General features: G+C 67.8%; 51 protein-coding genes and 1 pseudogene (1 of these 52 running past the window's edge). 38 read left to right on the top strand and 14 right to left on the bottom strand.

Annotated features, from left to right (window positions below; genetic code table 11):
* The first annotated feature begins 107 nt into the window (after positions 1-107).
* The 4 genes from C7443_RS15395 to C7443_RS15410 all read left to right on the top strand — a co-directional run bounded on the left by C7443_RS15395 (position 108) and on the right by C7443_RS15410 (position 6,612).
* Positions 108-1,331, top strand: coding sequence for a CaiB/BaiF CoA transferase family protein (locus C7443_RS15395; protein WP_110019514.1), 1,224 nt, complete (start codon positions 108-110; stop codon positions 1,329-1,331).
* A 78-nt stretch (positions 1,332-1,409) separates the two neighbouring features.
* Positions 1,410-2,858 (top strand): NADP-dependent succinate-semialdehyde dehydrogenase, encoded by a 1,449-nt coding sequence (gene gabD, locus C7443_RS15400; RefSeq protein WP_110019515.1) that lies wholly within the window; start codon positions 1,410-1,412, stop codon positions 2,856-2,858.
* Between the two features lie 5 nt (positions 2,859-2,863).
* A complete protein-coding gene (gene gabT / locus C7443_RS15405) occupies positions 2,864-4,141 on the top strand; it encodes a 4-aminobutyrate--2-oxoglutarate transaminase (RefSeq protein WP_110019516.1) in 1,278 nt (425 codons plus the stop codon).
* Between the two features lie 74 nt (positions 4,142-4,215).
* Positions 4,216-6,612: a putative bifunctional diguanylate cyclase/phosphodiesterase gene (locus C7443_RS15410; protein ID WP_110019517.1), complete on the top strand. Its 2,397-nt coding sequence runs from the start codon at positions 4,216-4,218 to the stop codon at positions 6,610-6,612.
* Positions 6,613-6,620: 8 nt separating this feature from the next.
* Here C7443_RS15410 and cysZ read toward each other — a convergent pair whose 3' ends face one another.
* Positions 6,621-7,346 carry a sulfate transporter CysZ gene (gene cysZ, locus C7443_RS15415; protein ID WP_110019518.1) on the bottom strand — a complete coding sequence of 242 codons (726 nt, stop codon included), beginning with the start codon at positions 7,344-7,346 and terminating at the stop codon, positions 6,621-6,623.
* 132 nt (positions 7,347-7,478) lie between these two features.
* Between cysZ and smc the strand changes: the two genes are divergently transcribed.
* Genes smc through C7443_RS15435 form a run of 4 tightly spaced genes read left to right on the top strand, consistent with a single transcriptional unit; the run spans position 7,479 to position 16,932 of the window.
* Positions 7,479-10,985 (top strand): chromosome segregation protein SMC, encoded by a 3,507-nt coding sequence (gene smc, locus C7443_RS15420; protein WP_110019519.1) that lies wholly within the window; start codon positions 7,479-7,481, stop codon positions 10,983-10,985.
* Positions 10,986-11,012: 27 nt separating this feature from the next.
* Entirely contained in the window at positions 11,013-12,074 is a 1,062-nt protein-coding gene (locus tag C7443_RS15425; protein WP_110019520.1) for a cell division protein ZipA, read from the top strand.
* 12 nt (positions 12,075-12,086) lie between these two features.
* On the top strand, positions 12,087-14,456 hold the full coding sequence (ligA, locus tag C7443_RS15430; protein WP_110019521.1) for an NAD-dependent DNA ligase LigA: 2,370 nt from the start codon (positions 12,087-12,089) through the stop codon (positions 14,454-14,456).
* Between the two features lie 13 nt (positions 14,457-14,469).
* Complete coding sequence (locus tag C7443_RS15435) at positions 14,470-16,932, top strand: putative bifunctional diguanylate cyclase/phosphodiesterase (RefSeq protein WP_110019522.1); 2,463 nt, start codon at positions 14,470-14,472, stop codon at positions 16,930-16,932.
* 59 nt (positions 16,933-16,991) lie between these two features.
* Here C7443_RS15435 and C7443_RS15440 read toward each other — a convergent pair whose 3' ends face one another.
* From C7443_RS15440 to C7443_RS15455, 4 genes are read right to left on the bottom strand one after another with little or no spacing between them, the layout of a single operon-like run.
* Positions 16,992-17,861 (bottom strand): peptidylprolyl isomerase, encoded by an 870-nt coding sequence (locus tag C7443_RS15440; RefSeq protein WP_110019523.1) that lies wholly within the window; start codon positions 17,859-17,861, stop codon positions 16,992-16,994.
* A 10-nt stretch (positions 17,862-17,871) separates the two neighbouring features.
* Positions 17,872-18,153: a BolA family protein gene (locus C7443_RS15445; protein ID WP_110019524.1), complete on the bottom strand. Its 282-nt coding sequence runs from the start codon at positions 18,151-18,153 to the stop codon at positions 17,872-17,874.
* Positions 18,150-18,452: a YciI family protein gene (locus C7443_RS15450; RefSeq protein ID WP_110019525.1), complete on the bottom strand. Its 303-nt coding sequence runs from the start codon at positions 18,450-18,452 to the stop codon at positions 18,150-18,152. The genes C7443_RS15445 and C7443_RS15450 overlap by 4 nt, the downstream gene beginning before the upstream one ends.
* A 45-nt stretch (positions 18,453-18,497) precedes the next feature.
* A complete protein-coding gene (locus C7443_RS15455; RefSeq protein WP_110019526.1) occupies positions 18,498-19,040 on the bottom strand; it encodes a septation protein A in 543 nt (180 codons plus the stop codon).
* 203 nt (positions 19,041-19,243) lie between these two features.
* Between C7443_RS15455 and C7443_RS15460 the strand changes: the two genes are divergently transcribed.
* The 6 genes and pseudogenes from C7443_RS15460 to rluB all read left to right on the top strand — a co-directional run.
* The gene (locus C7443_RS15460) at positions 19,244-19,873 is read left to right on the top strand and encodes an L-threonylcarbamoyladenylate synthase (RefSeq protein WP_110019527.1); all 630 of its coding nucleotides are present in this window, start codon (positions 19,244-19,246) and stop codon (positions 19,871-19,873) included.
* 32 nt (positions 19,874-19,905) lie between these two features.
* Positions 19,906-20,568 carry a site-2 protease family protein gene (locus tag C7443_RS15465; protein ID WP_110019528.1) on the top strand — a complete coding sequence of 221 codons (663 nt, stop codon included), beginning with the start codon at positions 19,906-19,908 and terminating at the stop codon, positions 20,566-20,568.
* A gap of 45 nt (positions 20,569-20,613) precedes the next feature.
* Entirely contained in the window at positions 20,614-21,639 is a 1,026-nt protein-coding gene (locus C7443_RS15470; protein WP_110019529.1) for a tryptophan--tRNA ligase, read from the top strand.
* A gap of 3 nt (positions 21,640-21,642) precedes the next feature.
* Positions 21,643-22,458 (top strand): segregation and condensation protein A, encoded by an 816-nt coding sequence (locus tag C7443_RS15475; RefSeq protein ID WP_110019530.1) that lies wholly within the window; start codon positions 21,643-21,645, stop codon positions 22,456-22,458.
* 85 nt (positions 22,459-22,543) lie between these two features.
* The gene (scpB, locus tag C7443_RS15480; RefSeq protein WP_110019531.1) at positions 22,544-23,164 is read left to right on the top strand and encodes an SMC-Scp complex subunit ScpB; all 621 of its coding nucleotides are present in this window, start codon (positions 22,544-22,546) and stop codon (positions 23,162-23,164) included.
* Positions 23,161-24,267 (top strand): annotated as a pseudogene (gene rluB / locus C7443_RS15485) (23S rRNA pseudouridine(2605) synthase RluB); the annotation flags it as partial. The gene scpB and the pseudogene rluB, both read left to right, overlap by 4 nt.
* A 483-nt stretch (positions 24,268-24,750) precedes the next feature.
* Here rluB and C7443_RS15490 read toward each other — a convergent pair.
* The 7 genes from C7443_RS15490 to C7443_RS15520 all read right to left on the bottom strand — a co-directional run bounded on the left by C7443_RS15490 (position 24,751) and on the right by C7443_RS15520 (position 30,525).
* Entirely contained in the window at positions 24,751-25,494 is a 744-nt protein-coding gene (locus tag C7443_RS15490) for a YciK family oxidoreductase (RefSeq protein ID WP_110019533.1), read from the bottom strand.
* A 91-nt stretch (positions 25,495-25,585) separates the two neighbouring features.
* Positions 25,586-26,434 carry a squalene/phytoene synthase family protein gene (locus C7443_RS15495; protein WP_110019534.1) on the bottom strand — a complete coding sequence of 283 codons (849 nt, stop codon included), beginning with the start codon at positions 26,432-26,434 and terminating at the stop codon, positions 25,586-25,588.
* A gap of 7 nt (positions 26,435-26,441) precedes the next feature.
* Positions 26,442-27,104, bottom strand: coding sequence for a hypothetical protein (locus tag C7443_RS20165; RefSeq protein ID WP_110019535.1), 663 nt, complete (start codon positions 27,102-27,104; stop codon positions 26,442-26,444).
* On the bottom strand, positions 27,101-27,763 hold the full coding sequence (locus C7443_RS15505; RefSeq protein WP_110019536.1) for an HAD-IA family hydrolase: 663 nt from the start codon (positions 27,761-27,763) through the stop codon (positions 27,101-27,103). The genes C7443_RS20165 and C7443_RS15505 overlap by 4 nt, the downstream gene beginning before the upstream one ends.
* An 11-nt stretch (positions 27,764-27,774) precedes the next feature.
* A complete protein-coding gene (gene ubiG, locus C7443_RS15510; RefSeq protein ID WP_110019537.1) occupies positions 27,775-28,485 on the bottom strand; it encodes a bifunctional 2-polyprenyl-6-hydroxyphenol methylase/3-demethylubiquinol 3-O-methyltransferase UbiG in 711 nt (236 codons plus the stop codon).
* A 31-nt stretch (positions 28,486-28,516) separates the two neighbouring features.
* Entirely contained in the window at positions 28,517-29,836 is a 1,320-nt protein-coding gene (locus C7443_RS15515) for a TRZ/ATZ family hydrolase (protein ID WP_110019538.1), read from the bottom strand.
* Between the two features lie 125 nt (positions 29,837-29,961).
* Positions 29,962-30,525, bottom strand: coding sequence for an OmpA family protein (locus C7443_RS15520; protein ID WP_110019539.1), 564 nt, complete (start codon positions 30,523-30,525; stop codon positions 29,962-29,964).
* Between the two features lie 220 nt (positions 30,526-30,745).
* Between C7443_RS15520 and C7443_RS15525 the strand changes: the two genes are divergently transcribed.
* The 23 genes from C7443_RS15525 to kdsB all read left to right on the top strand — a co-directional run bounded on the left by C7443_RS15525 (position 30,746) and on the right by kdsB (position 54,314).
* The gene (locus tag C7443_RS15525) at positions 30,746-31,447 is read left to right on the top strand and encodes a response regulator transcription factor (RefSeq protein ID WP_110019540.1); all 702 of its coding nucleotides are present in this window, start codon (positions 30,746-30,748) and stop codon (positions 31,445-31,447) included.
* A gap of 93 nt (positions 31,448-31,540) precedes the next feature.
* Positions 31,541-32,599, top strand: a complete 1,059-nt coding sequence (mtnA, locus tag C7443_RS15530) for an S-methyl-5-thioribose-1-phosphate isomerase (protein ID WP_110019541.1) — start codon at positions 31,541-31,543, stop codon at positions 32,597-32,599.
* A gap of 78 nt (positions 32,600-32,677) precedes the next feature.
* A complete protein-coding gene (gene gyrA / locus C7443_RS15535) occupies positions 32,678-35,308 on the top strand; it encodes a DNA gyrase subunit A (RefSeq protein WP_110019542.1) in 2,631 nt (876 codons plus the stop codon).
* Between the two features lie 80 nt (positions 35,309-35,388).
* On the top strand, positions 35,389-36,471 hold the full coding sequence (gene serC, locus C7443_RS15540; protein ID WP_110019543.1) for a 3-phosphoserine/phosphohydroxythreonine transaminase: 1,083 nt from the start codon (positions 35,389-35,391) through the stop codon (positions 36,469-36,471).
* 10 nt (positions 36,472-36,481) lie between these two features.
* Positions 36,482-37,570 (top strand): prephenate dehydratase, encoded by a 1,089-nt coding sequence (gene pheA, locus C7443_RS15545; RefSeq protein ID WP_110019544.1) that lies wholly within the window; start codon positions 36,482-36,484, stop codon positions 37,568-37,570.
* A 79-nt stretch (positions 37,571-37,649) separates the two neighbouring features.
* Positions 37,650-38,777: a histidinol-phosphate transaminase gene (gene hisC, locus C7443_RS15550; RefSeq protein ID WP_110019545.1), complete on the top strand. Its 1,128-nt coding sequence runs from the start codon at positions 37,650-37,652 to the stop codon at positions 38,775-38,777.
* A gap of 35 nt (positions 38,778-38,812) precedes the next feature.
* Complete coding sequence (locus tag C7443_RS15555; protein WP_110019637.1) at positions 38,813-39,673, top strand: prephenate dehydrogenase; 861 nt, start codon at positions 38,813-38,815, stop codon at positions 39,671-39,673.
* 93 nt (positions 39,674-39,766) lie between these two features.
* Entirely contained in the window at positions 39,767-41,089 is a 1,323-nt protein-coding gene (gene aroA, locus C7443_RS15560) for a 3-phosphoshikimate 1-carboxyvinyltransferase (protein ID WP_110019546.1), read from the top strand.
* Positions 41,086-41,760: a (d)CMP kinase gene (gene cmk, locus C7443_RS15565; RefSeq protein WP_110019547.1), complete on the top strand. Its 675-nt coding sequence runs from the start codon at positions 41,086-41,088 to the stop codon at positions 41,758-41,760. The genes aroA and cmk overlap by 4 nt, the downstream gene beginning before the upstream one ends.
* Positions 41,761-41,867: 107 nt before the next feature.
* Positions 41,868-43,538: a 30S ribosomal protein S1 gene (rpsA, locus tag C7443_RS15570; RefSeq protein ID WP_110019548.1), complete on the top strand. Its 1,671-nt coding sequence runs from the start codon at positions 41,868-41,870 to the stop codon at positions 43,536-43,538.
* A 137-nt stretch (positions 43,539-43,675) separates the two neighbouring features.
* Positions 43,676-44,002 carry an integration host factor subunit beta gene (locus C7443_RS15575; RefSeq protein WP_110019549.1) on the top strand — a complete coding sequence of 109 codons (327 nt, stop codon included), beginning with the start codon at positions 43,676-43,678 and terminating at the stop codon, positions 44,000-44,002.
* A 179-nt stretch (positions 44,003-44,181) separates the two neighbouring features.
* Positions 44,182-44,469 carry a LapA family protein gene (locus C7443_RS15580; RefSeq protein WP_110019550.1) on the top strand — a complete coding sequence of 96 codons (288 nt, stop codon included), beginning with the start codon at positions 44,182-44,184 and terminating at the stop codon, positions 44,467-44,469.
* Positions 44,470-44,478: 9 nt separating this feature from the next.
* Entirely contained in the window at positions 44,479-45,639 is a 1,161-nt protein-coding gene (lapB, locus tag C7443_RS15585; RefSeq protein ID WP_110019551.1) for a lipopolysaccharide assembly protein LapB, read from the top strand.
* A gap of 54 nt (positions 45,640-45,693) precedes the next feature.
* On the top strand, positions 45,694-46,395 hold the full coding sequence (gene pyrF / locus C7443_RS15590) for an orotidine-5'-phosphate decarboxylase (RefSeq protein ID WP_110019638.1): 702 nt from the start codon (positions 45,694-45,696) through the stop codon (positions 46,393-46,395).
* Between the two features lie 134 nt (positions 46,396-46,529).
* Positions 46,530-46,910, top strand: coding sequence for a ComEA family DNA-binding protein (locus C7443_RS15595; protein ID WP_246004687.1), 381 nt, complete (start codon positions 46,530-46,532; stop codon positions 46,908-46,910).
* Positions 46,911-47,009: 99 nt separating this feature from the next.
* Positions 47,010-48,257: a lipoprotein-releasing ABC transporter permease subunit gene (locus C7443_RS15600; protein ID WP_110019553.1), complete on the top strand. Its 1,248-nt coding sequence runs from the start codon at positions 47,010-47,012 to the stop codon at positions 48,255-48,257.
* Between the two features lie 7 nt (positions 48,258-48,264).
* Complete coding sequence (gene lolD, locus C7443_RS15605) at positions 48,265-48,954, top strand: lipoprotein-releasing ABC transporter ATP-binding protein LolD (protein ID WP_110019554.1); 690 nt, start codon at positions 48,265-48,267, stop codon at positions 48,952-48,954.
* A 24-nt stretch (positions 48,955-48,978) separates the two neighbouring features.
* On the top strand, positions 48,979-51,273 hold the full coding sequence (locus C7443_RS15610) for a DNA internalization-related competence protein ComEC/Rec2 (RefSeq protein WP_110019555.1): 2,295 nt from the start codon (positions 48,979-48,981) through the stop codon (positions 51,271-51,273).
* 64 nt (positions 51,274-51,337) lie between these two features.
* Positions 51,338-51,958 (top strand): MotA/TolQ/ExbB proton channel family protein, encoded by a 621-nt coding sequence (locus C7443_RS15615; RefSeq protein ID WP_110019556.1) that lies wholly within the window; start codon positions 51,338-51,340, stop codon positions 51,956-51,958.
* Positions 51,955-52,374, top strand: coding sequence for an ExbD/TolR family protein (locus C7443_RS15620; protein ID WP_110019557.1), 420 nt, complete (start codon positions 51,955-51,957; stop codon positions 52,372-52,374). The genes C7443_RS15615 and C7443_RS15620 overlap by 4 nt, the downstream gene beginning before the upstream one ends.
* A 4-nt stretch (positions 52,375-52,378) precedes the next feature.
* Complete coding sequence (gene lpxK, locus C7443_RS15625; RefSeq protein WP_246004688.1) at positions 52,379-53,383, top strand: tetraacyldisaccharide 4'-kinase; 1,005 nt, start codon at positions 52,379-52,381, stop codon at positions 53,381-53,383.
* Positions 53,374-53,553: a Trm112 family protein gene (locus C7443_RS15630; protein ID WP_110019559.1), complete on the top strand. Its 180-nt coding sequence runs from the start codon at positions 53,374-53,376 to the stop codon at positions 53,551-53,553. Before lpxK ends, C7443_RS15630 begins: the two co-directional genes overlap by 10 nt.
* The gene (gene kdsB / locus C7443_RS15635; protein ID WP_110019560.1) at positions 53,553-54,314 is read left to right on the top strand and encodes a 3-deoxy-manno-octulosonate cytidylyltransferase; all 762 of its coding nucleotides are present in this window, start codon (positions 53,553-53,555) and stop codon (positions 54,312-54,314) included. Before C7443_RS15630 ends, kdsB begins: the two co-directional genes overlap by 1 nt.
* Here kdsB and C7443_RS15640 read toward each other — a convergent pair.
* Entirely contained in the window at positions 54,311-54,580 is a 270-nt protein-coding gene (locus C7443_RS15640; protein WP_110019561.1) for a hypothetical protein, read from the bottom strand. The genes kdsB and C7443_RS15640 overlap by 4 nt on opposite strands.
* A 23-nt stretch (positions 54,581-54,603) precedes the next feature.
* Between C7443_RS15640 and C7443_RS15645 the strand changes: the two genes are divergently transcribed.
* Positions 54,604-55,170, top strand: a complete 567-nt coding sequence (locus C7443_RS15645) for a low molecular weight protein-tyrosine-phosphatase (protein WP_484266831.1) — start codon at positions 54,604-54,606, stop codon at positions 55,168-55,170.
* Between the two features lie 105 nt (positions 55,171-55,275).
* Here the strand turns inward: C7443_RS15645 and rne are convergent, their stop codons facing one another.
* Positions 55,276-57,389, bottom strand: the 3' portion of a protein-coding gene (gene rne, locus C7443_RS15650) for a ribonuclease E (RefSeq protein WP_110019562.1). 1,354 nt of this gene lie beyond the right edge of the window; 2,114 of the gene's 3,468 nt are visible here — the last part of the coding sequence; its start codon lies off the right edge, out of view; its stop codon occupies positions 55,276-55,278.

Genomic DNA, 57,389 nt, shown 5'->3' on the forward strand with positions numbered 1-57,389 from the left:
AATCTCGAAGCGGTCAACACCTACGAGGGCACGCACGATGTGCATGCGCTGATCCTCGGCCGGGCGCAGACCGGTATCCAGGCCTTCTGCTGAGCAGGAGAACGATGATGAGCGGTGCCCTGTCCCATCTGCGTGTACTCGATCTGTCGCGCGTGCTGGCCGGCCCCTGGGCCGGGCAGACGCTCGCCGACCTCGGCGCCGAGGTCATCAAGATCGAACGCCCCGGCCGCGGTGACGACACCCGCCACTGGGGGCCGCCCTATGCGCACGATGCCAACGGCGCGGCGACCAGCGAGAGCGCGTACTTTCTCTGCGCCAACCGCGGCAAGCGTTCGGTGACCGTCGACATCACCCGCCCGGAAGGGCAGGCGATCGTGCGTGCGCTGGCGGCGCAGGCCGATGTGGTGCTGGAGAACTACAAGGTCGGCGGCCTGAAGAAATACGGCCTCGACTATCACAGCCTGCGCGTGGTCAATCCGCGGCTGATCTACTGCTCGGTCACCGGCTTCGGCCAGAACGGGCCGTACAAGAACCTGCCCGGCTATGACTTCATGATTCAGGGCATGGGCGGGCTGATGAGCCTGACCGGCCAGCCCGACGGCGAGCCGGGCGGCGGCCCGGTGAAGGTCGGCGTGGCGCTGGCCGATGTCATGACCGGGCTGTACGCCACCATCGGCGTGCTCGCCGCGCTGGCGCACCGCGAGCGCAGCGGCGAAGGGCAGTACATCGACATGGCGCTGCTCGACGTGCAGGTCGCCGTGCTCGCCAACCAGGCGATGAACTACCTGACCACCGGCGTGCCACCGCAGCGTCTGGGCAATGCGCACCCGAACATCGTGCCCTACCAGACTTTCGCCGCCGCCGACGGCCATCTGATCCTCGCCGTCGGCAACGACGATCAGTTCCGCCGCTTCTGCACGGTCGCCGGCTGCAGCGAGCTGGCCGACGATCCGCGCTTTCACAGCAACAGCGCCCGTGTCGCCCACCGCGCCGAGCTGATCCCGCTGCTCGCCGCACGGCTGCGCGAACGTCCGCGGGATCGCTGGCTGGCCGAACTGGGTGCGGCCAACGTGCCCTGCGGTCCGATCAACACCCTCGATCAGGTGTTCGCCGATCCGCAGGTGCGCTACCGCGGCATGCACGTCGAGCTGCCGCATCCGCTGGCCGGCAGCGTGCCGGCGGTCGGCAGCCCACTGAAGCTGTCGGCAACGCCGGTCGAATACCGCTCGGCACCGCCGACCCTCGGCAGCGATACCGAGGCGGTGCTGCGCGAGCGCCTGGGCTACTCCGCCGCCGACCTCGCCCGGTTGCAGGCCGCCGGCGTGATCTGAAACCCCGTACCCCCAGACCCCGCCGCCGGGCGGGGCCGCTCGCAGACGGTCGCACGACGACCGGAGGAAGTCCGCACGATGAAGCTCAACGATCCGACCCTGCTGCGTCAGCAGTGCTACATCGACGGCCAGTGGCTGGCCGCCGACAGCGGCGCCACCATCCAGGTCAACGACCCGGCGACCGGCGATCACATCGGCAGCGTGCCGAAGATGGGGACTGCCGAAACCCGCCGCGCCATCGCCGCCGCCGAGCGGGCGCTGCCGGCCTGGCGCGCGCTGACCGCCAAGGAACGCGCCAACCGTCTGCGCAAGTGGTTCGAGCTGATGCTGGCGAACCAGGAAGATCTCGCCGTGCTGATGACCAGCGAGCAGGGCAAGCCGCTGGCCGAGGCGCGCGGTGAGATCGCCTACGCGGCGAGCTTCATCGAGTGGTTCGCCGAGGAAGGCAAGCGCATCTACGGCGACACCATTCCGGCGCACGCCGCCGACAAGCGCATCGTCGTGCTCAAGGAGCCGATCGGCGTCTGCGCGGCGATCACGCCGTGGAACTTCCCCTCGGCGATGCTCACCCGCAAGGCCGGTCCGGCGCTCGCCGCCGGCTGCACGATGGTGGTCAAGCCGGCCTCGCAGACGCCGTATTCGGCGCTGGCGCTGTGCGTGCTGGCCGAGCGCGCCGGCATCCCGGCCGGTGTGCTCAACGTGCTCACCGGCTCGGCGAGCGAGATCGGTGGCGAGCTGACCGCCAATCCGACGGTGCGCAAGCTGAGCTTCACCGGCTCGACCGAAATCGGCCGTGTGCTGATGGCGCAGTGCGCGGCGACGGTGAAGAAGGTCTCGCTCGAACTCGGCGGCAACGCGCCGTTCATCGTCTTCGATGACGCCGACCTCGACGCTGCCGCCGAAGGCGCGCTGATGTCGAAGTACCGCAACGCCGGCCAGACCTGCGTCTGCGCCAACCGCCTCCTGGTGCAGGACGGCGTGTATGAGGCCTTCGCCGCCAAACTCGCCGAGAAGGTCGCCGCGCTGAAGATCGGTCACGGTCTGGAGAACGGCGTCACCATCGGTCCGCTGATCGACGAGGCCGCGGTCGCCAAGGTCGAGGAGCTGCTGGCCGATGCGCTGGCCAAGGGCGCCAAGCTCGCCGCCGGCGGCAAGCGTCATGCGCTCGGCCAGAGCTTCTTCGAGCCGACGCTGATCACCGAGGTCACGCCGGCGATGCGCGTGGCCAAGGAAGAAATCTTCGGCCCGGTGGCACCGCTGTTCCGCTTCTCGACCGAGGCCGAGGCGATCGCCATGGCCAACGACACCGAGTACGGCCTGGCGGCCTATTTCTACGCCCGCGATCTCGGCCGCGTCTGGCGCGTCGGTGAGGCGCTGGAGTACGGCATCGTCGGCATCAATACAGGAATCATCTCGACCGAGGTTGCGCCGTTCGGCGGCGTCAAGAACTCCGGCATCGGTCGCGAGGGTTCCAAGTACGGCATCGAGGACTACCTCGAAATCAAATACATGTGCATGGGAATCTGAAAACGATGAGCAGCAATTCCGAACTGATGGCCCGGCGCAACGCGGCCCTGCCGCGCGGCGTCAGCCAGGGCTTCCCGATCTTCATGGATCACGCCGACAACGCCGAGATGTGGGACGTCGAAGGCCGCCGCTACATCGACTTCGCCGGCGGCATCGCCGTGCTCAACGTCGGCAACGTCAACCCGCATGTCACCGCCGCGGTGCAGACGCAGGCTGCCAAGCTCAACCACACCTGCTTCATGGTCACCGCCTATGAAAGCTACGTCAGCGTCTGTGAGAAGCTGAATGCGCTGTCGGGCATTCCCGATGCCAAGAGCTTCCTGGTCAGCACCGGTGCCGAGGCGGTGGAAAACGCCGTCAAGGTCGCCCGCGCCTACACCGGCCGCGGTGCGGTGATCGCCTTCGGCGGCGGCTTCCACGGTCGCACGCTGCTGGCGATGAGCCTGACCGGCAAGGTCGCGCCGTACAAGACTGGCTTCGGCCCGTTCCCGACCGGCATCTATCACGCGGCCTTCCCGAACGCGCTGCACGGCGTCAGCGTCGATGATTCGATCGCCTCGATCGAGAAGCTGTTCAAGTTCGATGTCGATCCGGCCAGCGTCGCCGCGATCATCGTCGAGCCGGTGCAGGGCGAGGGCGGTTTCGTCGTCGCGCCGAAGGAATTCCTGGAGCGCGTGCGGGCGCTGTGCGATGCCCACGGCATCGTCATGATCGTCGACGAAGTGCAGGCCGGTGCCGGGCGTACCGGCAGCTGGCTCGCCGTGCATCAGTCCGGCGTGCAGCCGGACGTGGTGACGATGGCCAAGTCGATCGGCGGCGGCTACCCGCTGGCGGCGGTGATCGGCAAGCCGCAGATCATGGAAGCGCCGGTGCCGGGCGGCCTCGGTGGCACCTACGGCGGCAACCCGGTGGCCTGCGCCGCGGCGCTGGCGGTGTTCGAAGTGTTCGAGCGCGACAAGCTGCTGGAGCGTTCCCGTGCCCTCGGTGAGCAGCTCAGCGGTCGCCTGCACACGCTGGCCGGCAAGCACAAGTCGATCGTCGACGTGCGCGGCCTCGGTGCGATGGTCGCCTTCGAGCTCGGCGAGGGCGGCGATGTGCACAAGCCGGCGGCGGCGCTGACCAAGGCGCTGGTGGCCAAGGCTTTCGAGAAGGGCCTGATCCTGCTGTCCTGCGGCACTTATGCCAACGTCATCCGTGTGCTGGTACCGCTGACCGCGGAGCCGGCGCTGGTCGATGAAGGGCTCGACATCGTAGCGTCCTGTCTCGCCGAGCTCGGCGCCTGATACGCGGCAGTCGCGCGCCAGCGGAGGCCCGACGATAATCGTCGGGCCTTCTTTATTTCCGGAATCCTGTCGCGATGCCTCCCAAACCCGCTGCCTTGGCTGCATCCATGGATCAGAACCGCTGGCTGCCACTGATTGCGGCGGTGCTGACGCTGCTGCTGTTCGGCTCGATGTACGGCGTATTCTGGCGCTACTCCAGCGAGCTCGAAGCCCAGCGCTCGCTGGTGCGCCACGACGCCGCCGACCTGACGCTGTCGCTGATGCGCTCGGCGGTGCGCCTGCAGATCGCGCTGGAGCGCCTGCAGGAAGAGCAGCCGGAAGGCATGGTCGAGCTGCGCGCGCTGGCCGACGAGCTCGGCAACAGCCTGCAGGCGATGCAGCGAGATCTGCGCGACGAGTCCTACCACGAGCTGCCGGGCGCCGCCGAAATCATCGAGGATGTCGGTCACTGGCTGCAGGGCTTCAAGCCGCTGGCGGCACTGCCACGGGTCGATGCCGATCTGCTGCGCGCCCGCTTCGGCCCGCCGCTCGATCAGATGATCGGCCGCATGGCCGCGCAGCAGCGTGTCGCACTCGAAGCGCAGCGCGCCTCGATCGAGGAGAAGCAGCAGGCGATTTCGCACATCAACCGCTTCGCCGTGGTGCTGCTGTCGGTGGCGCTGGTCTGCGGCGGCCTGCTGGTCGCCCTGTTGCTGCGCCAGCAGCGCCGGCTTGAGCAGATGCGCGACGCGCTCGGCGACCGCGTGGCTGCCCGCACCGCCGACCTGCAGGCTTCGACCGAGCGGGTGACGGTGCTGATGCAGGCGGTCGAACAAAGCCCGAACGCCGTCTTGATCGCCGACGCCGATGGCTTCATCCGCTTCGTCAATCCGCGCTTTACGGCGATGTCCGGCTATTCGCCGGAGGCGATCATCGGCGCGCGGCTGGGGCGGCTGCCGTCCGATCGCATCGAATCCGGACAGGTCGCCGAAATGTGGAACGCGCTGGCCGAAGGCCGCGTCTGGCATGCCGAAATCGAAAGCTGCCGCAGTGATGGCAACAAGTTCTGGGAGTCGGTGCAGGTGGCGCCGCTGCGTGACGAGCGCGGGCTGATCACCCATTACGTCCTCACCCGCGAAGATGTCAGTGAGCGGCGCGTCTACGAGGCGCGCATGCTGCGCCGGGCGCAGTACGACGAGCTCACCGGCCTGCCCAACCGCGTGCTGGCGATGCAGCGCCTCGGCGAGGCGATCGAGCGCGCCGATCGCGACGACGGTTCGGTCACCGCGCTGCTGTTCGTATCGATGGACGGCCTGCAGCGGGTCAATTTCAGTTATGGCCATGCCGCCGGCGACCACATGCTGGCGGCGGCGGGCGAGCGCCTGCTGGAGCTGATCGGTCGCTACGACCTGGTTTCGCGTTTCGGCGGCGATGAATTCCTCATCATGCTGGTGCGGCGCAAGGGCCTCGACGAGGTGTCCGGCTTCCTGCGCCGGCTGGTCGATGCCTTCCACCAGCCGCTGGTCAGCGGCGATCAGCAGGTGCACACCACAGTCTCGGTCGGTGCCGCGCTGTACCCGCTCGACGGGCGTGAGGCCGACATTCTGCTGCGCTGCGCCGACACCGCGCGCAACCGTGCCAAGGCCGAGGGCCGCGATCGCTTCCGCCTGTACGACGAGGCGATGCGCGAGCGCATGCTGGAGTCGGCGCAGATCGAGGAGCTGCTGCACGGCGCGCTTGAGCGCGGCGAGTTCTCGGTGGTCTACCAGCCGGTGATCGAGCTGGCGAGCGGCCGCCCGGTCGGTGCCGAGGCGCTGCTGCGCTGGAGCAATCCGACGCTCGGCGTGGTTTCGCCGGACCGCTTCGTGCAGGTCGCCGAGGAGACCGGGCTGATCGTCGACATCGGCGCCTGGGTGCTCGATACCGCCTGCCGCGAGCTCGGCGAGTGGCGCGAGCAGTTCGGCCCGTACCTGCACATGGCGGTCAATGTCTCGGCGCGCCAGTTCGACGATGCCGGCTTCATCGACATGGTGCGCTCCAAGCTGCGCCGGCAGAAAATTCCGGGCGAGGCGCTGATGCTGGAGCTGACCGAGCGTCTGTTCCTCGACAAGGACATGCACGCGCTCGACGTCATGAACACGCTCAGCCGCGAGGGGGTGCGTCTGGCGATCGACGACTTCGGTACCGGCTATTCCTCGCTGAGCTATCTGCGCCGTTTCCCGGTGCGCACGCTGAAGATCGACAAGTCCTTCCTCACCGGTGTGCCGGAAGAAACCGAAGTCACCGAGCTGGTCAGCGCCATCGTGGCGATGGCGCGTGCGCTGGAGCTTTCGGTGATCTGCGAAGGCATCGAGACCCAGGAGCAGATGCACTTCATCAAGTCGATCGGCACCGGCTTCGGTCAGGGCTATCACTTCGCCAAGCCGATGCCGTCGACACAGATCCGCGCCTACTTCGCCGGCGTGGGCGTCGGCGCCCGGCTCGGCGTCTGAGCGGCGTTTCAGCGCGCCGCGGAGCGCTCGCAGTGCAGCAGCGTGGCGCCGATCACCGCCGCCGGCATCGCCAGCAGGTTGAGGCCGGGAATGAAGGTCAGCAGCAGCACGCCGCAGCCGAAGCCGAAGGTGCGCAGGCGATCCTGCGCGTGCAGCCGGCGCTGTTCACGAAAACTGATGCCGTGATTGCCGAGCGGGTAATCGAGGTACTGCAGGGCCAGCATCCAGGCGCTGAACGCCGCCCACAGCAGCGGCGCCAGCAGATTCACGCCGGGGATGAAGAACAGCAGCAGGAACGGAATCGTCCAGGCCACGAAATAGACGAGCGAGCCGATGGCGCTGGCGAAGGCGGCCGTGACTTCCTGCCACAGCGGTCGCTGCGGGTGCTGCGTGCCGGGGCAGCGCATCTGCTCGACGCGCGCCGCCAGATAGCCGTTGAACGGCGCACCGACCAGATTGGCGACGATGCTGAAGCCGTAGAAGAACACCGCCGCGGCGGCGACCGCCACCAGCGGCACGATCAGCCAGTGCAGCCAGCTCAGCCAGTCGGGCAGGCGTGCGATCTGCGCATCGAGAAAGGCTGACAGCTCACCGCCGCCCCACCACAGGCCACCACCGAACAGCACGACATTGATGAGCAGCGGAATCAGCACGAAGCTGCGCAGTTGCGGATGGGTAAGCAGACGCAGACCGCTGAACGCACAGCCGGCGCCGCGGGCGAAAGGTCCGATCATCGGGAAAGCGCTCCGTATGACTAGCTCGAAAGTGTGGGTGGCGCGCACTCTAACGCAGTGCAGCATGCGCCTGTCAGCGCCGGCGAGTTCGGTTATCCTCGCGCGCCAATCGCCACTGCTGTGCCGCCCCCCATGCGTCTGAGCAAAATTCGCCTGGCCGGGTTCAAGTCCTTCGTCGACCCGACCACCGTCCAGTTCCCCAGCAATCTCGTCGGCATCCTCGGCCCCAACGGCTGCGGCAAGTCGAACGTGATCGACGCCGTGCGCTGGGTGATGGGTGAATCGGCGGCCTCGCGGCTGCGCGGCGACTCGATGGCCGATGTCATCTTCAGCGGCTCGGCGGCGCGCAAGCCGGTCGGTCAGGCCTCGGTCGAGCTGGTGTTCGACAACGGCGAGGGCCGTCTCGGCGGCCAGTGGGCGAGCTTCGCCGAGATCGCGGTGCGCCGGCTGGTCAATCGCGACGGCAGCTCGCAGTACTTTCTCAACGGTTCGCGCTGCCGCCGCCGCGACATCACCGACCTGTTCCTCGGCACCGGCCTCGGCCCGCGCAGCTACGCGATCATCGAGCAGGGCATGATCTCGCGCGTCATCGAGGCGCGTGCCGATGAGCTGCGCGGCTTCTTCGAGGAGGCCGCCGGCATCTCGCGCTACAAGGAACGCCGGCGCGAGACCGAGACCCGCATCCGCCACACCCGCGAAAACCTGGAGCGCCTCGACGACGTGCGCGAGGAGCTGTCCCGCCGTGGCGCGCAGCTGCAGCGCCAGGCGCGCGCCGCCGAGCAGTACCGCGCGCTGCGCGCCGAGGAGCGGCAGGTCAAGGGCGAGCTGCTGGCGATGCGCTGGCGCACGCTCGACATCGAAGTGACTACGCACGAACGCCAGGTCGCGGCGCTGGAGATCGCCGCCGAGGCCGCACTGGCGGCGCAGCGCGATACCGAGGCGCAGCTGACCCGCGCCCGTGAAACCCAGCTCGCCGCCAGTGATGGCGCGCAGGCGGTGCAGACGCGCTTTTATGAACTCGGTACCGAAATCGCCCGTCTGGAGCAGGCGCTGGCCGGCAGCCGCGAGCGCCGCGAACGCCAGCTCGATGAACAGCACCGCCTCGATGCCCAGCTGCAGACGCTCGATGAGCAGCTCGCCGTCGATGGCGAGCAGGCGGCGGCGCTGGACGATGCGCTGGCCCGGGCCGAACCCGAACTCGAAGTCGCTCGCGCTGCCGAGGCCGAGGCCGGCGAGGCCCTCGCCGAGATCGAGACGGCGATGCAGGACTGGCAGGCGGAATGGGAGCGCTTCGGCCGCAGCGCCGCCGATGCCCAGCGCAGCGCCGAGGTCGGCCGTGCTCGCATCGAGGCGCTGGAGCGCCAGGTGCTCGACGCCGAGCGGCGCATCGAGCGCCTGCGCCTGGAGCACGACACGCTGGCGGCGAAAGCGCCGGTCGCCGAGCTGCAAGCCGCTGAGGCTGAGCGCGAGGCTGCCGCTGGCGAACAGGCTGTGGCCGAGGCGCAGTTGCTGGAGGTCGACGAGGCCATCGCCGCGCGCCGCGAGGTCATCCGCCAGGCCGGTGGTGAGCTCGATGCCGTGCGTGCCGGGCTCGAATCCGGTCGCGGCCGGCTGGCCTCGCTGGAGACGCTGCAGGAGGCCGCGCTCGGCCGCCGCGATCAGGCGCTCGCGCACTGGCTGCAGGCACAGGGGCTCGATGCGGCGCCGCGGCTGGCCGAAGTGCTGGAAGTCAGCGCCGGCTGGGAGGCGGCCACCGAAGCCGCGCTCGGCCATGCCCTCGAAGCGGTGCTGGTCGATGATCTGAGCGCGCCGGCGCAGGCCAGCCGCGGACTGGCGCGCGGCCGGCTGACGCTGCTTACGCAGGCGCCTGCGCCGGCGCCGGCGGGCGCGGCCGGGGACGCGCTGCTTGGTCAGCTGCGCGGGCCGGCGGCGCTGAACGGTCTGCTCGCACACGTGCGCACCGTCGCCGATCTCGACGAGGCGCTGGCACGCCGCGCCGAGCTGGCCGCGCATGAGTGTTTCGTCACCGCCGACGGCACGCGGCTCGGCCGCGACTGGCTGAGCGTGGCGCGCGGCGAGGACGAGCACGGCAGCGTCATCGCGCGCGAGCGCGAGATCCAGACGCTGCGCGAGCGGCTGCAGCTCGATGGCGACCGTGCCGAGCGGCTGCAGGCGCAGCTCGCCAGCGCCCGCGGCAGCCTCGGCGAGCTGGAGGCGCAGCGCCGTCAGGCGCAGGAGGCGGTCAACCTCGGCCACCGCGAGCTGGCGCGGCTGAGTGCGGCGGTCGACACCCTGCGCGCCCGCCTGCAGCAGAGCGCCAGCCGCCGCGCCGCGATCCAGAGCGAGATCGAGGAGCTGGTGCAGCAGCTCGGCGAGCGCCAGGAAGAAGCCGCCGAGCTGCGCTGCGAGCACGAGGCGGCGCTGGAGGCGATGAGCGCGCACGAGGCCGAGCGCGGCGAGCGCCAGCAGCAGCGCGAACAGCTGCGCCAGAGGCTGGACGGCCGCCGCGAGCAGGCCCGCAGTCTGCGCGAGCAGGTGCAGCGGCTGGCGCTGGCGACCGGCTCGCAGCGCACCGCGCTGGCCTCGCTGCGGCAGGCACTGGCGCGGCTCGAACAGCAGCGGCGCGAGGCGGCGGCGCGGCGCGCGACGCTTGCCGCCGAGCTCGACGCCGGTGATGAGCCGCAGGCGCTGCTCGCTGCGCAGCTCGAAGAAGAACTGGAGCAGCGTCTCGAAGTCGAGGCCGAGCTGGCGCTGGCGCGCGATGCGCTGGCTGCCGCCAGCGAGGCGCTGCGCACGCTGGAGCAGGGGCGCGGGCAGTGCGAACAGGCGCTGCTGGCGCAGCGCGACCGCCTGGAAGCCGAGCGTCTGGCCTGGAACGAGGCGCGGGTGCGCCGCACCGGCCTCGCCGAGCAGCTGCTCGAACTCGAAGCCGATCCCGACGCGCTGCTGGCCGGGCTGGTGGCGCAGGCCGAGGAGGGCGCCTGGCAGCAGCGGCTCGATGAGCTCGGCGAGCGCGTCCGCCGCCTCGGCAACGTCAATCTGACAGCGATCGAGGAATACGCCGAGCTGGCCGAGCGCCAGCGCTACCTCGACGCCCAGCATGCCGACCTCAGCGAGGCGCTGGCGACGCTGGAAAACGCGATCCGCAAGATCGACCGCGAGACCCGCGCGCGCTTTCGCGAGACCTTCGACAAGGTCAACGCCGATCTGCAGGCGCTGTTCCCGCGGCTGTTCGGCGGTGGCCAGGCCTATCTGGAAATGACCGGCGAGGACGTGCTCGATGCCGGCGTGGCGATCATGGCGCAGCCGCCGGGCAAGAAAGTCGCCAACATCACACTACTTTCGGGTGGGGAAAAAGCACTGACCGCGGTGGCACTGGTGTTCGCCATCTTCCAGCTGAATCCGGCCCCGTTCTGTATGCTCGACGAGGTCGACGCGCCACTCGACGAGGCCAACGTCGGCCGCTTCGGCCGGCTGCTGAAGGAGATGTCGGCGCGGGTGCAGTTCATCTTTATCACGCACAACAAGGCAACCATGGAGGTCGCCGAACATCTGGCGGGTGTGACCATGCACGAGCCGGGCGTATCGCGCCTGGTATCGGTGGACATGGAAGAAGCCGTACGTCTGGCGGCAAGCTGAGTCGCACCCTGTCGGGAGGTATTTGCAATGGGGTTCGAGAACATGACGACGGGCGAGGCGCGCCTCGCCGTGCTGGCAGCCGGCGCGGTGCTGATCGCGCTGGTCTACCTGTGGGGCATCCGCGCACGCCTGCGCGCGAGCTTCGAGGAGCGTGCCCGTCGTCGCGCGCAGCGTTCTGCGCATGAGAAGGCCGCGCTGGATTCTCTGCGCACTGGGGAGCCGATCGCCGAGAAGCCGATCGGTGAGGTGTCGGCGAAAGTCGCGCCGCATGATCCGTTCGCGCATCAGCGCCTGGTCGATGTCGAGATCATCCCGGTGGTGCGTGACAAATCCGGCACTCCCGTCGCGGCGGCGGAAGCCGCGGCCGAGCCGGAGCCAGCCGGCAGCGAGCCGGTCAGGGGCGAATCGCTCGGCAGTCAGCCGGTCGGCAGCGAGCCGGCGGCGCCGGAGAGCAGTGCGGAGCCGGCGGCGACGGTGGCCGTGCCGGCGACGGAGCCAGCGCCCGGCGAACCCAGGCGCGAGCCGGGCGAGGCGAAGGCCGAATCCCGGCAGGAGCCGAAGATCGAGATTCCACGGATGGATTTACGCCCGGCGGCCAATGCCAAGCAGCCTGCCGCGATGCCGCAGACGCCACCGCGTGCCACACCGCCGGCAGCCCCGACGGAGTTCGTCATTCTCACCATTACCGCCGAGGCCGGCGGCCGCTTCACCGGCACCGAGATCCTGATGGCGGCGCACGAGCTGGGCCTGAAATTCAGCACCGGCGGTCTGTTCGACGGCTACCCGGGCGAGGTGCAGGGCAAGCCGGTGTTCTCGATCGCCAATCTGGTCGAGCCCGGCAATTTCCCGCCGTCCGGCGTGCAGCGGCTGAGTACGCCGGGCCTGCTGCTGTTCATGCGCCTGCCCGGTGCGATGGAGCCGCTGCCGGCGCTGGAATTCATGCTCGGCCAGGCGCGCCGCCTTGCTGCCCGCCTCGGTGGCACGCTGTGCGACGAAAAGCGTCTGCGCCTCGGCCCCGATGGCATCAGCACGCTGCGCCTGCGCATCGGCGAGTACCAGCGTCGCCTGCCTTCCACGACCACTGCCTGAGCCAAAACCCCGATGCAGGACGAACTCGCCCGCCTGGAAGCGCTGCGGACCCAGATCAACCATCACGACTATCTGTACTACGTGCTCGACGAGCCGCAGCTGCCGGACGCCGAGTACGACGCGCTGATGCGCGAGCTGCGCGCGCTCGAAGTCGCGCATCCGCAGTGGGTGCGTCTCGACTCGCCGACGCAGCGTGTCGGCGGCCGCCCGGCCGGCGGTTTTGCCGAAGTGGTGCATGCCGTGCCGATGCTGTCGCTCGACAACGCCTTCGCGGACGATGACGTCGCCGACTTCGATCGCCGCGTGCGCGAGCGCCTCGGCATCGACGGTCCGGTCGAATACAGCGCCGAGCCCAAGCTCGACGGCCTCGCCGTCAACCTGCGCTACGCGGGCGGGCAGCTGGTGCAGGCGGCGACGCGCGGCGACGGGGCCACCGGCGAGGACATCACCGCCAATGTGCGCACCATCCGCGCGATCCCGCTGGCGCTGCACGGCGACGATTGGCCGGCGGTGCTCGAAGTGCGCGGCGAGGTGTTCATGCGCAAGGCGGATTTCGAGCGGCTCAACCAGCAGGCCCGCGCCCATGGCGAGAAAACCTTCGCCAATCCGCGCAACGCCGCCGCCGGCAGCCTGCGCCAGCTCGACCCGCAGATCACCGCTCAACGCCGGCTGTCGTTCTACGCCTACGGCCTCGGCGAGGTGCAGGGCGGCGAACTGCCGCAGCGCCAGTCGGCGCTGATCGCGCGTCTGCGCGACTGGGGCCTGCCGGTGTGCGAGGCGCAGCGCAGCGTCAGCGGGGCCGGCGGCTGCCTGGAGTACTACCGTGACATCGGCGCTCGCCGCGAGGCACTGGCCTACGACATCGACGGTGTGGTCTACAAGGTCGAGCGCTTCGACTGGCAGCGTGAGCTCGGCTTCGTCTCCCGCGCGCCGCGCTGGGCGATCGCGCACAAGTACCCGGCGCAGGAGCAGCTGACCACGGTCGAGCAGATCGACGTGCAGGTCGGGCGCACCGGCGCGATTACGCCGGTGGCGCGGCTGGCGCCGGTGGCGGTCGGTGGCGTCACCGTCACCAACGCCACGCTGCACAACTTCGACGAAGTCGCCCGCAAGGACGTGCGCGTCGGCGACACCGTCAGCGTGCGCCGGGCCGGCGACGTCATCCCCGAGGTGGTCGGCGTGCTGCTCGAACGCCGGCCGCAGCCGGCGCCGCCGGTCTGGCAGCCGCCGACGCGCTGCCCGGTGTGTGATTCGCACATCGAGCGCCTCGAAGGTGAGGCGATCGCCCGCTGCAGTGGTGGCCTGACCTGCGCAGCGCAGCGCAAGCAGGCGATCATCCACTTCGCCAGCCGCCGGGCAATGGACATCGACGGCCTCGGCGAGCGCTACGTCGAGGAGCTGGTCGAGCTCGGTTATGTGCACGGCGTGGCCGATCTCTACCGGCTGAGTCTCGAACAGTTTCTGGAAATGAAGCGCCGTGCCGACGAGCGCGACGGCGTCACGCCGGAGACCGTGCAGCAGGGCAAGATCGCCACCAAGTGGGCGCAGAACCTGCTCGACAGCATCGCTGCCAGCCGTGCCACCACGCTGGCGCGGCTGCTCTACGCGCTCGGCATCCGCCACGTCGGCGAGGCGACGGCAAAGACGCTGGCCGACTGGCTCGGCAGTCTGGCGCGGGTGATGGCGGCGCCGGCGGCGCTGCTGCGCGCGCTGCCCGACATCGGCCGCGAAGTCGCTGAGACCGTCGAGGATTTCTTCGCCCAGCCGGGCAACCGCCAGGCGATCGCCGAGCTGCTGGCGCAGGGGGTGCAGCCGACGGATGAGCACGCGCCGAACCCGGCGCTCGCCGAACGCCTGCAGCCGGCCGCGCTGCTGGCGGCGCTCGATGTGCCGAAGCTGACCGAGGTGCGCACCGCGCAGCTCGCCGCGGCGCTGCCGCCGGGGCCGGCGCTGGTCGAGCGTTTCGCACCGGCCGCTGTCAGCGCGCTGCTGGCAGCTGGTATCGACGGCTGGCCGGCGGCGCTCGCCGACAGCCTCGGTGGCTGGCTCGCCGAGACGGCGAATGCCGAGCGCTGGCAGGTGGCGCTGGCAGCGGCGGATGCGCTGCTCGCCGAACTGCCGCAGGCGGCGGTGATGCAGGCACCGCTGGCCGGGCAGACCTGCGTGCTGACCGGCACGCTGAGCAGCATGACGCGCGATCAGGCCAAGGCGCAGCTCGAAGCGCTCGGTGCGCGCGTCGCCGGCAGCGTGTCGAAGAAGACCGACTTCGTCGTCGCCGGCAGCGAGGCCGGCAGCAAGCTCGACAAGGCGCACGCGCTCGGTGTCGAGGTGCTCGACGAAGCGACGTTCATCTCCCGCCTCAAGGATTGGCAGGAGTCGTGATGACGAGGGATCGATGGCTGAAACATCCTCACCGGGAGGGCCTGAGCTGAGCCCGGCTGTGTCGTCCCGCGCGCGCCGTGTGGCGGTGCGCATCTGTCTGCTCTACCTGCTGGCAGCGGCGGCCTGGATTCTGTTTTCCGGGATGCTGGCCGACTGGCTGGTCGCCGAGCGCTGGCGTTCGGCGGTGGAGCTGTACAAGGGCTGGCTGTTCGTCGCCATCACCGCCGTGCTGCTGTACGGCTTGATCCGCACGAACTTCAGCCGTGCCGACAGGGCCGAGCGGCGCGTGCGTCAGGTCTCGGCGCTGTATGCGGCGCTCAGCCAGACCAATCAGGCGATCGTGCATCTGGGCTCGCGCGAAGCGCTGTTTACCGAGGTCTGCCGCATCGTCGTCGAGCACGGTGGTTTTCGCCTGGCCTGGATCGGCGCCTGTGGCGAGCCCGGTGTCGATGTGTTTCCGCAGTGCTGTTTCGGCGAGGCCGCGGCTTATTTGCGGGGCTCGGTGATCAGCTGGCGGGCGGATCACCCCTACGGTCAGGGACCGGGCGGCGAGGCGCTGCGCAGTGGCCAGCACCAGATCGATAACGATCTGCCGGGGCGTTTCGGATGCCTCGGGCTGGCCGAGCGCTGCCAGCAGGCCGAGCACTACGGTCTGCTGGCCGCGGGGGCCTTTGTCGTGCGTGAGGGCGGAGCGCCGGCCTGGCTGCTGGTGGTTTACGCCGGTGAGCGCAATTACTTCGACGTCGAGCGTCTGCGCCTGCTTGATGAAATGGCCGATGACATCGGTTTTGCGCTCGATCGCATCCGCATCGAGGAGCGGTTGCGGCTGAGCGCGCGGGTGTTCGAGAGCAGCAGCGAGGGCATCTTCATCACCGATGCCGCACGGCGCATCGTCACCGTCAATGCCGCCTACACCACGATCACCGGCTACACCGCGAACGAGGTGCTCGGCCACGAGCAGGAGCTGCCACGGGCCGGCGTGCAGGACGACGCCTTTATCGCCGCGCTCGAAACCGAGCTGGCGGCGCAGGGTGCCTGGCAGGGCGAGATCTGGCTGCGCCAGCGTGACGGCACGCTGTTCCCGGCCTGGCTGTCGCTGAATGCGGTGCGCGGCGCCGATGGCCAGCCGAGCCACTTCGTCGCGGTGTTTTCCGACCTCAGCGAACGCAAGGCGGCCGAGGCGCACATCCGCCACCTGGCGCAGCACGATCTGCTGACCGGCCTGCCGAACCGCGCCCTGCTCGAAGACCGCGTGCAGCAGGCGCTGGCGACGGCGGCGCGGCATGGTGTGGTCGGCGTGCTCTGTGTCAACCTCGATCGCTTCAAGCCGATCAACGACGCGCTCGGCCACACCGCCGGCGACCTGCTGCTGCGTGCGGTTGCGGTGCGCCTCGGCGAGGTGCTGCGCGGTGCCGACACGCTGGCACGGCTGAGCGCCGATGAGTTCGGCGTGCTGCTGCCGCGGCTCGGTGAGGCGGCCGAAGCCGGTCTGGTCGGTGCCAAGCTGCTCACCGCGCTGGCGCAGCCGCTGGTGATCGATGGGCAGGAGCTGCGCTGCACGGCCAGCATCGGCATTGCCGTGCACCCGCTCGACGGATGCGACGTGGCGAGTCTGCTGCGTCATGCCGATCTGGCGATGCAGCACGCCAAGCGCGCCGGCCGTGGCAGCTGCCAGTTCTTTTCCGCCGACATGAATGCACCGTTCGCCGCACGGCTGTGGCTGGAAAACCAGCTGAGCCAGGCGCTGGAGCGCGGCGAGCTGCATCTGGCCTATCAGCCGCAGGTCGAGCTGCGCAGCGGACGCATCGTCGGTGCCGAGGCACTGCTGCGCTGGACGCATCCGCAGCGCGGCGCGATCGCGCCGGCGGACTTCATCCCGCTGGCCGAGGAAACCGGACTGATCCTGCCGATCGGCGAATGGGTGCTGCGCGAGGCCTGCCGTCAGGCGGCGACCTGGCGCGCGGCCGGTCTGCCGCCGCTGATGATGGCGGTGAACCTGTCGGCACGGCAGCTGCGCAGTGCCAATCTGTTGGAGCGTATCGACGCGGCGCTGCAGGCCAGCGGCCTGCCGCCCGAGCAGCTCGAACTGGAACTGACCGAAACCAGCCTGATGGACGATGCCGAAGCGGCGCGCGAACTGCTCGGGGCGCTGCGCGCGCGCGGCATCGGCGTCGCCATCGACGATTTCGGCACCGGCTATTCCAGCCTGGCCTACCTCAAGCGCTTTCCGCTGGCCCGCCTGAAGATCGATCGCTCCTTCGTCTGCGGCCTGCCGGACGACGGCAATGATGTCGCCATCACCCGCGCGATCGTGGCGCTGGCACACAGCCTCGGACTGGAGCTGATCGCCGAAGGGGTGGAGTCGGCGGCGCAGCGCGAGTGGCTGCTGGCGCTGGGCTGCGGCGGTGGTCAGGGGTATCTGTTCGCCAGGCCGCTGTCGGCGGAGGCATTCGCGCATCGGCTCGCGGCGGACTGAGCGCAGGCAACCAATAAAAAGCCCCGCCGTGGCGGGGCTGGTGCGGGCAGCAGGCGCGCTTACTTGACCTCGACCTCGATCTTGGCCTCGGACTTGAGCTTTTCCAGATAGTCGTTGACCAGCTTGCCCTGCAGCATCTGCGCGATCTGCGGGCGCAGCTCATCGAGGCTCGGCGGCGTCTTGTCGCGCGAGTCTTCGAGCTGGATCACGTGCCAGCCGAACTGGGTCTTGACCGGCTTCTCGGTGAACTTGCCCTTGTCGAGGCCGACCACCGCCTGCGCGAAAGGCTCGACCATCATGTCCGGCGTGAACCAGCCGAGATCGCCGCCCTGGTCCTTGGAGCCGTCCTTGGAGTTGGCCTTGGCCAGATCCTCGAACTTGGCACCCTTGTTCAGCTGCTCGATCAGTGACTTGGCCTTGGCTTCGTCGTCGACCAGGATGTGGCGGGCCTTGTATTCCTTGACCTTCATCATCGCCACGGCCTTGTCATACTCGGCCTTGATGTCGGCCTCGCTCGGCTGCGCAGTCTTCAGGTACTTGCGCACGGCGAAGGTCGCCAGCAGGTTGCGGCGCAGCAGGTCGAGCTGAGCGGCGATCTCCGGGTCCTGGGCGAGCTTTTCGGCATCGGCCTTCTGCACCAGCAGTTCCTGCATCACCAGTTCGTCGATCAGCTGGGTATTGCCATCTTCGGCGTTCGGGCCGGCGCCGGTTGCCGCCAGCTGGCGGGCGCGCTGCTGCTGGTAGGCGAGGAAGATGCTCTTCGGGATCGGCTGGCCGTTGACGGTGGCGACCGGGTCGGGCAGCGGCTGCGCCGCCGGCTGGGCAGCTGCCGGCTTCGGTGTGGCCGGAGCGTCTTCAGCCTGCGCGGCACCGAGCGCGAGAGTCAGGGACAGGCCGAGCACGGCCGGGGCGAAACGCTTGATCTGCATGGAGCTTCCTTTAGTGCGACTGCTGCAGTTCTTCGGGGGTTTGTGCCTTGATGCTCAAGGCATGGATTTCGTTCGGCATCAGGTCGGCGAGACAGTCGTGCACGGCGCGGTGGCGCTTGATCAGCGTCTGGCCGGCAAAGGCGGCGCTGACCACGTAGACGCTGAAGTGACCGCCGTCGCGCGGGTCGCGATGGCCGGCATGCTGCTGGCTGTCATCGCGGATCGTCAGCTGCAGCGGCGCAAAAGTGGCACGCAGACGTTGTTCGATGGCGTCGACACGCGGGCTGCTCATCGCGGGAATACCTGTTTGTACGGGCTGACTTCAACGCCAGCGTAGACGCCGGCGGCGACGTAAGGGTCGGCTTCGGCCCAGATGCGGGCGGCTTCGAGATCGTCGAACTCGGCGACGATCAGGCTGCCGCTGAAGCCCGCTTCGCCGGGATCGGGGCTGTCGATCGCCGGCAGCGGGCCGGCGGTGAGCAGGCGACCGGCGTCCTGCAGTGCCTGCAGGCGTTCGAGGTGGGCGGGGCGGGCGGCGAGACGCGCCGCCAGGCTGCCGGGCACGTCCCGGCCGTGTATCAGGTAGAGCATCCGCGGGAACTCCGGGGTGGGCTTGGGCAGGGGGCGAAAGCCGGTTCAGGTATCGGGTTGCTTGACGTGGCGGGCGAGCCACAGGCCCTGGCCGAGCACGAACAGCACGGTCAGTCCGAGCATGCCGAACAGCTTGAAGTTCACCCAGGTCTCGCGATCGTAGTGGAAGGCGACGTAGAGACTGGCCGCGCCGCTGAAGGCGAAGAAGGCGATCCAGGCGAAGTTCAGGCGCCGCCACAGCGCATCCGGCAGCTCCAGCTGCTGGCCGAGCATGCGCTGCACCAGCGGCTGCCCGCCGATCCACTGACTGCCGAGGAACACCAGCGCGAACAGCCAGTTGACGGCCGTCGGTTTCCACAGCACGAAGGTGTCGTCATGCAGCAGCAGGGTGATGCCGCCGAGCACCACCATCAGGCCGGCGCTGGCGATCGCCATTTTCTCGACGCGGCCCTCGCGCCACCAGGTCCAGGCGACGACCAGCACGCTGGCGATGATGGCCGCGCCGGTGGCGACGAACATGTCGTCGGCACTCAGCTTGAACGCTACGAAAAAGGCCACCACGGGCAGGAAATCGAGCAGGATCTTCATCGAGGAATCAGCAGGTCCGGCTGTTGAGGTGGGCGGCAGTCTAACCGAATCGCCGCAGGCCGGCTGAAGCGCGACTTAAGGTCACAGTCGGCCTGCGGCTGGCACGCTGGCCGGCCGGCGCATGTGCTTGCGGGCACTGGCGATTTGACCCTTGACCGGAGGCGGTGGCATGGTGCGCGCCACAGATATGCAGGGGCCGTACCATGAGCGAACGCATCGAGATCCATCCGGTCAATCCGCAGCCGCGGCTGCTGCGACGGGTGGTCGATTGCCTGCGCTCTGGGGGCGTCATCGCCTACCCGACCGATTCGAGCTACGCCTTCGGCTGCCAGATCGGCGACAAGGGCGCGCAGGAACGCATCCAGCGCATCCGCCGCCTCGACGAGAAGACCCACAACTTCACGCTGGTCTGCCGCGATCTCTCCGAGATCAGCACCTATGCCCGTGTCGACAATGCGCAGTTCCGGCTGCTCAAGGCGCTGACGCCGGGGCCGTTCACCTTCATCCTGCGCGCCACCCACGAGGTGCCGCGGCGCCTGCAGAACCCCAAGCGCAAGACCATCGGCATCCGCATCCCCGGACATCCGGTCGACAACGCCCTGCTCGATGAGCTCGGCGAGCCGATCATGAGCAGTTCGCTGCTGCTGCCTGGCGACGACTTGGCACTCGGCGATCCCAACGATGTCGAAGACCAGGTCGGCAGTCAGATCGACCTGATCATCGACGGCGGCCTGTGCGCGGTGCAGCCGACGACGGTGCTCGATCTGGTCGAAGGGCTGCCACCGGTGCTGGTGCGTCAGGGCAAGGGCGACGCCAGCGCTTTTCTCGACTGAACCTTTACCACCAGCGTCCGTATACTTCGCCGATGCCAGAACTGACCGATATCCAGCGCCTCGCCGTGATGGCTCTGCCCATCCTGCTCGCCATCACCCTGCATGAGGTCGCCCACGGCTGGGCGGCGCTGCGCTTTGGTGACACCACCGCACAGTCGCAGGGGCGGCTGAGCCTCAATCCGCTGCGCCATGTCGACCCGATCGGCACGGTGCTGGTGCCGCTGGTGCTGTTCTTCACCGCCGGCTTCATCTTCGGCTGGGCCAAGCCGGTGTCGGTGAGCATGTACCGCCTGCGTCAGCCGCGCCGCGACATGGCCTTCGTCGCGCTGGCCGGCCCGGGCGCCAATCTGCTGATGGCGCTCGGCTGGGTGTTGATGATGGTGCTCGGCGCCGTGCTCTCGCACACGCTGCCGATGCTCGGCCAGCCGCTGTTCTTCATGGGCCATGACGGCATCATCATCAACGTCGTGCTGGCGGTGCTCAATCTGCTGCCGCTGCCGCCGCTCGATGGCTCGCGTGTGCTCGCCGCGTTGCTGCCGGCACGCTACGGCGCGGCGATGTACCGCTTCGATCAGATCGGTCTGCTGGTGCTGGTGCTGCTGATGGCGACCGGCATGCTCGGGCGCATCATCGACCCGATGATCAATCTGGTGACCCACTTCTTCTACTGGCTGGTGCTGAACCTGCTGCGCTGAGCGGCGCGCACCCTGCCACAGCATCGAACCTCCGAGGCCGTTCCCTTGAGTACCGTCGTCAAACCCGCGCGCATCCTCACCGGCATCACCACCACCGGCACGCCGCACCTCGGCAACTATGCCGGTGCCATCGGCCCGGCGATCGCCGCCACCCAGGCCGGCGATGCCGAGTATTTCTTCTTCCTCGCCGACTACCATGCGCTGATCAAGTGCCAGGAGCCCGAGCGTGTCGAGCACTCGCGCCTGGAAGTCGCCGCGACCTGGCTGGCGCTGGGGCTCGATCCGCAGCGGGTGTGTTTCTACCGCCAGTCCGACATTCCGGAAATCCCCGAGCTGACCTGGCTGCTGACCTGTGTCACCGCCAAGGGGCTGATGAACCGCGCGCACGCCTACAAGGCGGCGGTGCAGGAGAACGTCGACAGTGGCGACGCCGATGCCGACAAGGGCGTCACCATGGGGCTGTTCAGCTACCCGATCCTGATGGCGGCCGACATCCTGATGTTCAACGCCACCCGCGTGCCGGTCGGCAAGGATCAGGTGCAGCACCTGGAGATGGCGCGTGACATCGCGCAGCGCTTCAACTATCTGTTCGGCGCCGAGTTCTTCGCGCTGCCGGAAGCAGTCGTCGATGAAGACGCGGCAGTGCTCGCCGGTCTCGACGGACGCAAGATGAGCAAGAGCTACAACAACACCATCCCGCTGTTCGTGCCGGCCAAGGAACTCAAGAAGCTGGTCAGCCGCATCGTCACCAACTCGCAGATGCCGGGCGAGCCGAAAGACCCGGACAGCTCGACGCTGTTCCAGCTCTACCAGGCCTTCGCCAGCCCGGTCGAGACCGCGGCGATCCGCCAGCGCTACGCCGAAGGCATTGGCTGGGGTGATATGAAGACCGTGCTGTTCGAGAAGCTCGATTCGGTGCTCGCGGGGCCGCGCGAGCGCTATGCCGAGCTGATCGCCAACCCGGCAGCGATCGAGCGCACGCTGCAGGAAGGCGCCGAGAAGGCCCGCACCATTGCGGCGCCGTTCATGCGCGAACTGCGCAGCGCCGTTGGCCTGCGCCGGCTCGGCTGAGGCGTGGACGACACGCTCGCCGCGCCCGCCGAGGGTGTCGCCGAGGCGCTGGCGCGCGTGCACGGCGAGCCGCTGACGCGGCTGCCGGATGATCTCTACATTCCGCCGGATGCCCTCGAAGTCTTTCTCGAAGCCTTCGAGGGGCCGCTCGATCTGCTGCTGTACCTGATCAAGCGGCAGAACCTCGATGTGCTCGACATCCCGATCGCCGAGATCACCGCGCAGTACATGGGCTACATCGAGCTGATGCGCGAGCTGCGCCTCGAACTGGCCGCCGAATATCTGGTGATGGCGGCCTGGCTGGCCGAGATCAAATCGCGTCTGCTGCTGCCGCGGCCGCCGGCCGTCGGCAGCGAGGATGCCGATCACGACCCGCGTGCCGAGCTGATCCGCCGTCTGCAGGAGTACGAGCGCTTCAAGCGTGCCGCCGAAGATCTCGACGCACTGCCGCGCCTCGATCGCGAGCTGTTCCAGGCCAGCGCACCGCTGCTGCGCCAGGAGCGTGTGCGCACGCCACCGGCGGTGGCGCTCGATGAACTGCTGACGGCACTGCGCGAGGTGTTCGCCCGCGCCGAATTGAGCGCCCACCACCAGGTCAGCCGCGAGCCGCTGTCGGTGCGCGAGCGCATGAGCCGGATTCTCGAACGAGTCGACGCCGTGCACTTCACCGTGTTCACTGATCTGTTCAGCGTCGATGAAGGGCGCCGCGGTGTCGTCGTCACCTTCATCGCCGTGCTCGAACTGATTCGCGAATCGGTGCTTGAGCTGGTGCAGTCAGAGCCTTTCGCGCCGATTTATGTGCGTCTGCGGACGGCCTGAGGCAGTGACGTAAAATCCTGCGCCGGCAGGCGTTTTCTCGCGTATGCTGCGCGCCCCCTGAGGTACAAGCCGACATGACTGCTCCGTGGAGCTGAAGAACATCATCGAAGCTGCGCTGCTCGCCGCCGGCGAGCCGCTGAGTCTGGAACGCATGGAATCGCTGTTCGCCGAGCACGAGCGTCCGGCGCGCGGCAGTCTGCGCGCGGCGCTGGCGGCACTGGCGGCCGATTGCGTCGGGCGCGGCGTCGAGCTGGTCGAGGTGGCCGGCGGCTGGCGGCTGCAGGTACCGGCGCGGCTGGCACCCTGGGTGTCGCGGCTGTGGGAGGACAAGCCCGGCCGCTATTCGCGGGCGACGCTGGAGACGCTGGCGCTGATCGCCTGGCGCCAGCCGATCACCCGCGGTGAAATCGAGGACGTGCGCGGCGTGGCGGTGAGCACGGCGATCATCAAGGCGCTGCTTGAGCGTGGCTGGATCAAGGTGCTCGGCCATCGCGAAGTGCCGGGCCGCCCAGCGCTGTACGGCACGACGCGCGAGTTCCTCGATCACTTCGGTCTCAAGAGTTTGTCCGAGCTGCCGGCACTGGCCGAGCTGCGCGACCTGGACACCATCGGCGCCGAACTCTACGGCGCCACCCCGGCGGCCGTTGCTGCCGCCGATGCCGACGCCGCCGCGTCGGCTGACCGTTCATCCCCGGAGTCACCATGAGCGAACGACTGCAGAAATACCTTGCCGACCTGGGCTATGGCTCGCGGCGCACCATCGACGACTGGATCGCTGCCGGCCGCGTGACGGTCGACGGCCGCACCGCCGTGCTCGGCGAGCGCATCCAGGGCGGCGAGGCCATCGCCGTCGACGGCCGGCCGCTGCGGCCGAGCCAGCAGGTGCGGCGCTGCCGCGTGCTGGCCTACTACAAACCGGAAGGCGAGCTGATCACCCGCGACGATCCGGAAGGCCGGCCTACAGTGTTCGAGCATCTGCCACCGCTGCGCGGCGGCCGCTGGATCGCCGTCGGTCGCCTCGACATCAATACCCAGGGCCTGCTGTTGCTGACCAACGACGGCGAGCTGGCCAACCGCCTGATGCATCCGTCGTCGGAGATCGAGCGTCAGTACGCGGTGCGCGTGCTCGGCGAGGTCGGTCCCGACACCCTGCAGCGACTGCGCGACGGCGTGCTGCTCGAAGACGGCCTCGCCCGCTTCGATGACATCGTCGATGCCGGCGGCCAGGGAGCCAATCACTGGTATCAGGTGATCCTGCGCGAGGGCCGCAACCGCGAGGTGCGGCGCATGTGGGAGTCGCAGGGCGTCAAGGTCAGCCGGCTGATGCGGGTGCGCTATGGCTGCGTCGAATTACCGCGCGGTCTGCATGCCGGGCGCTGGCGCGAGCTCGACGATGAGGCGCTGAACGCCCTGCGCACCCTGGTCAGCCTGCCCGTGCAGGAAGCGGAGGCGCGGCCGCCGCGCGGCCCGGCCCGCATGGGGCAGCGCCCGCAGAGCGGGCCGCGCCAGCCCGGCCGGCGCAGCGACGAGGGCGTCGGCGGTTTCAGCAATGCGCCGCGCGGAACGCGTCCGCCGCGTCGCGGTGCGGCGGAGGAGTCTCGTGACAGCGAGCGCAGCGGGCCGGTCGGTCGGCCGCCTCGTGCGCGTCAGGACACGCGTCAGGACACAGGCCGCCGCTTTGGTGAGGGCCGGCCGGCTTCGACCCGTGGTGAAGCTCCCGCACGCGCGCCCCGCCGTTTCGAGGGCGCGACCGAAACGACGGCCCGGCCCCCGCGCCCGGCCAGAGGGGAGCGGCCGGCGTCGCGCAATGAGTCCCGGGGCAGTGATGAACGTGCGTCGCGCGGTCGTGGCGAGCGCGCGGCGCAGCCGCCACGGCGGGACGCTGAAGAGCGTCGCGGGGCCGGTTTCGGCAGCGGGCGGCCGCGCGCGCCTGCCGGCGGTGAACGCGAACGGACTGCCGGGTCGCGTGCCGGATCGTCGTGGTCAGAGCGAGCGGCTCGGCCGGGCGCCGCTGCCGCCGGTGAGCGTGGTCGCACTCGCAACGATCGCCCGGCCCGCGAGGAGCGCGCAGAGTCTGCCGCCGCGCGGCCCTCGCGACCGAACCCGGCACGGCCGTGGAAAAACCGGCTGGATGAGGATGCTGCCCGTCGTCGCAGCAGCACGGCTCCGGCTGCAGTGCGTCCGCTGAGCGGTCGGGCCAAGCTCGGCCTGAAGAAAAAGCGCGACGACGACGCCGCAGAGTGACGGTGCGGTGGGCACTGCCGGACATGTGCGCCGGCAGTGCCGTGAGGCTCAGTGCTGGGCGTGCAGCAGCTGGCCGCGCACTTCGCGGCTGTCGGGGCCGAGCAGATACAGATAAGTGTCGATGATGCTGTCCGGCAGCGGCCAGACTTCGGGTTCCATGCCGGGGTAGGTACGTATCCGCAGGTTGGTGCGTACCGGCCCGGGGTCGATGGTATTGACGCGGATGTGAGTGTTGGCTTCGACTTCTTCGGCGAGCATCTTGGCCATAACCTGCACGCCGCCCTTGGCGACGGCGTAGGCGCCGTAGTAAGCCTTGCCGGCATCGGCGACGGCATCGGTGGTGAAGATCACCGAGGCGTCGTTGGCGCGGTTGAGCAGGCCGAGCAGCTCATGCGTCATCATGAAGGGCGCGTTCAGATTGGTCTGCATGACGCGGAACCACATTTCGAGGTCGTAGTTGGCCAGCGGCGTCAGCGCGCCGACCCAGCCGGCGTTGTGCACCAGACCGTCGAGACGGCCGAAGTTGCTGTCGATCGCCGCGGCCAGATCGCTGTAATCCTTCGGTGAAGCCCCTTCGAGGTTCAGCGGGTAAAGCGCCGGCTGCGGGTGGCCGGCCTGTTCGATCTCGTCATAGACCGCTTCGAGTTTCTTGATGGTGCGGCCCAGCAGCACCACGGTGGCGCCGTATGTGGCGCAGGCGCGCGCCAGACAGCGGCCGATACCGTCGCCGGCACCGGTGATCAGGATGACTCGGTCGCGCAGCAGGTCGGGGGCGGGGGAATACGGCTGCATCTTGGTTCTCCGGGCGCGCTGGCGCTGCTTATTCTCATGCGGTGGGGCCCGATTCTAGCCCAGCGCCGGCCTGCCCCGGGACTGCCTGTGTCTACAGCCGCTGGCGGCGTGCCCGCCGGTGTGCGCTCCAGGCCAGCCACAGCGTGCGCAGCGGCGTCAGCTCGACGCGATATTCGAGCAGCCGCAGGCCGTCGGCTTCCATTTCATCGATCAGTGCGCCCGTCAGCCGGGCGCGTACGACCAGCGGACGCTGGCTGGTGATCTCCGTTTGCGGCAGCAGCGACAGGGCGCGGGCCAGGGTTTCACGGATGCGTGCGAGCTGCTGGCCGAACAGCGCCTGCACCGCCGGCGTGGTGTCGGTGCCCTGCAGTGCTTCGAAAGCAACGCCGTGCCGCTGCAATTCGTCTTCCGGAATGAAGCAGCGTCCGCGCAGCGCGTCGGCGCGCACTTCGCGCAGGTTGTGCAGCAGCGCCAGCGCCATGCCGAGTTCGTGGGCAAAGCGCAGCACGGCACGGTCCTGATAACCGAGCAGCTCGCTTGCCAGCTGGGTCGGTGTGCTGCCGGTGCGATGGCAGTAGGGGGTCAGCTGCGCGAGCGAAGGGTAGATGTCGTATTCGAGCGGCATCGCCACGCCGTCGATCAGCTCGACGAACGCGTCGCGTGCCAGCGGCCGGCGGGCCAGATGCGGAGCCAGCGCCTGGGTGACGGGATGGCGCGGCGTGTCGGCGTACAGGCGCTCGATTTCCTCGCGCCACCAGTCGAGTTTGGCCTGGGCCACGGCGGCTTCCCGGCATTCGCGCGGCACATCGCCGATTTCCCGTTCGAGTGCCCACAACGCGCTCAGCGCGGCCCGCGTGTCGGGTTCGGTCGACAGCAGGCAGTAATGCAGCAGGGAGCCGGGGGGCGTCGCCTTGTCGACGCAGTAGAGATCAGGGTTCATCACAAGCTCACGGGTGCGTGCGGGTTTCGCGCTGCGGGCGGATGCCGTGCCACAGCGCCTGCGCGCCGAGGCGCAGCCAGTGGCGGGCGGCAAACGGCTGCAGGGCCGATGGATCGAGGGCGCGCAGGCGCAGGATGCGCTCATCGGCGGCCAGCAGTGCCAGGCGCAACAGAAAACCGGCGCGTGCGGGCAGGCGGCGGGCCAGCGGCGAACCGGCGCGTAGCAGCCGGCGGGCACGATCGACATTGGCCTGCATCAGCGCCGGATTGACCAGTCCGCTGCCGAGTGCGGCGATGCTGCTGCGATGACGGGCAATCTCGTCGAGCGCCAGCCAGGGTATGCCGTGACGGCAGTCGCTCTGCAGCTCGGTGAGCTGGGCGAGCAGCCAGGCGGCGCTGGCCAGTGCGGTGGCCTGGCCGCGCGCGAGTTCATCGTCGCAGCCCAGGCAGGCAAGCGCGCGCAGGGCATACGGCGTCCACGGCGCGCGGGCGGCGATCAGCAGCGTGGCCACGTCTGCAAACGGCGGCGTCGGTGTAGGATCGGCGGTCGCTGCCGGGGCGGCCGCGCGTTCAGCGTCGAGCGCCTGCCAGGCATGGCGTATCGCGCCCGGAATCCAGGGCTGCAGCGGGTTTGGCAGCAGGCTGTTCAGGAAGGCGGTGGCATCGCTCACGTGCGGGTATCCAGCCAGGGCAGCAGGTCGAGCGGCTGATCGAGCAGGCCGTCGGCGAACCAGCGTTCGGGTTGCTCGTAGCGTTCGATGTAGCCATAGCGTGCGACCAGCGTATACATGCCGGCGCGGCGTCCGGCGGCGATGTCGCGCTCGGCGTCGCCGACATAGCAGCAGGTGTGCGGATCCAGACCGGCCTGTTCGCAGGCATAGCGCAAGGGGGCCGGATCGGGTTTGCGCACTGGCAGGGTGTCGCCGCTGACGATGACGATGGCCTCCGTTGACAAGCCCATGGCCTCGATCAGCGGTACCGCCAGCCAGCCGGGTTTATTGGTGACGATGCCCCAGTGCACACCGCGCTTGGCCAGCCCTTCGAGGGTTTCCGGCACGCCGGGATACAACGCCGTGTGCAAGGCCAGTCCTTCCCGGTAAAAGCCGAGGTAGCGGGCGCGCAGGCGGTCGAAGTCGGGGGCGCCGGGGCGGATGTCGAAGGCCGCGTGCAGCAGTGCGTTGGTGCCATGCGAGGCGACGTTGCGCAGGCTCAGGTACGGCAGCGTTTCGAGGTTTTCCTCGGTGCGCAGGCGGTTCAGCGCGCCGACCAGGTCCGGAGCGGTGTCGAGGAGCGTGCCATCGAGATCGAACAGAACACACTGGATATCCATGATGTGGTTCTCTACTGCACGTTGCGCACGCCGTGCACGAGGTAATTGACGTCGACACCCGGCCCGAGGTGATAGCTGCGCAGCAGCGGGTTGTAATGCATGCCGGTCATCTCCCGCAGTTCGATGCCGCTGGCCGCGCAGGCGCTGGCAAGCTCCGAGGGGCGGATGAACTTGGCGTAATCGTGCGTGCCGCGCGGCAGCATGCGCAGCAGGTATTCGGCGCCGATGATGGCGAGCATCCAGGCCTTGGGTGTGCGGTTGATCGTCGAGAAGAAAACATGACCGCCGGGGCGTACCAGCTGGGCGCAGGCGGTAATCACCGAGGCCGGGTCAGGGACGTGTTCGAGCATCTCCAGACAGGTGACGACGTCGAATTCGCCCGGATGGGCCACCGCGAAGGCTTCGGCGGTGCTGTGCTGATAGTCGACGAACAGGCCGACTTCACGCAGGTGCAGGCGGGCGACGGCGAGTGGCGCTTCACCCATGTCGATGCCGGTGACCTCGGCGCCGCGCTCCGCCATGCTCTCGGCGAGGATGCCGCCGCCGCAGCCGACATCAAGCACGCGCTTGCCGGACAGCCCGCCGACGCGCATATCGACGAAGTCCAGCCGCAGCGGATTGATGTCATGCAGCGGCTTGAATTCGCTGTCCGGATCCCACCAGCGGCTGGCGAGGGCCTCGAACTTGGCGACTTCACTGTGATCGACGTTGACGCTGCTCATGACGGTGTCCCTCTGCGGAAAGTGCGCGATTTCAGTGCGCGGTGGCGATCTGTGTACGCCAGTGCTCGGCGCGGGCCAGCAGCATCTCGCGGTCGAGCGTGGTCAGCTCGCGGTGGCGCAACAGCTGGCGGCCGCCGACCCAGACGTCGCTGACCTGATGACGGCCGCTCGCGTAGACGATCTGTGAAATCGGGTTGAACAGCGGTTGGCTTTCGAGATCGCCGAGATCGACGGCGATGACATCGGCCCATTTGCCGGGTACCAGCGAGCCGGTCTGTGCACCGAGGCCGATTGCCCGCGCGCCGTTCAGCGTCGCCATGCGCAGCGCCTGGTGTGCCGGCACGGCGCTGGCGTCATTGGCCACTGCCTTGGCCAGCAGAGCCGCACTGCGCATCTCGCTGAACATGTCCAGATCGTTGTTGCTGGCGGCGCCGTCGGTGCCGAGTGCGACGTTGACGCCGGCAGCGTCCAGGCGTGCTGTCGGGCAGAAACCCGAGGCGAGCTTGAGATTGGATTCCGGGCAGTGCACGACACTGACGCCGGTGTCGGCGAGCCGGGCGATTTCGGCATCATCGAGCTGCGTCATGTGCACGGCCATCAGTGCCGGCGACAGCAGGCCGAGACGGTCGAGCTGCTGCAGCGGCCGGCAGCCGTGTGCCTGCTCGAACTGGGTGATTTCGCCGGCGGTTTCGTGCACGTGCATGTGGATCGGGGCATCCAGCTCGTCGGCGAGTGCGCGGATGCGTGTCAGCGTGGCCGCACTGACGGTATACGGTGCATGCGGCGCGAAGCAGAAGCTCAGCAGCGGGTCGTGGCGCAGTGATTCGCGCAGGACGAGGCCTTTGGCGAGGTAGTCCTCGGCGTCAGTGGCCCAGGCGCTCGGAAATTCGATGACGATCATGCCGATGCTGGCGCGCAGTCCGGCCGCTGCCAGCGCGCGGGCACTGACGTCAGGGAAAAAGTACATGTCGTTGACGCAGGTGACGCCGCCGCGGATCAGTTCCGCGGCCGCCAGTTGCGTGCCGTCATGGACGAAGGATTCGCTGACCCAGCGTGCCTCGGTCGGCCAGATGTGCTCCTGCAGCCAGCGCATCAGCGGTAGGTCATCGGCAAAGCCGCGCAGCAGATTCATCGCCAGGTGGGTGTGTGCGTTGACCAGGCCGGGCAGCAGGCAGTGCGTCGGCAGCTGCAGGCTCTGACGGGCGGCGTAACGCAGCGGAGCAACGTCGGCTGGCAGCAGATCAAGGATACGCCCCTGGTCGATGGCGAGGGCAATCCCTTCGAGCACGGTGCCTTCGGGTTCGACCGGTACGATCCAGCGCGGAAAGATCAGGGTGTCGATGGTCTGCATGGCGGACTCGGGGCGGGTGCTCGGAGCGACGGATTATAACGATGCGGCGGCGGCGTCTGTTCCAAACAAAAACGCCCCGGCGCGAGGCCGGGGCGTTTCGGGGTGACGAGGCGAGAGCAGCGCGCTTACTTCGCTTCGTTCTCGGCGTCGACAGTGATCTCTACGCGACGATTCTGGGCGCGGCCAGCGGCGGTGGCGTTGTCGGCGATCGGCTGGGACTCGCCCATGCCCTTGGCCGTGATGATGCCGGCCGGCACGCCTTCGGCAACCAGATACTCCTTCGCGGCGCTGGCGCGGCGCTCGGACAGACGCTGGTTGTAGGCGTCAGTTCCCTTGCTGTCGGTGTGACCGACGATCAGGATGCCGTCGACCTTGGTGCTCTGCTTCATTTCGGCAACGAGATTGCCGAGGGCAGCCTTGCCGGCCGGCTTCAGCACTGCCTTGTCGAAGTCGAAGTTGGCGTCGGCAGCCAGCGTGACGGTCTTGCTGGTGCGGACCATCTTCTTCGGTGCGCCGCAATCAGGATGCTCGACACCGCCGATCGACAATACGCACTTGCCGTACGGATCCTTGACCGCGGCGCCGTACGGGTCGGTGACGACCAGATCGGCGGCCAGCGCTGGTGCGGCAGCCGCAATAGCGACGGAGGCGGCCACTGCCAACGCAATGTTGTTAAGCTTCAGTTTCATCGTCTAACCTCCAGGTCACTGCGAGCAAGTCCGGTTCGGTAAGAACAGCCGGGGTTGGCACGCATGCAGAAATTTCACCCTCGGCCAGTCTTAGACACAGCTAAATACATCTAGGCACCGACCGGAGTATATCGGAAAAAACGCCTTTCCTAGTGCTGGATGATACACGGCTGTGTCAGAATTGCAAAAAGTGTTGCGGAATGAATAAAGGGAGGTCACTTTGCGCATCGCTCTACTAGAGGATGATCGAGCCCAGGCCGAGATGATGCGTGCGTGGCTGGTCGAAGGGGGGCACGACGTCCAAGTCTATGCTCTGGGCAAGGCGCTGGTTCGTGAGCTCGGCCGTGACTCCTTCGATCTGGTCGTGCTCGACTGGATGCTGCCCGATACAGATGGCATTCAGGTGCTCAAGTGGATTCGTGAGCACGTCGAGTGGCCGATGCCCGTGCTGTTCGTGACCGGCAAGGACGAGGAGGACGATATCGTCAAGGCGCTGGACAACGGCGCCGATGACTACATGGTCAAGCCGGTCAAGCGCATGGAGCTGCTGGCCCGGCTCAAGGCGGTATCGCGGCGTGCGGTGGCGCAGGACGACGGTCAGAAAGTATTTGATTTCGGCTTGTATACGGTCGATCTCGGTACCCGTTCGGTCAGCTTTCGCGGCGAACCGATTGAGCTGACGCAGAAGGAATTCGATCTGACGGTGTTTCTGTTCCGCGGTGCCGGGCGGGTGCTGTCGCGCGGGCACATCCTCGAAAGCGTGTGGGGGCGCAGCCCGGATCTCAACACGCGCACGGTCGACACCCATGTCAGCCGCATTCGCAACAAGCTTGATCTGCGTCCCGAGCACGGCTGGCAGCTGAAGGCTGTCTACCAGCACGGCTATCGGCTGGAAGCGGTCGAGATCCCGGCAGTGGAGTGAGCCGGGCTGTGGCGGCAAGGGTATGCCGCGACCGCCGTCGCAGGCTTTGCGGTGTATGCTCCCCAGCCCTTTGGCTGCCGTGAACGCCTGCTCATGACTCTGCTCGACCATGACCGCATTCGCGCCGTCGTCTGGCGTGATGGCTCGCTGGAGCTGCTCGACCAGCGTCGCCTGCCGCAGTGCGAAGCATTCCTGCGCTTCAACGAAGCGCCTGCTGTTGCCCAGGCAATACGCAATATGGTCGTGCGCGGCGCGCCGGCCATCGGTATCGCCGCCGCTTATGGCGTTGTGCTTGCGGCACGCCATGCGTTCGCGACACATGGTGATGACTGGCAGGCGGCGGTGCGCGGCGATCTGCAGTGCCTGGCAGCGGCGAGGCCGACGGCCGTCAATCTGTTCTGGGCGCTGGCGCGCATGCAGCGCTGTTTGGATGCGCTGGCGCCGAACGTGGACCCGCTACTGGCTCTGCTGGCCGAGGCCGATGCCATCCTCGCCGAGGACATCGCCGCGAACCGGCGCATGGGCGAACTGGGGGCCGGTTTGATCGATGCCGGCAGCGCGGTGCTGACCCATTGCAATACCGGATCGCTGGCCACCGGGGGGTTTGGCACCGCGCTCGGGGTGATCCGCGCCGGCTGGACGGCGGGACGCATCGAAGCCGTCTTCGCTGATGAGACCCGCCCGTGGCTGCAGGGCGCGCGGCTGACCGCATGGGAGCTGACGCAGGACGACATTCCGGTGACGCTGCTCGCGGAAGGCGCAGCGGCGCATCTGTTGCGCCAGGGGCGGGTGCGCTGGGTGATCGTCGGTGCCGATCGCATCACGGCTGATGGCTCGGTCGCCAACAAGATCGGCACCTACGGCCTGGCGATTCTGGCGCGCTACCACGGTGTGAAGTTCATGGTGGTGGCGCCGAGTTCGACGGTCGACATGGCACTGGCCAGTGGTGATGAGATTCCGATCGAGCAGCGCGCTGCCGACGAGCTGCTCAGCGTCGGCGGCGCGCGGGTGGCCGCCGATGGCGCCGGCGCCTGGAATCCGTCGTTCGATGTCACGCCGGCGGCGCTGATCGATGCGCTGGTGACCGAGCGCGGTGTCGTGCTGCAGCCCGATCGCGCCAAGATGCAGGCGCTGATGGGCGACGGCGTGTGATGCCCCCTGTGGTATGATTTCCGGCTTCCCCCGCGACCGTGGGGGAAGCGTTTCCCGCGGTTTCCAGGTTGTCCGTACATGGTTGATTTCGCCAAAGAAGTCCTGCCCGTCACGCTCGAAGACGAGATGAAGCAGTCGTATCTCGACTATGCGATGAGCGTGATCGTCGGGCGCGCCCTGCCCGATATTCGCGATGGGCTCAAGCCGGTGCACCGGCGCGTGCTCTACGCGATGCGTGAGCTGGGCAATGACTGGAATCGGCCGTACAAGAAATCGGCGCGCGTGGTCGGTGATGTCATCGGTAAGTACCACCCGCACGGTGATACGGCCGTCTACGACACCATCGTGCGCATGGCACAGCCGTTTTCGATGCGTTACATGCTGGTCGACGGCCAGGGCAACTTCGGTTCGATCGACGGCGATGCGCCGGCGGCGATGCGTTACACCGAAGTGCGCATGGCGCGCATTGCCCACGAGCTGCTCGCCGACATCGACAAGGAAACCGTCGACTTCGTCCCTAATTACGATGGTTCGGAATCCGAGCCCTCGGTGTTCCCGACGCGCGTGCCGAACCTGCTGGTCAACGGCTCGGCTGGCATCGCCGTCGGCATGGCGACCAACATTCCGCCGCATAACCTCGGCGAGGTCGTCGATGCCTGCGTCGCGCTGATCGACCGCCCGGAGATCGGCATCCTCGAACTGATGGAATTCCTGCCCGGGCCGGATTTCCCCACTGCCGGCCTGATCAACGGTTCGCGCGGCATCCGTGAGGCCTACCAGACCGGGCGCGGGCGCATCTACGTGCGCGCCAGGACTGAAATCGAGACCCACGCCCACAGCGGGCGCGAAGCCATCATCGTCACCGAGCTGCCATACCAGGTCAACAAGGCGCGGCTGCTCGAAAAGATCGCCGAGCTGGTGCGCGAAAAGCGGCTCGAAGGCATCAGCGAGCTGCGCGATGAGTCCGACAAGGACGGCATGCGCATGGTCATCGAGCTCAAGCGCGGTGAGGTGCCTGAAGTCGTTTTGAACAACCTGTTCCTGCATACGCAGATGCAGAGCGTGTTCGGCATCAACATGGTGGCGCTGCTCGACGGCCAGCCGCGGCTGCTCAACCTCAAGCAGATCCTCGAAGCCTTCATTCGTCACCGCCGCGAGATCGTCACCCGGCGCACGATCTTCGATCTGCGCAAAGCCCGCGAGCGTGCCCACATCCTCGAAGGTCTGTCGGTCGCGCTGGCCAATATCGACGAGATGATCGAGCTGATCCGCCGTTCGCCGTCGCCGGCCGAGGCGAAGGACGGACTGCTGGCGCGCGTCTGGGCCGCCGGCCCGGTGACGGCGATGCTGGAGCGCGCCGGTGCCAGCGCGTCGCGCCCGGAAGGGCTGGACGCCAGCTTCGGTCTGATCGACGGTGGCTACCGGCTGTCGGCCGCGCAGGCGCAGGCGATCCTCGATCTGCGTCTGCATCGCCTGACCGGACTGGAGCAGGACAAGATCCACGACGAGTATCGCGATCTGCTCGAACGCATCGCCGATCTGCTCGACATCCTCAGCAATGCCGATCGGCTGATGCAGGTGATTCGCGACGAACTCGGCGAGCTGCGTCAGCAGTACGCCGATCCGCGACGCACCGTCATCAATGACGCCCACATCGACCTGACGCTCGAAGACCTGATCTCCGAAGAGGACATGGTTGTCACGCTGTCGCACGCCGGCTACGCCAAGGCACAGCCGCTGACCGACTATCGGGCACAGCGCCGTGGCGGGCGTGGCAAGTCGGCGACCTCGATGAAGGACGAGGACTTCATCGACAAGCTGTTCATCGCCAATACCCACGACACCCTGCTGTGCTTCTCCAACCGTGGCCAGGTCTACTGGATCAAGGTCTATGAGCTGCCGCAGGCGAGCCGCAACGCGCGCGGCAAGCCGCTGGTCAACCTGCTGCCGCTGCAGGCCGGCGAGCGCATCACTGCCGTGCAGCCGGTGCGCGAGTTTGGCGAGGACCAGTTCCTGTTCTTCGCCACCAGCGCCGGCACGGTGAAAAAGACCCCGCTGTCGGAGTATTCGCGCCCGCGCACCGCCGGCATCATCGCCATCGACCTGCGCGATGGCGACGAGCTGGTCGACGTCGCCATCACCGACGGCCGGCGCGACATCATGCTGTTCACCGACGCCGGCAAGGCGATCCGCTTCGCCGAAACCGATGTGCGACCGATGGGGCGCAATGCCGCCGGCGTGCGCGGCATCCGCTTCAAGGAAGAGGAAGGTGGCGACGACGAGACCGTCGATCGCAGTGCCCGGGTCATTGCGCTGGTGGTGGTGGTCGCCGAGGGCGACATCCTCACCGTCACCGAGAACGGTTACGGCAAGCGCACGCCGCCCGATGAATATCCGCTGCGTGGCCGCGGCGGCCAGGGCGTGATCTCGATCCAGACCAGCGAGCGCAATGGCAGCGTCGTTGGCGCGGTGCAGGTGGATGCGTCGCACGACGTCATGCTGATCACCGACGGCGGCACCCTGGTGCGCACGCGCGTCGCCGAGATTTCCGTGCTGTCGCGCAATACGCAGGGTGTGCGCCTGATCCACGTGCAGGACGAGGAACGTGTCATCGCCGTCGAGCGCATCGAGACCGAAGGCGAGGAAGCCGAGGATGCGGAGGCTGAACCGGGTGATGTCGGTGAGGCCGGCGAGGACGCGACGCAATGAGGTGCCGCGCGGGCCGCGCGGCGCAGTGAGCAAGGCGCGGGCGATCGTCGATCCCGCCCGCTGCGGAGGAGCAGCAGTCGATGTCCAGGGTTTTCAATTTCAGCGCCGGTCCGGCGGTGTTGCCGGAGGCCGTGCTCGAACGCGCACGTGATGAGCTGCTCGACTGGCACGGCAGCGGCATGTCGGTGATGGAGATGTCGCACCGCGGCAAGGATTTCACCGCCATCGCTGCCAAGGCGGAGGCCGATCTGCGCCGCCTGCTCGACGTGCCGGACCATTACCGCGTGCTGTTCGTGCAGGGTGGTGCATCGCAGCAGTTCGCGATGGTGCCGCTGAATCTGCTGCCGCCGGGCGCCAGTGCGGATTATCTCGATACCGGCACCTGGTCGGTGAAGGCCATCGAGGAGGCCTCGCGGCTGGGCCGCGCGCACGTCGTCGCCAGCAGCCAGCCGACGCGGTACACGACGATCCCGCCGCGTGCCGACTGGCAGCTCGACCCCGAGGCCGCCTACGTCCACTACACGCCGAACGAGACCATCGTCGGCGTCGAGTTCCTGGAGGTGCCCGAAGTCGGCGACAAGCCGCTGGTCGCCGACATGTCCTCGACGATCCTGTCGCGGCCGATCGACGTGTCGAAATTCGGCCTGATCTATGCCGGTGCGCAGAAGAACATCGGTCCGGCCGGGCTGACGCTGGTGATCGTGCGGGAGGACCTGCTCGGTCATGCGCGCCGTGACTGCCCGACGATGCTCGATTACACGGTGTTCGCGCAGCACGACTCGATGTACAACACGCCGCCGACGTTCGGCTGGTATCTGGCCGGGCTGATCTTCGAATGGCTGCTGGAGCAGGGCGGTCTGCCGGCGATGGCCGAGCGCAACGCGCGCAAGGCCGGCAAGCTCTACGCCTACATCGACGCGTCCGGGTTCTACCGCAATCCGGTCGATCCGGCCTGCCGCTCGTGGATGAATGTGCCGTTCCGCCTCGCCGACGAGACGCTCGACAAAACCTTTCTCGCCGAGGCGGCCGCCGCCGGGCTGACGAGTCTGGCCGGCCATCGCATCGTTGGCGGCATGCGTGCAAGCCTGTACAACGCGATGCCGGAGGCGGGTGTCGATGCGCTGATCAGCTTCATGCGCGATTTCGTGCAGCGACGTGGCTGAGGGCAGCGGCATGGCGAGCGAGCAGGAACAGTTGCAGGCGATCCGCGATCGCATCGATGTGATCGACCGTCAGCTTCTTGAGCTGATCTCACAGCGGGCGCGCTGCGCGCAGGATGTCGCCAAGGTCAAGGAAGCCTTCGGTGATACCTCGACCTTCTATCGGCCGGAGCGCGAAGCCAAGGTGCTGCGCAAGGTCATGGAGCTCAATCCGGGGCCGCTGTCCGATGAGGAAATCGGGCGGCTGTTCCGCGAGCTGATGTCGGCCTGCCTGGCGCTGGAGCGGCCGCTGCGCATCGCTTTCCTCGGCCCGGAAGGCACGTTCACGCAGGCGGCGGCGCTGAAGCATTTCGGTCATTCGGCGCAGACCCTGCCGCAGCGGGCGATCGACGAAGTGTTCCGCGACGTCGAGGCGGGCGATGCCGATTACGGTGTCGTGCCGGTGGAAAACTCCACCGAGGGCGTCGTCAATTACACGCTCGACATGTTCCTGCAGTCGTCGCTCAACATCTGTGGCGAAGTCCAGCTGCGCATCCATCACCACCTGGCTGGCCTGGTTCCGGATCTCAAGCAGATCACGCGTATCTATTCGCACCAGCAGTCGCTGGCGCAGTGCCGCGAGTGGCTCGATGCCAATCTGCCCACGGTGCCGCGGGTGCCGGTCGCCTCGAATGCCGAGGCCGCGCGCGTGGCGCTGAACGAGCCGGGGTCGGCCTGCATCACCGGCCAGGGCGCGGTCGATATCTATCGACTGCCGGTGCTGATGCCGAATATCGAGGATCAGCCGGACAACACGACCCGCTTCCTGATCATCGGCAAGCAGCCGATTCCCGCGTCGGGTGACGATCGTACGACGCTGCTGGTGTCGTCCTACAACCGGCCGGGTTCGCTGCAGGCGCTGCTGCAGCCGCTGGCACGCTACGGCTTGACGATGACGCGCATCGAGTCGCGGCCGTCCGGCCGGGGCATGTGGGACTACGTGTTCTTCATCGATTTCGATGGCCATCAGGATGCGCCTGCGGTGCAGCAGGCACTGGCCGAATTGCGCCAGCAGGCGAGCCTGTTTCGTGTCCTCGGCTCCTATCCCAAGGGTGTGCTTTAACGCGCTGCCAGCGCGACTGGCGCACGACTACGCTTAACGCCGCCCGTGCCGGGCGGCGTGTCCTGGAGTTCAGACTGTCATGACCTGTGATTTTCTCGAACTGGCGGCGCCCGGTGTGCGCGGCCTGACGCCTTATCAGCCGGGCAAGCCGGAGAGCGAGCTGGCTCGCGAGTTCGGCCTCGATGAAGCCGATATCGTCAAACTCGCCTCCAACGAAAACCCGCTCGGCCCCAGCCCGCGGGCGCTGGCGGCAATCCAGGCCTGTCTCGATCATCTGCACCGCTATCCGGATGGTGGCGGTTATCTGCTCAAGTCCAAGATCAGCGAGAAATTCGGCCTGCCGCTGGATGGCATCACGCTCGGCAACGGCTCGAACGACCTGCTCGACATCATCGCCCGCACGTTCCTGACGTCCGCGCACAACGCGGTGATGTCGGCGCATGCCTTCGCGGTGTACCCGATCGCGACGCAGGCCGTCGGCGCCGAGCTGCGTGTGGTGCCGGCGAATGCCCCCGATCACGAGCAGCCCTACGGCCATGATCTGGCGGCGATGCGCGCGCGTATCGACGAGCGCACGCGCGTGGTGTGGATCGCCAACCCGAACAATCCGACCGGCACCTGGCTCGATCCGGCCGCCCTCGAAGACTTCGTCGCCGGCCTGCCGCCGACCACAGTCTGCGTGCTCGACGAGGCCTACATCGAGTTCATGGACCCGGCCCTGCGGCCGGATTCGCTGCATTGGGTCGCCCGCTACCCGCAGCTGATCGTCACCCGCACCTTCGCCAAGGCCTATGGCCTGCCGGGCGTGCGCGTCGGTTATGCGCTGGCGCATGCACAGGTCACCGATCTGCTCAACCGCGTGCGCGCGCCGTTCAACGTCAACACGCCGGCGCTGGTCGGCGCCGCGGCGGCGCTCGATGACGAGGACTACGTCGCTCGTGGCGTCGCCAACAACCGCGCCGGTATGGCGCAGTGGCAGCAGGGGCTGCGTGCGCTCGGCCTCGGCTGGCTGCCGTCGGCGGGTAATTTCCTCTGCGTCGACCTCGGCCGTCCCGGTCTCGAAGTCTTCAAGGCCCTGCTGCCGAAGGGCGTGATCGTGCGCCCGGTGGCCAACTACGGGCTGCCGAATTTCGTGCGCATCACTATCGGCACCGAGCGCGAGAACGCCATCGCGCTGCGGGCACTGGGTGAAGTGCTCGGTCGTTGAGCATTCGAGAGGATGGACTGATGGGCGATACGCTGCTGATCCCGCGACTGACCATCATCGGTGTCGGCCTGATCGGCGGCTCGCTGGCCCGCGCGCTGCGTCGTGCCGGCGCGGTGGGCGAGGTCGTCGGCTGCGGTCGCAACGAGCAGTCGCTGCGCCGCGGTGTCGAGCTCGGCGTCATCGACCGGTATACCAGTGATCCGGCGGCGGCAGTCGAAGGCGCGGACGTCGTCGTCATCTGTACGCCGGTGTCGGCGATGCGCGCGATGTTTACGGCGATCCGCGATCATCTCGCGCCGCAGGCGATCCTCACCGATGTCGGCAGCGTCAAGGGCTGCGTCGTCGCCGATGCGCAGGCGGTGTTCGGTAGTCTGCCGGAGCGCTTCGTCCCGGGCCATCCGATCGCCGGTACTGAAAACAGTGGCGTCGAGGCGTCGTTCGCGGAGCTCTATGAACGTCGCCGGGTGATCCTTACCCCGCATGTCGAAAGCGATGCCGCGGCCGTCGACCGGGTGCGGACGATGTGGCAGTGCTGCGGTGCCGAGGTGGTCGAGATGGGCGTGAGGCATCACGACGAAGTGTTGGCGGCGACTTCGCACCTGCCGCACGTGCTGGCTTACACCGTCGTCGATACGCTGGCATCGATGGACGACCGCGCCGAGATCTTCCGCTTCGCCGCGGGCGGTTTTCGCGACTTCACGCGCATCTCGGCATCCGATCCGGCGATGTGGCGCGACATCTGTCTGGCCAATCGCGATTGCCTGGTGCGCACGATCGACGAATACGTCGACAACCTGCAGCGCCTGCGCAGCGCGCTGATCGCCGGTGATGAAACCACCGTGTTCGAGACCTTCCGTCGCGCCAAGCACGCGCGCGACAACTTCTACCGCGACTGAAATCCGCGCGTCGCAACCGTGGCCCGAGCGCTGGCTTGGCGCCCGTTGCGACGCGGTGTACCTTGCCGCTCCCTTGCGTCGGTGGAGACTGTCATGTCCGAAGTCCGTTTCCTGATCCAGCCCGGAGGCTGCCTGCGCGGACGCATTCGCGTGCCGGGCGATAAATCCATCTCGCATCGCTCGATCATGTTCGGCTCGCTGGCCGAGGGTGTGACTGAAGTCAGCGGCTTTCTGGAAGGCGAGGACTGCCTGGCCACGCTGAACGCCTTTCGCGCCATGGGCGTCGCGATCGAAGGCCCGACGCAGGGACGGGTGCGGATTCACGGCGTCGGTCTGCACGGTCTGCGCGCGCCGGCGGCGGCGCTCGACATGGGCAATTCCGGCACCTCGATGCGGCTGATGAGCGGCATCCTCGCCGGCCAGGCCTTCGACAGCGTGCTGACCGGCGATGCCTCGCTGTCGAAGCGGCCGATGAAGCGCGTGACCGATCCGCTGCGCCTGATGGGCGCGCGCATCGACGCCAGCGAGCGCGGCACGGCGCCGCTGCACCTGCGCGGTGACAGCCATCTGCAGGGCATCGACTACGTGTTGCCGATGGCCAGCGCGCAGGTCAAATCCTGTCTGCTGCTGGCCGGTCTGTATGCGAGCGGTACCACGCGCGTCACCGAGCCGGCGCCGACGCGCGATCACACCGAGCGCATGCTCGAAGGGTTTGGGTATCCGCTGCGCCGCGAAGGCGAGCACACCTTCGCCGTCGAAGGTGGCCATCGCCTGCAGGCGACCAACATCGACGTGCCGTCGGACATTTCCTCGGCGGCGTTTTTCCTCGTCGGTGCCAGCATCGCCCCCGGTTCTGACCTGACCATCGAGCATGTCGGCATCAATCCGACGCGTACCGGTGTCATCGACATCCTGCGGCTGATGGGCGCCGACATCGAAGTGCTCAATGCCCGCCGTGTCGGCGGTGAGCCGGTGGCCGATCTGCGCGTGCGTGCCGCGCCGCTGCACGGCATCCGCATTCCCGAGGCCCTGGTGCCGCTGGCGATCGATGAATTCCCGGTACTGTTCGTCGCCGCGGCCTGTGCCGAGGGTGAAACCGTGCTCACCGGCGCCGAGGAGCTGCGCGCCAAGGAATCCGACCGCATCCAGGTGATGGCCGACGGCCTGCTCGCCATGGGCATCGACGCGCAGCCGACCGCCGACGGCATCGTCATTCAGGGCGGCGTGTTCCGTCAGGGCGCGGAGATCGCTACGCACCACGATCACCGCATCGCGATGAGTTTCACCATCGCCGCGTTGCGCGGCGCCGGGACTCATGTGATCCGTGATGCGGGCTTCGTCGATACCTCGTTCCCCGGCTTCGTCGAGCTGGCCCGCGGCGCGGGCATCGACGTGCGTGCGGAGCGCATGGCGTGAACCTGCCGGTGATCGCGGTCGACGGACCGAGCGGCGTCGGCAAGGGCACGCTGTGCCGGCGTCTGGCACAGGTGCTGGGTTTCCACCTGCTCGATTCCGGGTCGTTGTACCGGTTGACTGCGCTGGCCGCCGAGCGTGCCGGCGTCGATCTGGACGATGCCGCGGCGCTGGCCGCTGTCGCGGCTGCGCTCGACGTCGATTTCGCCAGCGGTCATGACGACCTGGTGGTGCGCCTGGCCGGCGAGGACGTCACTCTGGCGATTCGCAGCGAGGCGGCGGGGATGGCCGCCTCGCACGTGGCGGCGCTGCCGGCCGTGCGCGCAGCCCTGCTGCAGCGCCAGCGCGACTTCCTGCAGCCGCCGGGGCTGGTGGCGGACGGGCGCGATATGGGCACGACGGTATTCCCGCACGCCACGGTCAAGATTTTTCTTACCGCCAGTGCGGCGGAACGGGCGCGCAGGCGCTATAAGCAGTTGAGTGAGAAAGGTATCGATGCTAACCTCGCCGCCCTCGAAAAGGAGATCGCCGAGCGCGACGAGCGGGATGCCAGCCGTTCGGCGTCGCCATTGAAGGCGGCGGACGATGCTGTCGGCATCGATACCGACCACCTCGACATCACGGCGGTGTTCGAGCGGGCGCGGGCACTGGTCCGCGGGCGAATCGGGATTTAAGGGTTTTCCGGGGGCGCGGCATGGGGCCGTGCCGACAACGCAACTGAAGCGGCCGGCGGATGTTCACCAACGTCCGTGGTGTTTCATTTTTTCGAGTCAACAAGCACATGACTGAAAGTTTTGCCGAACTGTTTGAGCAGAGCCTGAGCCAGAGCCAGATGGTGCCGGGTTCGATCGTCACCGGCGTCGTCGTCGACATCCGTGGCGACTCGGTGGTGGTCAACGCGGGCCTCAAGTCCGAGGGTCTGATTCCGGTCGAGCAGTTCCTTGACGAGGATGGCGTCCTCGAAGTCAAGATCGGCGATGAAGTCGAGGTGGCGCTGGACGCCATCGAAGACGGTTTCGGCGAAACCCGCCTTTCGCGCGAGAAGGCCAAGCGCGCGCGCGTGTGGACCGTGCTGGAGAAGGCCTTCGAAGGCGACGAGATCGTCAAGGGCACGATCAGCGGCAAGGTCAAGGGTGGCTTCACCGTCGATATCGGCGAGATCCGTGCGTTCCTGCCGGGTTCGCTGGTCGATGTGCGCCCGGTCCGCGATGCGGCCTACCTTGAGGGCAAGGAGCTCGAGTTCAAGGTCATCAAGCTCGATCGCCGCCGCAACAACGTCGTCGTCTCGCGCCGTGCCGTCGTCGAGCAGGAATACAGCGCCGAGCGCGAAGCGCTGCTGGAAAGCCTGCAGGAAGGCCAGATCGTCAAGGGTGTGGTCAAGAACCTCACCGACTACGGCGCGTTCCTCGACCTCGGCGGCATCGACGGCCTGCTGCACATCACCGACATGGCGTGGAAGCGCGTCAAGCACCCGTCCGAAGTCGTCAATGTCGGCGACGAGGTCGAGGTCAAGGTGCTCAAGTTCGACCGTGAGCGCAATCGCGTCTCGCTCGGCCTCAAGCAGCTCGGTGACGACCCGTGGGTCGCGCTGGCCCGCCGCTATCCGGTCGGTACGCGTCTGTTCGGCAAGGTCACCAACATCGCCGACTACGGCTGCTTCGTCGAGATCGAAGAGGGCGTCGAAGGTCTGGTCCACGTTTCCGAGATGGACTGGACCAACAAGAACGTCAATCCGGCGAAGATGGTCAGCGTCGGTGACGAAGTCGAAGTCATGGTGCTGGACATCGACGAAGACCGCCGCCGTATCTCGCTGGGCATGAAGCAGTGCCAGTCGAATCCGTGGGACGAGTTCTGCGCGACCCACAACAAGAACGACCGCGTCGTCGGCAAGATCAAGTCGATCACCGACTTCGGCATCTTCATCGGTCTGGACGGCGGCATCGATGGTCTGGTGCACCTCTCCGACATCTCCTGGAACGTCCCCGGCGAAGAAGCCGTGCGTGACTACAAGAAGGGCCAGGAAGTCGAGGCCGTGGTGCTGGCTGTTGATCCGGAGCGCGAGCGCATCTCGCTCGGCATCAAGCAGCTGGAGAAGGATCCGTTCTCCAACTTCGTTGCCGACAATCCGAAGGGCTGCGTCGTCAAGGGTACGATCACGTCCGTCGATGCGCGTGGCGCCATGATCGATCTGGGCGGTGGTGTCGAAGGTACGCTGCGTGCCTCCGAGCTGTCCCGTGAGCGCATCGAAGATGCCCGCACGGTGCTGAAGGAAGGCGAGGTGATCGAGGCGAAGTTTGTCGGCGTCGATCGCAAGAACCGCACCATCACGCTGTCGGTCAAGGCCAAGGAATACGCGGAAGAAGCGGAAGTGCTGCAGGACTACGGTCGCAAGACCGTGACCGGCACCACGCTGGGCGACCTGCTGAAAGAGCAGATGGGCCGCGAGGACTGAGGTCCTCGCCCGCCTGCATCTGATAAGCCGGACGATTCCGGGACGGCGGCCTCTGTCGCGGAGGCCGCCGTCTCCGTTCGGGGCGCTTGCGCACCCGTCCCCCTTCCTTTTCGGTATGGGCTATCGGTGGAGTCTTCATGACCAAGTCAGAGTTGATCGAGCTGCTCGCACGCAAGCAGAGCCATCTCGCCTACAAGGAAGTCGAGAACGCCGTCAAAACCATGATCGAACAGATGAGTCAGGCGCTTTCGAGCGGTGATCGCATCGAGATTCGTGGTTTCGGCAGTTTCTCGCTGCATTTCCGCCCGCCGCGCGTCGGCCGCAATCCGAAGACCGGTGATGCGGTGACCCTGCCTGGCAAGTTCGTGCCGCATTTCAAACCCGGCAAGGAGCTGCGCGAGCGTGTCAACGCCGCGGCTGAAGCCGGCGTTCAGGTCAGCGACCGCGAATACGAGCCCGCCTGAGGCCGCGGGCTCCCTTGCAAGCCGAGGGGAGCCCGTTTCCGGCGTGCCCGCGTTCGGTGCTTCGTGGAACGAGCTGCAAGTCCTCTGGCACGCTGCTCGCCCGCGTATGGCATGATCGCAGCCCGAGTGCAGACCCCTGACGACGCCCGCTGTGGCGTCCGTGAGCCCTTGGAGCGTCCATGTTTCGGATTGTCGGCATACTGCTGTTTCTGTGCATCCTCGCGATCGGCCTGGAGTTTTCAGCCGTGAACTCGGCCCCGGTCACGGTCAATTATTTCCTCGGCAGCATGGATTTGCCGCTGGCGCTGGTCATCGTGGCGGCGTTCACGCTCGGCATCATCGTTGCGGTGCTGGTCGGAGCCACGGTCGTGTTGCCGCTGCGTCTGCGGGCCGGTGCGATGCGCCGTGAGATCGAGGCGCGCCAGTTCGAGCTCGATCGCCTGCGCGCCGGCAACAAGCCGTCCTGATTACGCTGCATGTTCGAACTGCTTTGGCTGCTGCTGCCGGTGGCGGCAGCGTCGGGCTGGCTTGCGGCCACGCGGCGGACCGAGCGCCCGGATGCCGATAGCTCAAGCGAAGACATCTATCGCGGCCTCAACTATCTGCTGGACGAGAAGCCCGACCGCGCGATCGAGGTATTCGGCCGCATGGTCGTGCACGACCCCGATGCCGTCGAGGTGCAGCTGACGCTCGGCAATCTGTTCCGGCGACGCGGTGAGGTTGACCGTGCGCTGCACATTCACAGCGAATTGCTCAAGCGCAGCCAACTGACCAGCGAGCAGCGTGGTCGCGCGCTGCTCGAACTCGGTGAGGATTACCTGAAGTCAGGCCTGTTCGACCGGGCCGAGGCGCTGTTCGAAGAATTGCAGGGGTATGTCGAACATCGTTCGGTCGCGTTGGTGCGTCTGCTGTCGATTTTCGAGCAGGAGCGTGACTGGCGGCGGGCGTTGGAGATCAGCGACAAAGTCGAGCAGCAGACCGGTACACCGATGCGCGTCAACGCCGCGCATTACTGCTGCGAACTGGCCTCGGAATCGCTGGCGGCCGGGCGGGTTGAGGAGGCGCTCGCAGGTTTGGAGCAGGCGCTCGCTTACGATCCGGACAGCGTGCGCGCCTCGATCCAGAGGGCGCGCGTCGTCGCGGCGCGCGGTGATTACCGCCAGGCGATCGAGGATTACCTGCGTGTCGTGCGCCGGGCCCACGAATTTCTTCCTGAAGTGCTGGAGCCGCTGCGCGAGTGTTATCTGGAGAGCGGACGCCGTGAGGACTGGCTGATGCTTCTGCGCGAGCTGGTGCAGCGGCGACACGCCAGCGCGGCGGCCGTTGCCTACGCCAAGGCGCTGCGTGAGCAGGAAGGCGTTGCCGCAGCCTTGAATTTCATCGAGCGTGAGCTGCGCCTTTATCCGTCATTGGAAGGGCTGCGGCAGTTGATCGATCTGAAGCTCGCTGCCGAAGAGCCGGTGCGCATCGGCGATCTCGAAACCCTGTACCGCATCGGTCACAGCTTTGCCGAGCGCATGCCGCGTTACCGCTGTGACAACTGCGGTTTCGTCGGCAAATCGCTGCACTGGTCATGTCCAAGCTGCAAGCGCTGGGGTACCGTCCGACCGGCGGGAGAGCGCACGCGGCGCGATTGATGGCGGGCGCGCTCGTGTGTTTGTGTTCTGCCTTTACTCGGGAGTCATGGCGTGATTCAGGTTTCAGGCCCGCGCATTCTCGTTGCGCTTGATTTTCCGTCCGTGGCACCGGCGCTGGCGCTGGCCCATCGCCTCGATCCCGGGCAGTGCCGGCTCAAGGTCGGCAAAGAATTGTTCACGGCGGCCGGGCCGGATTTGGTTCTGCAGCTGCAGGCGCTCGGCTTCGAAGTGTTCCTCGATCTCAAGTTTCATGACATTCCGAACACAGTGGCCGGTGCGGTGCGTGCTGCGGCCGAGCTCGGGGTGTGGATGGTCAATGTGCACGCCAGCGGCGGTCGACGCATGCTGCTGGCTGCCCGCGAGGCACTGGAGAAGCTGCCGCGGCGCCCCTTGCTGATTGCCGTCACCGTGTTGACCAGTCTGGAGCGCAGCGATCTTGCCGAGATCGGTCTGGATATCGATCCGCTGCTGCAGGTCGAGCGTCTGGCCCGGCTGACAGCGGATTGCGGGCTCGATGGTGTGGTCTGTTCGGCGCAGGAGGCGCCACGGCTGCGCGTCGCCTGTGGCGGGGATTTCTGCCTGGTGACTCCCGGCATCCGCCCGGTCGTGGCGGCTGCGGGCGATCAGCGCCGGGTGATGACACCTGCTGCGGCACTCGCGGCAGGTGCTGATTATCTGGTGATCGGTCGGCCGATTACCGCTGCCGCCGATCCGGCGCTCGCCCTGGCGCAGATCGCCGCCGAAATCGGTCAGTGACGATCCGGGGCGATCGCAGCGGTCGTGTTGTGAGCGAGCGCACTGGCAGCGCCGGCTTGGCGCGCTAGCGTAAACGGGTGGTCCGAGTGGCCGCACACAGGCAGGGATGCCGTGGACTCGCCCGACGGCACGGCATGCCTGCACGCATCGAGCATATTTTCAGGGAGGATGAATCCATGAAACGACTGCATTCATGGCTGGCGGCATTGCTGCTGAGCGGCGCCAGCGTCGCGCTGGTCAACGCGGCCCCGGTGGACATCAACGCGGCTTCTGCCGCCGAGATTGCCGCGGCGATCAAGGGTATCGGCCCGAAGAAAGCGGCGGCGATCGTCGATTACCGGGAGCAGCACGGCCCGTTTAAATCCTTGGCCGAACTCGAAAAAGTGCCTGGTATCGGTGCCAAGCTGGTCGATGCCAATCGCCAGGACCTGTTGCTCGGTCCTGCGCCGACGGCAGTGACGCCGGCAATGCCGCCCGTGGCGCCGACGAGCAGCGAAACGGCCGCCAAGCCCTGAGCGGTACCGCATCCGGCAGACGGTTCGCATCGTTATAATCGCGACCCCGGCCGCGACATGGCGCGTGGTCGGGCCTTTCCCGTTACCGGATGCCATTCCATGTTCCAACCCCTGGAAGTGTTCATCGGCCTGCGCTATGTGCGAGCCAAACGCTCCAACAATTTCATCTCCTTCATCTCGCTGTCATCGATGCTCGGTATCGCGCTCGGCATCACGGCGCTGATCACGGTGCTGTCGGTGATGAACGGCTTTCAGAAGGAAGTACGCGAGCGGATTCTGTCGATGACGGCGCATGCGACGATTTCCGGCAGCAATGGCCGGCTCGACGACTGGCGCGAGGCGCGGGCGGCGGCGCAGCACGATCCCAATGTCATCGCCAGCGCGCCCTACATTCGTGCCGAAGCGCTGCTCAGTGCCGGTTCGGCAACGGCCGGGGCTTTCGTTCAGGGGGTGCTGCCGGACGAGGAGAGCACGGTTTCCGACATTGCGCAGAAGATCGTCGCCGGCCACTGGGACGCGCTGCAGCCGGGCAGCTACGGCATCGTCCTCGGCCGTTATCTGGCGCAGTCGCTGGGGGTCGGGCTGGGTGACAAGGTCACCGTGTTCGCGCCGCAGGCCAACGTCACGCCGGCGGGGGTGCTGCCGCGGCTCAAACGTTTCGATGTCGTCGGCATCTTCGACTCGGGCATGTACGAATACGACCGCGGGCTGGCCTTCGTGAACATCGACGATGCCGCCAGGCTCTATCAGATGGAAGGCACGGTCAGCGGGCTCCGGCTGAAGCTCTCCGATTTGTTCCGGGCACCGCAGATCGCCCGCGATCTGGCCAATTCCCTGCCCGGAGCCTACTGGGTGCGTGACTGGACACAGGAGCACGCCAATTTCTTCCGCGCCGTGCAGATCGAAAAGACGGCGATGTTCGTGATCCTGATGCTGATCGTCGCGGTTGCGGCGTTCAATCTGGTGTCGACGCTGGTGATGGTGGTCACCGACAAACAGTCGGACATCGCCATCCTGCGCACACTGGGCATCACACCGCGCGGCATCATGGCGATTTTCGTCGTGCAGGGCACGGTGATCGGCTTCATCGGCACCGCGCTCGGTGTGATCGGCGGCGTGGCGCTGGCGCTCAACGTCAAGGAGGCGGTGGCCTTCCTTGAGCAGCTGTTCAAGATCAAGTTCCTGTCGCCGGAGGTGTACCCGATCACCGATCTGCCCTCGGCGCTGATGTGGAGCGATGTCAGCAGCATTGCCATCGTCGCCTTCGCGCTGTCGGTGCTGGCGACGTTGTATCCGGCCTGGCGCGCGGCGCGCACGCAACCGGCCGAAGCCCTGCGCTATGAGTGAGCCATCGATGAACAACTCCGCGCCGGTGCTGCGCTGCGCAGGTCTGAGCAAAGTCTTCCGTCAGGGGGACAGCGATATCGAGATCTTTGCCGACCTCGACTTCGAGGTGCCAGCCGGCACCCGTGTGGCGATCGTCGGCGCCAGCGGTTCGGGCAAGAGCACGCTGCTGCATCTGCTCGGCGGTCTCGACAAGCCCAGCCGTGGTGAGGTCTGGATCGACGGGCAGTCGCTGGCCAGGCTCTCCGATGGTGCGCGCGGGCGCATGCGTAACGCGCGCCTCGGCTTCATCTACCAGTTCCACCATCTGCTGCCCGAATTCAGCGCGCTGGAGAACGTTGCCATGCCGCTGCTGATTCGCGGCGAGCGACCGGCCGAGGCGGGCAGGCAGGCGGCGCAATTGCTCGAACGCGTCGGCCTTGAGCATCGCGTCCGCCACAAACCGGGGGAGCTGTCCGGCGGCGAGCGCCAGCGTGCGGCAATCGCCCGCGCCCTGGTGACGCGCCCGGCCTGCGTGCTCGCCGACGAGCCGACCGGCAACCTCGACCGGCGCAACGCCGATGCGGTCTTCGATCTGATGCTCGAACTCAACCGCGATCTGGCGACCTCCTTCGTCATCGTCACCCACGACGAGCAGCTGGCCAGCCGTCTCGATCAGGTCTGGCGCCTCGACGGCGGCAGTCTGCAGCGCACCGGCTAGCGCACTTACACGGCATGGACGCCGATGCGCACACTGGCACTGCTCTGGCTGACGGCAACCCTGCTGCTGCATGCGCTGCCGCAACTGCCGGACGTGCACTGGGCGTTCGCGCTGGGTCCGGTGCTCGCGCTGGCCGCCTGGCCGCGAGTGCCGCTGTGGCTGCGTCTGCCGATGACGTTGCTGGCGGCGCTGCTGTGGGGGCTGTGGCGCTTGCCGGGTGCCGCACAGGAGCAGCTGCCGGATGCCTACGCCGGCGCCGAGCTTGAGCTGATCGGGCACATCGATGCCTTGCCGGTGACGCGTGGCCAGCGTACCGATCTGGTCGTCGCCGTCGAGCAGCTGCGTGCCGGCGACACGGCGATCCCCTTCCACGGACGGGTGCAGCTCGCCTGGTACGAAGCGACGGCGTCGCCGCAGGTCGGTGAGCGCTGGCGTTTTGGCGTGCGCCTGCGCCGGCCCCACGGTTTTGCCAATCCCGGCAGCTACGACCGCGAGCGCCGGCTGTATGCCGCTGGTATCCATGCGCGGGGCAGCGTGCGCACCCAGCCGGCACCGCAGCGGCTGGCCGCCGCCAGCGGCCACTGGATCGACCGCCTGCGCGAGCGTCTGGCGGCGAACTACGCCCGCCTGCTGCCGGATGACCCGGGTGCGGCGATTCTGGCGGCGCTGACCATTGGCGATGAAAGCGGCTTGAGCGCCGCGCAGTGGGAGCTGTTCCGCCGCACCGGTACCGGCCATCTGATTGCGATTTCCGGCCAGCAGATCGCGCTGATCGCCGCGGCGGTGTTTTTCGCCGTGCGTGGTGGGGTCGCCCGCCTCGGCTGGCTGGCGGCACGGCTGCCGCCGGTGCGTGTGGCGGCGGTCGCCGCGCTGCTCGCTGCCACGGCTTATGCGCTGATCGCCGGCGACGCGCTGCCGGTGCGCCGGGCCCTGCTGATGGTCTGGGTGGCGATGCTGGCGCTGCTGCTCGGGCGCGCTGTGTGGTCGACGCACACGCTGGCGGTGGCTTTGTGGCTGGTGCTGCTGCTCGATCCGGCGGCGCCGCTCGGCGTCGGTTTTTGGTTGTCCTTCGGTGCGGTGGCGCTGATCCTCTATCTGGTGCGCGGTCGAGCGGATGGCTTCGGGGGGCTGCGCCGCGGTCTGCAATTGCAGTGGGCGATCAGTCTGGGCGTACTGCCGGCGACTGTCGTGCTGTTCGGTCAGCTGCCACTGGTTTCGCCGGTGAGCAATCTGCTGGCGATTCCCTGGTCGAGTCTGACGATGGTGCCGCTGGCACTGCCCGGCATCCTGCTCAGCCTGGTCTCGGATACGCTGGCGGCGCCGCTGCTGCAGCTGGCGAGTCTGGCCACCGCCGCCATGCTCGACGCGCTCGCCGCTCTGGCCGCACCCGCCTGGGCCAGCTATCAGCTGCCGATCCCGCCGCTGTGGACTTTGCTGCTGCTGATTCCAGGGACCCTGTGGTGCCTGGCGCCGGCGGGTTTCCCGGCGCGCGGGGTCGGCCTGCTGCTGTGCCTGCCACTGCTGTTTCATGACTTTCCGCGGCCGCCGCCGGGGGGCTGGCGGCTGACGCAGCTCGATGTCGGCTACGGCCTGGCCGTCGTCGTCGAGACCGCGACGCACACCCTGGTCTACGACACCGGCCCGCGCCTGGGCCGCGTCGATGCCGCCCAGCTCGTCGTGCTGCCTTACCTGCAGACGCGCGGCATCCGGCGTATCGACACGCTGATCCTCAGCCATGCCGACAGTACCCATACTGGTGGCGCCGGCTCGCTGCGGGCCGCGCTGCCGGTTGGCCGCAGCCTGACGACGGACCTGCTCGCGATCCCGCTCGAAGGCGCCACGGCATGCCGCAGCGGGCAGTCCTGGGTCTGGGACGGGGTGCATTTCGAGGTGCTGTCTCCATCGACAGCGATGGGAGCCGGGGACGAGGCGTCCTGTGTGCTGCATATCGCCGGACCCGGCGGCAGTGCGCTGCTCGCCGGTGATCTCAGCGTGTCAGGGCAGGAGCGCCTGATGCGTCAGCTTCCCGCGCTGCATGCCGATGTGCTGCTGGCCCCCGGGCAGGGCGCGAAGGCGCCGGCTGACGGCTTCGTCGCCGCGCTCGCGCCGCGCTGGGTGCTGTTTTCCACCGGCTACGGCAATCGCTGGGGCTATCCGCGTCCGCCGGTGGTGGCGGCCTGGCGTGCCGGTGGTGCCAGCATCGTCGATACCGCGACGGACGGGGCGCTGATCGTCGATGCCGCGGCGATGCCGAACGCAGACGGGCCGTCGCTGCAGCGCTGGCGCGAACGGGCGCATCGGCACTGGTGGGCACACTGAAGCGCGGACGCCTGCCGCTCGGGTATCATCGCCGCCGGTTCGCATGGGGCAATGGAGACAGCTGGTGATTGAACTGGTGAAGGCAGGCGGCTGGGTGATGGCGCCGATCCTGATGTGCTCGGTGCTGGCGCTGGCGATCATTCTTGAGAGGGCCTGGTCACTGCGACGCAGCCGTGTGCTGCCGCCGGCGCTGCTCGCCGACCTGCGCCACTGGGCCGAGCAGGGCAGTCTGCGCATCCGTCAGGTCGAAGGCGAGCATGCCGGCTCGCCGCTGGGGCGGATGCTGCGCGCAGCGCTGGTGTATCGGCAGTACGGGCGCGAAGTGGTCAAGGAGTCGATCGAGGACACCGGCCGCCACATCGTCTTCGAGCTGGAGCGTTTCCTCAACACGCTGGGCACGATCGCCACGATTTCTCCGCTGCTCGGCCTGCTCGGCACCGTCTCCGGCATGATCGAGATCCTCGGCATCGTCGGCCAGCACGGCAGCGGCAACTTCAAGCTGATGGCCAGCGGCATGTCGGAGGCGCTGGTGGCGACCGCCTCGGGCATCGTCGTCGCCATCCCCACGCTGGTCGCCTACCGCTACTACCGCGGCCGCGTCGATGAGCTGGTGATCAGTCTGGAGAAGGAGGCCATGCTGCTGGTCGACCTGATGCAGGTGCAGCCGGCGAGGCCGAACGCATGAGATTCCGCGCCCGCCGTTCCGAAGAGCCGGAAATCATGCTGATCCCGATGATCGACGTGATGCTGGTGCTGCTGCTGTTCTTCGTGGCGACCACCAGCTTCGTGCGCGAAGCGGCGGTCGGTCTGCAGTTGCCCGAGGTTTCCGGCCAGCCGCAGACCAATGAGGCCGAGCGGCTGGAGCTGATCATCGATGCTGAAGGCCATTACACGCTTGGCGAGCAGCGTCTGCCGGACGATCAGGAGGGCACCCTCAAGCAGGCGCTGAAGATCGCCTTCGAGAGCCACCCGACGCAGCGCTTCGTCATCCGTGCCGATGCGCGCACGCCGCACCGCTTCGTCGTGCGGGCGATGGATGCCGCCGGCCAGGTCGGCATCAGCGCCATCGGCATTGCCGCGCTGCCGCGCGAGGCGCAGTAGGTCGGTGGAGTTCTGGGCGCGGCGCGGTCTGCCGGCGTGGCTGCTGCTGCCGCTCGCCGGCGTGTTCGCCGCCGTTGTCGCCATGCGCCGGCTGGCCTATCGCCGTGGCTGGCTGTCGCGTCAGCGCCTGCCGGTGCCGGTGATCGTCGTCGGCAATATCAGCGTCGGCGGTACCGGCAAGACACCGCTGCTGACGATGCTCGCGCCGGCGCTGCGCGCGCGTGGCTATCGCCCCGGTATCGTCGCGCGTGGCTATGGCGGGCGTTCGTCGCACTGGCCGCGAGCCGTGCTGGCGGATTCCGATCCGCACGAGGTCGGTGACGAGCCGGTGCTGCTGGCGACGCTGACCGGCTGCCCGCTCAGCGTCGGCCCCGACCGCGTTGCCGCGGCGCGCGCGCTGCTGGCGCAGCACGACTGCGACCTGATCCTCAGCGATGACGGCCTGCAGCACTACCGTCTGGCGCGCGATGTCGAGATCATCGTCATCGATGCCCGCCGCCGCCTGGGCAACCGCTGGCCGCTGCCGGCCGGCCCCCTGCGCGAGCCGCCGTCGCGGCTGCAGCAGGCGGATTTCATCGTCATCAACGGTGGTGAGGCGGCCGATGCCTGGTCGATGCGGCTGAGCGGCACGCGCTGCATCGGCCTCGGTAGCGCGGAGGATTGCGAGCTCGATGCCTTGCGTGGTCGTACCGTGCACGCGGTGGCCGGCATTGGTGATCCCGAGCGCTTCTTTTCGGCGCTCGAAGCCGCCGGGCTGACCATCGAACGCCATGCCTTCCCTGACCACCATGCTTACACGCCGGCCGACGTCGATTTCGGCGCGGCCGCCAGCGTGCTGATGACCGGCAAGGATGCCGTAAAATGTCGTCATTTCCGCCTGCCCGGTGCGGTGCGCTGGCTGGCTGTCGAGGCCGAGCTGCAGGCTGGTTTCGTCGAGGCGCTGTGCGCCCGACTGCCGGCGCCGGCAATGCGTGATCGTTTCCCCAACGAGGAATCAACATGGACATGAAGCTGCTTGAGATCCTGGTCTGCCCGGTCAGCAAGGCACCGCTGGTCTATGACAAGGAACGCCAGGAGCTGAAGTGCAAAGCCAGCCGCCTGGCCTATCCGATCCGTGACGGCATTCCGGTGATGCTGGAAAGCGAAGCGCGCCACATGCCCGACGACGAGCCGGTGTGATGGATTTTCGTGTCGCCATCCCGGCGCGCTTTGCCTCGACGCGTCTGCCCGGCAAACCGCTGCGCCTGATTGCCGGGCGGCCGATGCTCGAACACGTCTGGCAGCAGGCGCTGGCCAGCGGCGCCAGTGAAGTCGTCATCGCCACCGACGATGCGCGCATCGTCGACGCGGCGCAGAGCTTCGGTGCCGAAGTCGCGCTGACCCGCGCCGATCATGCCTCGGGCACCGATCGGCTCGCCGAGCTGGCCGATATCCGTGGCTGGGCGGACGAGGACATCATCGTCAACGTGCAAGGCGATGAACCGCTGCTGCCGCCGGCACTGATCCGCGAGACGGCGCTGGCGCTGGCCGCACATCCGCAGGCGGGTATCGAGACACTGGCGGCGCCGCTCGCCGAACATGAGCTGTTCGACCCGAATGCCGTCAAGCTGGTGACCGACGCCGAGGCCTACGCGCTGTACTTCAGCCGGGCGCCGATCCCCTGGCATCGGGACCGCTTCGCCCGCGGCGCGCGCGAACTGCCGCCGGGCATACCCTACTGGCGGCATATCGGTCTCTACGCCTACCGCACCAGCGTGCTGCGCCGTTATCCGCAGCTTGCGCCGTCACCGCTGGAGCAGGCCGAATCGCTCGAACAGCTGCGCGCGCTGTGGCACGGTATCCGTATCCACGTGCTGCTGACCGATGTCATGCCGCCGGCCGGCGTCGATACCGAAGCCGACCTCGCCCGGGTCGAGGCGATTCTCGGCGCGGCGGGCTAGATCGAGTTCATCAGCTCGCCGAGCTGTGGCAGCAGCGGGTTGAGCGCATCGCCGCGCGGATTCAGCAGCGGCAGGCAGATCACTTCCGGCGCCCGGCGCGTGGCCTCGCCGTACTGATTGGCCTGGATCGCTTCGGCGCCATCGAGCGGTTCGATGACGATCTGCTGCTCCTCGGGCAGTACTTCGATGACGCGGCAGGGGCGTCCCTGCCAGTCGAGCTCGCGACCGATCAGCCGGGCGAGTCGGGAAGCGTCTAACTGTGGCATGTTGGCAGGCACGCGAGGTGGGAATGGGCGGACGATTCTGGCAGCGGCTCAAGAACTTGATCAAGGACGACGAGGAGATTTTCGAGCCTCGTCGTCGGGATCCGCGGGTGGTTGCCCGGGTGCTGATGGTGTGCATGGGCAACATCTGCCGCTCGCCGACGGCCGAAGCGGTGTTCATGCACCGTGCCGCACGGGCCGGGCTGGCGCCTTACCTTGAAATCGATTCATGCGGCACGCACGCGGGGCACAGCGGCGAGCCGCCGGATCGGCGCTCGCAGCAAGCGGCGGCCCAGCGTGGCTATTCGATGGAAGGGCTGCGCGCGCGGCGGCTTGAGGTCGAGGATCTCGATTACTTCGACTACATCCTGGTGATGGACGAAGACAATCTGCAGCGCGTGCTCAGCCGCTGCAGTCGGCCTGAGCAGAAGGCCAAGGTGCGCTTGCTGCTGGATTTCGCGCCGGAGCTTGGCGAGCGCGAAGTCCCCGACCCCTACTACGGTGGACGCAGCGGCTTCGATCGGGTCCTCAACCTGATCGAGGCGGGTACCGACGGCCTGATCGCCGTCATCCGCGAACGCCACGGTTTGTAAGGCGCCTGCCGCGCGGGCGAAGCACAGGTATGCGCGGGTACCGAGCCATGAAATAACCAAGGGGGCCGAAGCCCCCTTGGTTATTTACGTCGTCACTGGGCGGCTTCAGCTGCCCTGGCCCGCCGACTGCTTGGGTTCCGTCTCGTCGGCGCTGGAGGCGCTGGTGGAGTCGACCCCGGTGCTGACGGGCGTGACCGCGGCTTGAGCTTCTGCGGCCGGTGACTCGGTGCCGCTTGCGGGGGTTTCTTCCTGCACCGAAGACTCGGCATCGGCATCGGCATCGGCATCCGGCGTCTCGTCGCTGGCTGTCGGCTCGGCTGTTACCGGCTCGATCGGTGCTGCGCTGTCGGGCACCGCAGCCGCTGCATCGGCCGCGCTCGGCGTCGTGACTGCTTCGACGTTTTCCTGTTCCGCAGTTGTGACGGCTGGCTCGGCGTTGGCTTCAGCTGTTTCCTCGGCTTTGAGCGGGGCGTCGTCAGCGGCGGCGTCGGATTCGGGCACGACGAGCGGTTCCGCCGACGGCGCTTCTGTTGCCACTTCGACTTCGACCGATACCGTGGCAGTCGCGACCTCGTCGCTCACCGGCGCCGTCGGGGTGTCGGAGGCCGTGCTGGCGGGCTCCTCCAGCGTTACCGTCGCATCTGGCTCGGCGGCCGCCTCGATGGCGGTGTCGGTCGGCTCGGCAGCGGCCGGCTGCTCCGCGGCCTCTGCTGCGTCAGGTGCCGTGACCGGTGCGATAACGCCCGTGTCGGCGGCTGCTTCGCTGGTGTGCGCAACGGCGTCCGCTTCCTCGTTTACCGGCGGCAGCGGTGTCGCCTCGGCTGCGGCGCTTGCCACGACTTCGAGCGCTTCCTGCACGGGCGTTTCCGCGACGGCGCTATCGGTGCCCGGTTCTGCCGCGGCAGACGCCGGCGGAATGGCTGCAACCGTCTCCGGCACACTGTCGCCGGCTTCTGGAGTGCGGTCCCCGGCCTCTGGTGTACTGTCCAAGGCCGGTGTCGCTTCCACGGTGACGGCAACGGACGCGATCGCGGCGTCGGCGCTTGCGACAGCGAGCTCGTCGCTGCTTGCCGATGTGCTCAGGTCCTGTCCTGCGCTCGGTGCAGACTCGGCCTCGGCTTCGGCGGTGGTCACTGCGGCGACGACTTCCCCGGCGGTCGTGGCGACGGCCGCAGTGGCGACTGCGGCCACGACGGTTTCCGGCGCTTCGTCGGGGGCTTCAGTGTTGGCCAGCGTGCGCCGCGGGATACGCGGGCGCCCCGAGCGCACGTAGCGGCCGGCGGGCAGCGGCGCGGCGCTGCTCGGCGCGGGTGCGGGTTTTGGCTCGTCGCTGACTGCGGGCGCAGCCGTCTGCTCGTCTTCGGCGGGCTGGGCTTCGCCGGTCGTGTCGGTACCCGCTTCCTGGGCGCCATCCTCGCCGCGCTCAAAGCCGCGACGGCGACGACGGCCACCGCGACGGCCGCGGCGGGCGTTGCGCAGGTCGTCCTGTGCCGAAGTGTCGTCAACGCTGGCGTCATCGCTGCGGGCGCTCTGTACGGCCTCGACCTGCTCGCCGTTGTCCTCGTCGTCGATCCCCGGCGCGATCGGCTGACGGGTGATCGGCGGTTCCGGGATTTCGGTCAGCAGTGGCGGCATGGCCGGGGTTGCCGGCTCGACTCGCGCTTCGGCGGCGCTTTCCGTCGGCGCGGCTGCCGGGGGCGTTGCATCGCTGCGCCGCTCGCGGTTGTTGCGATTGCGTTCACGCCGTTCACGCCGTTCACGCGGGCGTACTTCGTCGCTGCTCGGACGGGCAGCGCTCTGCGTCGGCAGCTGCGGCGCGCTGCCTTCACTGCCCGGACCACCGAACAGGTTGCGCCACAGCCAGCGGAAGAAGCCGGGCTCCCCGGCATTCAGCTCGCCATCCGCCGCTGTCGCTGCCGGAGGGGGGCTGGCAGGGGGCTGGTAGCTGACCGGTGCTGGAGTGGCCGGTGTGACGGACTTGACCGCCGCTTCCTCGCTGCTGGTCTTTTCCTGACGCTGCGCGGCAAGGCTGAGATCGGGTTCGACCTGCGTGACCGCCAGCTTGTAGCTCGGGCCGCTGGCCTTGCCGGCGGCGAGGTCGTCGGTGCGCACGCGCTCGATTTCGAAGTGCGGCGTATCGAAGCTGTCGTTGGGGATCAGCGCGATGCGCACGCCCAGACGCTCCTCGACGATGGCGATGGCCGCGCGTTTTTCGTTGA

The organism is Plasticicumulans acidivorans (genome assembly GCF_003182095.1).
GTDB lineage: Bacteria > Pseudomonadota > Gammaproteobacteria > Competibacterales > Competibacteraceae > Plasticicumulans > Plasticicumulans acidivorans.

Coding starts and splice junctions, on each gene's coding strand:
- C7443_RS15395 (WP_110019514.1), top strand. CDS start 108: ATGAGCGGTGCCCTGTCCCATCTGCGTGTACTCGATCTGTCGCGCGTG.
- gabD (WP_110019515.1), top strand. CDS start 1,410: ATGAAGCTCAACGATCCGACCCTGCTGCGTCAGCAGTGCTACATCGAC.
- gabT (WP_110019516.1), top strand. CDS start 2,864: ATGAGCAGCAATTCCGAACTGATGGCCCGGCGCAACGCGGCCCTGCCG.
- C7443_RS15410 (WP_110019517.1), top strand. CDS start 4,216: ATGCCTCCCAAACCCGCTGCCTTGGCTGCATCCATGGATCAGAACCGC.
- cysZ (WP_110019518.1), bottom strand. CDS start 7,346: ATGATCGGACCTTTCGCCCGCGGCGCCGGCTGTGCGTTCAGCGGTCTG.
- smc (WP_110019519.1), top strand. CDS start 7,479: ATGCGTCTGAGCAAAATTCGCCTGGCCGGGTTCAAGTCCTTCGTCGAC.
- C7443_RS15425 (WP_110019520.1), top strand. CDS start 11,013: ATGGGGTTCGAGAACATGACGACGGGCGAGGCGCGCCTCGCCGTGCTG.
- ligA (WP_110019521.1), top strand. CDS start 12,087: ATGCAGGACGAACTCGCCCGCCTGGAAGCGCTGCGGACCCAGATCAAC.
- C7443_RS15435 (WP_110019522.1), top strand. CDS start 14,470: ATGGCTGAAACATCCTCACCGGGAGGGCCTGAGCTGAGCCCGGCTGTG.
- C7443_RS15440 (WP_110019523.1), bottom strand. CDS start 17,861: ATGCAGATCAAGCGTTTCGCCCCGGCCGTGCTCGGCCTGTCCCTGACT.
- C7443_RS15445 (WP_110019524.1), bottom strand. CDS start 18,153: ATGAGCAGCCCGCGTGTCGACGCCATCGAACAACGTCTGCGTGCCACT.
- C7443_RS15450 (WP_110019525.1), bottom strand. CDS start 18,452: ATGCTCTACCTGATACACGGCCGGGACGTGCCCGGCAGCCTGGCGGCG.
- C7443_RS15455 (WP_110019526.1), bottom strand. CDS start 19,040: ATGAAGATCCTGCTCGATTTCCTGCCCGTGGTGGCCTTTTTCGTAGCG.
- C7443_RS15460 (WP_110019527.1), top strand. CDS start 19,244: ATGAGCGAACGCATCGAGATCCATCCGGTCAATCCGCAGCCGCGGCTG.
- C7443_RS15465 (WP_110019528.1), top strand. CDS start 19,906: ATGCCAGAACTGACCGATATCCAGCGCCTCGCCGTGATGGCTCTGCCC.
- C7443_RS15490 (WP_110019533.1), bottom strand. CDS start 25,494: ATGCAGCCGTATTCCCCCGCCCCCGACCTGCTGCGCGACCGAGTCATC.
- C7443_RS15495 (WP_110019534.1), bottom strand. CDS start 26,434: ATGAACCCTGATCTCTACTGCGTCGACAAGGCGACGCCCCCCGGCTCC.
- C7443_RS15505 (WP_110019536.1), bottom strand. CDS start 27,763: ATGGATATCCAGTGTGTTCTGTTCGATCTCGATGGCACGCTCCTCGAC.
- ubiG (WP_110019537.1), bottom strand. CDS start 28,485: ATGAGCAGCGTCAACGTCGATCACAGTGAAGTCGCCAAGTTCGAGGCC.
- C7443_RS15515 (WP_110019538.1), bottom strand. CDS start 29,836: ATGCAGACCATCGACACCCTGATCTTTCCGCGCTGGATCGTACCGGTC.
- C7443_RS15520 (WP_110019539.1), bottom strand. CDS start 30,525: ATGAAACTGAAGCTTAACAACATTGCGTTGGCAGTGGCCGCCTCCGTC.
- mtnA (WP_110019541.1), top strand. CDS start 31,541: ATGACTCTGCTCGACCATGACCGCATTCGCGCCGTCGTCTGGCGTGAT.
- gyrA (WP_110019542.1), top strand. CDS start 32,678: ATGGTTGATTTCGCCAAAGAAGTCCTGCCCGTCACGCTCGAAGACGAG.
- serC (WP_110019543.1), top strand. CDS start 35,389: ATGTCCAGGGTTTTCAATTTCAGCGCCGGTCCGGCGGTGTTGCCGGAG.
- pheA (WP_110019544.1), top strand. CDS start 36,482: ATGGCGAGCGAGCAGGAACAGTTGCAGGCGATCCGCGATCGCATCGAT.
- hisC (WP_110019545.1), top strand. CDS start 37,650: ATGACCTGTGATTTTCTCGAACTGGCGGCGCCCGGTGTGCGCGGCCTG.
- aroA (WP_110019546.1), top strand. CDS start 39,767: ATGTCCGAAGTCCGTTTCCTGATCCAGCCCGGAGGCTGCCTGCGCGGA.
- rpsA (WP_110019548.1), top strand. CDS start 41,868: ATGACTGAAAGTTTTGCCGAACTGTTTGAGCAGAGCCTGAGCCAGAGC.
- C7443_RS15575 (WP_110019549.1), top strand. CDS start 43,676: ATGACCAAGTCAGAGTTGATCGAGCTGCTCGCACGCAAGCAGAGCCAT.
- C7443_RS15580 (WP_110019550.1), top strand. CDS start 44,182: ATGTTTCGGATTGTCGGCATACTGCTGTTTCTGTGCATCCTCGCGATC.
- lapB (WP_110019551.1), top strand. CDS start 44,479: ATGTTCGAACTGCTTTGGCTGCTGCTGCCGGTGGCGGCAGCGTCGGGC.
- C7443_RS15595 (WP_246004687.1), top strand. CDS start 46,530: ATGCCTGCACGCATCGAGCATATTTTCAGGGAGGATGAATCCATGAAA.
- C7443_RS15600 (WP_110019553.1), top strand. CDS start 47,010: ATGTTCCAACCCCTGGAAGTGTTCATCGGCCTGCGCTATGTGCGAGCC.
- lolD (WP_110019554.1), top strand. CDS start 48,265: ATGAACAACTCCGCGCCGGTGCTGCGCTGCGCAGGTCTGAGCAAAGTC.
- C7443_RS15610 (WP_110019555.1), top strand. CDS start 48,979: ATGCGCACACTGGCACTGCTCTGGCTGACGGCAACCCTGCTGCTGCAT.
- C7443_RS15620 (WP_110019557.1), top strand. CDS start 51,955: ATGAGATTCCGCGCCCGCCGTTCCGAAGAGCCGGAAATCATGCTGATC.
- C7443_RS15630 (WP_110019559.1), top strand. CDS start 53,374: ATGGACATGAAGCTGCTTGAGATCCTGGTCTGCCCGGTCAGCAAGGCA.
- kdsB (WP_110019560.1), top strand. CDS start 53,553: ATGGATTTTCGTGTCGCCATCCCGGCGCGCTTTGCCTCGACGCGTCTG.
- C7443_RS15640 (WP_110019561.1), bottom strand. CDS start 54,580: ATGCCACAGTTAGACGCTTCCCGACTCGCCCGGCTGATCGGTCGCGAG.
- C7443_RS15645 (WP_484266831.1), top strand. CDS start 54,604: ATGGGCGGACGATTCTGGCAGCGGCTCAAGAACTTGATCAAGGACGAC.